This window comes from Mesorhizobium sp. USDA 4775 (assembly GCF_054062655.1).
In genome coordinates this window covers 506,373-563,426 of the sequence record NZ_JBSSFM010000001.1, presented here as the reverse complement: position 1 = coordinate 563,426, position 57,054 = coordinate 506,373, and the positions used below count along the sequence as shown (strand labels likewise).

Sequence of the window (57,054 nt, the reverse complement as noted above, 5' to 3'; positions counted from 1 at the left end):
CAAAGTGTTCCTGCCGCTCTGCCTGCCGGCCATCGCGGTCACCGCCATCTTCACCTTCATCAATGCCTGGAACGAGTTCGTCGTGGCGCTGACCATGCTGCGCAGCCAGGAAAGCTATACGCTGCCGATCCAGGTCTTTTCTCTCGTCGCCGGTCGCTACACGATCGAGTGGCATCACGTCATGGCGGCGACACTGCTGGCGACATTGCCGGTAGCGATCCTGTTCATCTGGCTGCAGCGCTACCTCGTCCGGGGCCTGGCGCTCGGGGCCGTCAAATAGCCTGATATCGTGGAGTTTTCATGCGCATCTTCACCGCCTCGCTGGCGACGGAAACCAACACCTTTTCGCCGGTGCCGACGGACCGGGCCTCGTTCGAGATGGCCTTCTATGCCGGACCGGGCAAGCATCCGGAGACACCGACGCTGTGCTCGTCGCCGATCGTCGCCTTGCGCCGGCGTGCGGCCAAGGAAGGGCTGACCGTGATCGAAGGCACCGCGACCTGGGCCGAGCCCGGCGGCCTGGTGCAGCGGCAGACCTTCGAGGCGCTGCGCGACGAGATCCTCGACCAGTTGAAGGCGGCACTGCCGGTCGACGCGGTCATTCTCGGGCTGCACGGCGCCATGGTGGCGCAAGGCTATGACGATTGCGAAGGCGACCTGCTGGAACGTGTGCGCGGGATTGTCGGGCCTGACGTGGTGATCGCCTCGGAATTCGATCCGCACAGCCACCTGACGCCTAAGCGCGTGGCGGCGTCCGATATCATGGCCTATTTCCTCGAATTCCCTCACACCGATTTCTACGAGCGCGGCGAACATGTTGTCGAGCTTGGGCTGGCGGCCGCGCGCGGCGAGATCAAGCCTGTCATCTCGACGTTCGACTGCAGGATGATCCAGGTGCTGCCGACCAGCCGCGAGCCGATGCGCTCCTTCGTCGACCGCATCAAGGCGTTGCACGGCAAGGACGGCGTGCTGTCGGTTTCCGTCATCCACGGCTTCATGGCCGCCGACGTGCCGGAAATGGGCACGCGCATCCTTGTCGTCACGGACAATGACAAGGCCAGGGGCGACGCGCTGGCGGAGAGGCTGGGACGCGAGCTCTACGAACTGCGCGAAAAGACGGCGATGACGATGCTCGATACCGCCGACGGTATCGACCGGGCGCTGGCGGTGCGTGCAGAGAACCCCGGCAAGCCGGTGGTCATCGCCGACATCTGGGACAATCCCGGCGGCGGCGTTCCCGGCGACGGCACCTTCGTGCTGCGCCAGATGCTGGGGTGCGGCCTCGACAAATTCGGCGTGGCGACGATCTGGGACCCGATCGCGGTGACCTTCTGCCTGGCGGCCGGCGAGGGCGCGGTCATCGACCTGCGTTTCGGCGGCAAGGCCGGGCCGCAGGCGGGTGAGCCGATCGACGCCCGCGTCAAGGTGCTGAAGGCCGTTACCGAGGGCTGGCAGAGTTTCGGGCCGAGCCGGGTGACGCTCGGGCCGACCGCGCTGATCCGCATCGAAGGCACCGAGGTCGATATCATCCTCAACACCAACCGCACGCAAACTTTCGAGCCGGACATTTTTTCCAATATCGGCGTCGATCCGCTGGCCAAGGATATGCTGCTGATCAAGTCGACCAACCATTTCTATGCCGGCTTCGAGCCGATCGCGGCGGAGATCATCTACGTCACGGCGCCGAGTTCGTATCCGAGCAATCCGGCGGTGACCGATTACAGGAAGCTGACGCGGCCTGTATGGCCTAGGGTGGCGGATCCGTGGAGGGATGAGGCTCCCCCTTCTCCCTTTGTGGGAGAAGGGGGAGCCGAAGGCACGGATGAGGGGTACTCCAGCGGAGTGAGGCGTTAGCGTTCCCTGGAACACCCCTCATCCGTCTCGGCGCTGCGCGCCGATCCACCTTCTCCCACAGGGGGAGAAGGAAAAAGCCGGCGCTACACCAGCCCGCGCTTCACCATCATCGCTTCCGGCGAAGGCATCTTGCCGCGAAACGCCTTGTACAGCTCTTCCGGATCCTTCGAGCCGCCGGCGGCGTAGATGTTCTTGCGCAGCCTTTCGGCCAGTGCCGGGTTGAAGGGATCGCCGGTTTCCTCGAAGGCGGCGAAGGCATCGGCGTCCAGCACTTCCGACCACATGTAGGAATAGTAGCCGGCCGAATAGCCGTCGCCCGAGAAGACATGGCCGAAATGCGGGGTGCGGTGGCGCATCGCGATGGTGTCGGGCATGTCGAGTTTTTCCAACGTTTCGGCTTCGAAACGAAGCGGCTCGAGCGGAGCATCGGGCCGGGCGTGATAGGCCATGTCCATCAAGGCGGAAGACGTGAATTCCACCGTGGCGAAGCCGGCGCCGAAGGTTCGTGTGGCCAGCATCTTGTCGAGCAGCGCCTTCGGCATCGGCTTGCCGGTCTTGACGTGCAGCGCGTGCTTTTCAAGCACCGCCGGCACCGTCAGCCAATGCTCGTAGAGCTGCGAGGGCAGTTCGACGAAATCGCGGCTGACCGAAGTGCCCGCAACCGACGGCCAGGTGACGTCGGTCAGCATGCCGTGCAGCGCGTGGCCGAATTCGTGGAACAGCGTCTTGGCCTCGTCGACCGACAGCAGGGCCGGCTCGCCGGCCGGTGGCTTGGCGAAGTTCATGATGTTGTAGATCACCGGCTTCGAGCCGTGGCCGAGTTTATAGCCGGACTTCAGCGCGCTCATCCAGGCGCCGGAACGCTTCGAGGGCCGCGCGAAATAATCGGCGAGGAACAGTGCGCGCTCGCTGCCATCGGCGTTTTTCACCACGAAGACGCGCGCATCCGGGTGCCAGGCGGCGATGCCCTTTCTCTCCTCGAAGGTGATGCCGAACAGTTTGGTCGCGACGTCGAAGCAGGCGTCGATCACCCGGTCGAGCTGCAGATAGGGTTTCAGCTCCGCCTCATCGAAAGCGAATTTTTCCGCGCGCAGCTTCTCCTGGTAGAAGCGCCAGTCCCAGGCGGCGAATTTCTCGTTGCTGCCGGCTTGCGCCGCCAGCCGCTCCAATTCCTTCTGGTCGGCGGCGGCCTTTTCCAGCGCCTTTTCCCAGACCGGATCGAGCAGGTCGTGCACCGCCTTCGGCGTCTTGGCCATGGTGTCGTCGAGCTTCAGCGCGGCAAAGGAGGCGTAGCCGAGCAGCCTGGCCTTTTCGGCGCGCAGCTTCAGCATGTCGCGCACCACTTCGGTGTTGTCGCTGGCGCCGCCATTCTGGCCGCGCATGGTGAAGGCTTTGAAGGCGATCTCGCGCAGGTCGCGGCGTTCCGAGAAGGTCGTGAACGGCTCGTAGATCGAGCGCGACAAAGTGACGGCGTAACGCCCCTTCTGGCCGCGCATCTCGGCCGCCTCTGCCATCGAGCTTTTCAGGAAATCCGGCAGGCCGGCAAGGTCGGCCTCGTCGAGGAACAGCGCCCAGTCGCGCTCGTCGGCCAGCACGTTCTGGCCGAAAGCCGTACCGAGCGAAGACAGCTCCTCATTGATCCTGGCAAGCCGCTTCTTGCCTTCGGCATCGAGCTTGGCGCCGGAGCGGACGAAACCCTTCCAGGTCTTCTCCAGCACCCGCAGGGTCTCGGCGTCGAGGCCGAGGTGCTCGCGGCGCTGGTAGAGGTCGTCGATGCGGGCAAACAGCTTCTCGTTCATCGAGATCGCCGAAAAATGCCTGGACATCTTCGGCGAGATGTCGCGCTCCAGCGCCTGGATCGTCTCGTTGGTGTAGGCGCCGGCGCGGCACCAGAAGATCGACGAGACATGATCGAGTGCCTCGCCGCCAAGTTCCAGCGCGGCAAGCGTGTTCTCGATGGTCGGCGCGTCCTTGTTGCCGGCCATCGCATCGATCTCCGCCTCATGCGCCTTCAACGCCGCGTCGAAGACCGGGGAAAAATCGCCGTCACCGATATGGGCAAAATCGGGCAGGCCGAGCGGCCCCTGCCACGCGGTCAGCGGATGGGCGGCGAGGTCGACGGTTTTCGTGGAGGGCATGAAGGGTCTTTCGCTGGCGTCAAGGAGGAGGGTGTCACCGATGTAGGACGCGGTCCGCGTGCCCGCAATATGGCAGTTGACCGACCCGCCTCAATAGGCTTCGCAGTTTTCGGCGATGGCCGCCTGCGAGCTGGCGGTGATGCGGTTGTCGGTCACCGCGAAGGTTTCCTGCATCAGCATGTCATTGTCGGGGAAGTCGTAGCAGGCGATCACCGTGGTGACGCCGCCTTCGCTCTTCTCGATGCGGTGGCGGATCGCGGCACCGGCAACCGCGCCTTTCCATTCGTCGAGCGCGGCGATGAATTCCTGCTTGCTCTGGACGACGCCGAGGTCTTCGAGCTTGATGCGGACGTCGTCGGCAAGCAGGTCGGCGAGTTCGGTGCGGTCGGCGACCAGCAGCGCCGAATACCAGCGGCTGATGATGGCGCCGTCGTCGGCGCGCGCGGCAACGATCGCTATCAGCAGGGCGGCGGCGGTGAAGACGACCGGCCGGACGTTCCTCACCGGGCGCGCCTTACCGTTCATTCCAGCACCGGCCGCTCGAAATCGCCGGTCTCCTTGTTCATCACCCAGAGCTCGCCGGTCGAAATGTCGAACCAGGCCCCGTGCAGCGACAGCCGCCCCTTGCCCTCGAGGATCGAGACACAGGGAAAGGTCCGGAGGTTGGCGATGGAATAGCGGATCGAGATGCGTTCAAGCGCTGTCTGGCGCTCGGCCGCCGTCATGAAGCTGGAAGAGACCGTTTCGGCGGCGGGCGCGATCAGGCTCATCCATTTGCCGATGAAATCGCCGGGAGACAGCGGCGCGGCATTGGGGTCGAGCGCGGCGCGGATGCCGCCGCAGCGGCCATGGCCCATGACGACGATGTTCTTGACCTTGAGGCTCTGCACCGCGAATTCGAGCGCCGCCGAGGTCGAATGGAACTCGCCGTCCGGTTCGTAGGGCGGCACCAGATTGCCGACATTGCGCAGCACGAAGAGTTCGCCCGGCCCCGCGTCGAAGATCGCTTCGGGTGCCGCGCGCGAGTCGCAGCAGGCGACGATCATCGTTTCCGGGGCCTGCCCCTCGCGGGCGAGCTCGCGATAGCGGCCGCTCTCGGTGAGATAGCGGCCATTCATGAAATTGCGATAGCCGGCGAGGAGGTGTTCGGGAAGATGAGGCATGGGCGGCTAAGGCCTTTCCGGGGTTGGAGGCGGCAGCTCGTTGCGGTCGAGAAAGCCTCTAGCGGCAAAAGCCTGTCACGAGCAATGCAGAATTGTGGGGTCTGGCCATAAACGCCATGCACATAGGCGGGACGTCCGCCGACATCGTCATGCCCAGATGGCGACCGGTATGCCAAAACCGTCAGCGAGTGGCGGGTTGGGAAATGGCTTCGCGCTGCCGCTGGCGATGCGGCCGGCGATCAGCATCATGACCGCCGCATCGAGGAAATCGTCGGCGGGCCGCGCCACGCGGCGGTGGCTGGTCGAGGAAATCCTTGGCATAGCCGTGCCGGCACAGCAGCGCCTTGCGCTCCGCCATGCCGGCCGGATTGACGCTGCCCTTGATCTTCTTGGGCAGTTGCATGGCCTGGTCGCCATTCAGGCGGCAGAAAGCGACTTCGGGATGCGATTCGAAGACGCGGCCGCGCAGATCGGGCCGCGCGATCAGCAGGGCGTCGATCTCGCGGATCTTCGAAAAGATGCCGAAGGCCTGGATCGAAACGCCGCGCGGCGGGTCGGATGTGGCCCTTGCCACCGCGCTTGCCCTGCGATGCGCGGCATACCAGGCTTCGATTGTGGTGAAATCGCTGGTGTCGGCATAGAGCGCGGCGCGGGACGGGATCGAAAACACGCTGGACTGGCGCGCGCCGAGCAGCGGCCTGACCAGCGCTTCCGGTCCGCGGCCGCCTTTGCTGGACAATTCGGGCAGGCCGATCGGCATGTCGACGGCGACAACCGCATTGTCGGGAGTTGCCGCGAGCAGCGCCGCGAAACTGGCGAAGATTTCAACCGATGGCGCTGAACCAGGGTTACGAGGTGTCGAACCGGGGTTACGACGTATCGAACCGAGTTCGCGCCGCACGGCGATCCAGCCGGCCTTGCAGCCGTCGGCGCCGACGAGTACGGCCCCGGCCGAAGTCACGCCCGGCGATCCCGCCCCGGATGCGTGAGATGGCGCAGCTGCACCATGGCCATCGGGTGCGACAGGCTCTGCGCATCGGTTTCGAGCTGCAGCTCGTCGCCGCCGCGTTTTGCCGTGCGCGCCAGGATCTCGTAGACCGCCGCGGTGGTCGATTGCAGCGCCTTGATCGGTGGTTGGCCGGAAAGGATGCGGGCGAGGTAGACGGCCGCCGTCAGATCGCCCAGGCCGTTCGGCGGCTTGTCGATCAGGCGATGTTCGGCCAGCAGCGCCTGGGTGCCGTCGAGAAGCAGATTGCCGGTGCCGCCAATCATCATCGATTGTGCCGAGGTGACCAGCATTGTCGACGGCCCGGCGTGGAGTGCTGCCGCGATCACCGATTTGAGGTCTGGCAGCGGCGCGCCGGCCATCCATTCCAACTCATAGCGGTTGGGCGTGGCGATGTCGGCGATCGGCATCAGCCGGTCTCGCATGGCGGCGGCGGTGGGCTCAGGCACGTAGAGCCCGCCGGAATCGCCCATCACCGGATCGCAGATATAGACGGCATCAGGCGTCCTGGCCTTCACCGCGGCGACCAGTGAGGCGACAGCCTCGGCCTGGCCGGCCTCGCCGAGATAGCCCGACAGAACCGCGCCGACCTCGCCCAGCCATGGCGCGCGCTCGAGGTCGGCCATGAGCGCCTTGAACTGGTCGAGCGGCGGCACGATGCGCGTCGCGCGCCCATGACCGGGATGCCAGGGCAGGATGATCGTCGGAACCGCCCAGACTGGAAAGCCAAGTGTTTCGAGCGCAAAGACGGCAGCGCGGTTGCCGACCGAACCACGGGCGACATGGCTGGAAATGACGATGACCGCACGCGGCGCGTCGGGTTTTTCGGCGCTCATTGTCTTTTGATTCCTAGCTGCCCCGGGTGAGGAAAAGCACGAGCCAGACCATCAGGCCCAGCGCCAGAAGCAGGCCGAGTATCCTGCCAATGCGCGTGCCCCAGACCTCGATCGGGTCGGTGCGGTCGGCGTCGGCGGCGGCGACATGGTCGCGCACGCCTTTCGTCGTCCGCGCCACGAAGGAGGCGCCCGCCGGATCGGTCTCCTGCGCGACGCGCTCGAGGATGCGGCGCGATTCCCTGTCGCTGTCGTGGCGTTGCGCCATGATGATGTCCCGTTTTGACCGGACCTTATCGCGTTCGCGCGGCCAATCACAGGGCCTTGCGGCAAGGCGATGGATGCCGTCGCTGGTCCAGAGGCCGAGGCCGTTTTCTTGCGCGCCGATTGTGGTAATGCTTCGCATGCAACTTCTATCGAGGGACCCCATCATGCTTGCCCAGCGCCTTGCTCGCCCATCGCCATTCCGCACGCTGCCCGCCTTCCTGATGATGGCAATCGTCCTGCCGCTGCTTGCCGGCTGCGGCTACAACACGATCCCGACGGCGGAGGAAAACGCCAAGGCGGCCTGGAGCGAGGTGCTGAACCAGTATCAGCGCCGCGCCGACCTCATCCCCAATCTGGTCGAGACGGTCAAAGGCTATGCCTCGCATGAAAAGGACACGCTGGACGCGGTGGTCGAGGCGCGCGCCAAGGCGACGCAGATCACGGTGACGCCGGAAACGCTGAAGGATCCCGAAGCCCTCAAGAAGTTCCAGGATGCCCAGGCCGGGCTGACCAGCGCGCTGTCGCGGCTGATCGCGGTGTCGGAGGCCTATCCCGACCTTAAGGCCAACCAGAATTTTCTGGCGCTGCAGGCGCAGCTCGAGGGCACCGAGAACCGCATCGCGGTGTCGCGGCGCGACTACATCCAGGCGGTCAGGGACTATAATCTGACGCTCAAGACCTTCCCGTCGGTGCTGTGGGCTACCTTCTGGTTCCGCGGCAACGAGCCCTTCGCCAACTTCACCGTCGACGAAGACAAGATGCAGCCGCCGAAGGTCGATTTCGGCACGAAGCAGGGCGGGTGAACGATCAAATTAGCGGGTCTGGTCCTTGTTGACCTTGAGTTCCGTCACACCCCCCTCTGTCCTGCCGGACATCTCCCCCGCAAGGGGGGAGATCAGCTGTCGTTTCGGCTTTCGCCAATTTTCGGCGTTTGAAGGTTTGGGCCGACGGCAAAGCTGCCAATCTCCCCCCTTGCGGGGGAGATGGCCGGCAGGCCAGAGGGGGGTGCGAAGGAACGCCGCCCTCAATTTTCTTGGCCCGCTTTTCCTCATTGTCTTCTTCCTCCCCCTAACTGCCCTCGCCGCCGATCTCCCGGCGCTTACCGGCCGCGTCGTCGACAATGCCGGCATCATCGATGTCGGCACCAAGGCGGCGCTGACACAAAAACTCGCCCGACTTCGAGACCAAGGGCTCCGACCAGATCGTCGTCGCCACCATTCCCAGCCTCGACGGCGAGGAGATCGAGCCGTATGCCAACCGGCTGTTCCGCTTCTGGAAACTCGGCCAGGCCGGCGAGAACAACGGCGTGCTTCTGCTGGTCGCCAAGAACGACCACAAGATGCGCATCGAGGTCGGCTATGGGCTGGAAGGCACGCTGACCGACCTGCACACCAAGCTGATCATCGAGAACGACATGGTGCCGGCGTTCCGCGCCGGCGATTTCCCAGGCGGCATCTCCAAGGCTGTCGACGACATGGTCATGGTGCTGGAAGGTCATCCCGAGGAACTGGAAGCGCGCGGCAAGCGCAACCAGCAGGCGCCGTTCAATTCCGACGACCTGTTCTTCGCCATTTTCATCAGCATCTGGGCGATCATCTTCTTCGGCAGCATCGCCGCCTCCATCCTGCCGCCGATCTTCGGCAAGAAGCTTGGACCCGGCCGCTATCGCTGGCTCGGCATGACGTTCGAGCCCGGCCGGCGCTCCTCAAGCGGCGGCTGGTCCTCCGGCAGTTCCGGCGGCGGCTGGTCTTCGGGCGGTGGTGGCTTTTCCGGCGGCGGCGGTTCGTCCGGCGGCGGCGGCTCCTCGGGAAGCTGGTGACGGCATGACGACACGCCGCCTGCCGAGGCCCGGCTATTTCAACCCGACGATCCACGTTGTCCTGGCTGTTCTGGCGCTGCTGTTGTCCTGTTTCGCGGGTTCTGCCGCCGAATTGCCAGCGCTCACCGGCCGCGTCGTCGACAATGCCGGCATCATCGATGCCGGCACCAAGGCGGCGCTGACACAAAAACTCGCCGACTTCGAGACCAAGGGCTCCGACCAGATCGTCGTCGCCACCATTCCCAGCCTCGACGGCGAGGAGATCGAGCCCTATGCCAACCGGCTGTTCCGCTTCTGGAAACTCGGCCAGGCCGGCGAGAACAACGGCGTGCTTCTGCTGGTCGCCAAGAACGACCACAAGATGCGCATCGAGGTCGGCTATGGGCTGGAAGGCACGCTGACCGACCTGCACACCAAGCTGATCATCGAGAACGACATGGTGCCGGCGTTCCGCGCCGGCGATTTCCCAGGCGGCATCTCCAAGGCCGTCGACGACATGGTCATGGTGCTCGAAGGTCATCCCGAGGAACTGGAAGCGCGCGGCAAGCGCAATCCGGCCGACAGAAGCACCCCCATCGATCCGATCGTCGCGGTGTTCCTGATCCTGTGGGCGACGATGTTCTTCGGCGGCCTGGCGATGGCGTTCCTGCCGCCGATGTTCGGCACCAAGCTGTCGCCGGGCGTGTATAGATGGCTGGGCATGACGTTTCGTTACGGCAGGGGGCCGAGCGGATCCTCGGGCCGCAGCGGCTGGACGACGGGTTCGTCGGGTGGCGGCTGGTCGTCGGGGAGTTCCGGCAGCAGCTGGTCGTCAGGATCGAGCAGCAGCGGCGGCGGGTTCTCGGGGGGCGGCGGCTCGTCCGGTGGTGGCGGTTCTTCAGGAAGCTGGTGAGACAATGGCAACACGACCGATCAGCCCGCAGGATCACGAGCGCATCGCCGATGCGATCCGCGCCGCGGAAACCAAAACCGACGGCGAGATCTACTGCGTCGTCGCGCATGCCAGCGACGGCTATTTCGCTCCGGCCGCCATGATGGCGACGCTCGGCATGCTGGTCGTCAGCCTCGCCGTCGCCTATGGGCTGGAGGCATGGTGGCTCACCATCCGCCTGCCGCATTTCGTCGTCGCGCAATTGCTGGCGCTGGCCTGCGTGCTTGCCCTGTTGTGGGCTGTTCCCGGGCTGCGCATCCATATGGTGCCAAGGCGACTGCGCTATCAGGCGGCGCACGCCAATGCGATCAAGCAGTTCCTCGCCCGCAACGTCCATCGCACCGCGGCGCGCACCGGCGTGCTGGTCTTCGTCTCGATCGCCGAACGCTATGCCGAGGTGGTCGCCGATTCGGGCATCGACGCCAAGGTCGGCCAGCATGTCTGGGACGGCGTGGTGCGCGACCTGACGGCGCATGCCGGCGACGACCGGCTTGCCGACGGCTTCGTCAAGGCGATCGAGCAGGTGGTGTCGGTGCTGGCCGAGCATTTCCCGGTCACGTCTGGCGATACCAACGAGCTGGACGACCATCTGGTCGAAATTTGAGAGCCTGCTGGTAGACACCACTTTACCGATCCGGCCTGTTTGCGGACAGGCTTTGCGCAATGTCAGCAATGTCAGGATCGGCTGTGAGAAAGCGGCCGGCGGGTCACCCTGACTCTTGCAATCGGCCGATGCGGGTTTATGGTTAACAAATCATGAATACGCTGACGATCGACATCCGGAAAGCCGACCCGCGCGATGCAGGCGCCATTGCCGAAGTGCATCTGGAAGCATGGCGCGGCGCCTATTCCGGCATTATTCCACACCGCACGCTGACGTCGATGATCAACCGCCGCGGCGCCGACTGGTGGGCCAATGCGATTCGCCGCGCCGCCACCGTTCTGGTCGTCGAAATCGGCGGCACCATCGCCGGCTATGCGACGATCGGCAAGAACCGCGCCCGGGAACTCAAGCAGCAGGGCGAGATCTACGAATTGTACCTGCGCCCGGAATATCAGGGCATCGGTCTCGGCCGGCGGCTGTTTTCCGCGGCGAGGGCGCGTCTTGCCGACCATGGCCTGAAGGGCATGGTGGTGTGGGCGCTGGAAGACAACCAGAACGCGCTGGCTTTCTATGCCGGCGCCGGCGGCCGCGATGTCGCCGAGGGCGTCGAGATCTTCGAGCAGAAAGCGCTGAAGAAGGTCGCCTTCGTCTGGGAATGACCGCCGATCGCGCAAAGCAAGGCCGTACGTGGTGCATATCCCCGTGAAATCACGACGCTGAAACATCTTGTGGCGATGATTGAACGCATGTGACGCCATCGCGTCCCGCCTGACGTTCACCAGCACCATTCGCCGCATTGCGCCATTGGGCGCCGCCCGCTATCTCCTCCCGACCGAGAGAGGGACAAATCCATGCGCATTGAAGCCATAGCCACCGGAAAGAATCCGCCCGAAGACGTCAACGTCATCATCGAAGTGCCGATCGGAGGCGAACCGATCAAGTATGAGATGGACAAGGAGGCCGGCACGCTGTTCGTCGACCGCTTCCTGCACACCTCGATGCGCTATCCCGGCAATTACGGCTTCGTGCCGCACACGCTGTCGGGCGACGGCGATCCGATCGACGTGCTGGTCTGCAACACGCGCGCGCTGGTGCCGGGCTGCGTCATCAATGTGCGGCCAATCGGCGTCTTGATCATGGAAGACAATGCCGGCCAGGACGAGAAGGTCATTGCCGTGCCGTCACCCAAACTGACGCTGCGCTACGAGAACGTTACCGAGTATACGCAGCTGCCCGACATCACCCTGCAGCAGGTGCAGCACTTCTTCGAGCACTACAAGGATCTCGAGCCCGGCAAATGGGTCAAGATCGAAGGCTGGCACGATTCCAAATATGCCAAGAAGATGATCGTCGACGCGATCGAACGGGCGAAGAAGAGCAAGTAGTCCGAGTCCGAACGGTCAGTTATCCACCCGGCCGAAAGCCGGCACATTGCCGATGACGGTGTGCCGGTCCTTGCCGCAGGCGAAGGTTCGCGCCTTCTCGTCGGCGAGTTTTCGCGCCTGGTCGTTGGCTTGCGGGTTGCCGGTGGCCAGCACAAGGCCGACCGTGCAGCTTTCCCGCGCATCCATCTGGCCGACCTTGGCGACAAGCAGCACGTTTGTCGATTTGTTCTGATCCTCGGCATTGCTGATCGTGCGGCGGTGGATGACCGCGAAGGGCACGGCCTTGTCGCCATTGGTTTCGATGCGCCATTCAACCTTGGCCGCGGACGAATTGAAGCCTGAAAAACTCTCCCAGACGGACGTCATGTCGCCGCCGGGCGGAAAACCGTAGAACAGCGATTCACGGGCGTCGTCATAGGCGATGAGCACGGGATAGCCGCGATAGCCCGAACAGGCGAGATCGGCCCAGTCGCCATCGCCTTCTGCGGCCTGCGCATAGGTCACGCAATCCTTCTTCGAATCGAGGTCGGTATAGGCGCTGGATATGTCGCCGGCACGAGCCTCCTGACACAGGCCGGCAAGCGCAAGCGGGATCAGAATGGCACGCATGACGACAATCTCCAGTTAGGCCGGAGCAACGTATCGCCAAACGCTATTTCTTCAAGCTCGCTTCTATCAGCAGATCGGCGTTCGTCGCCACCGACTGAGCGGGGCCGCCGAGACCAAACAGCTGGCCGCTGATATAGGCGCCTTCGATCAAAAGCAGCAGCCCATCACCCAGAGTGTCGGGGTCCTGCGCGCCCATCGCGGCGGCCATGGCGCGCAAGCGGCGGCGCAGCTCCTGCTTGTTGGCCTCGCTAACGACACGCGCCGGATGGCCGCGCTCGGGATATTCCACGGCCGCGTTGGTCATGCCGCAACCGCGGTAGTCGGGCTTTTGCGTGCGCTTGCCGACGCGGGTCAGAAAGGCGCCGATCTGCGCGCGCGGGTCGCCGGGATGGGCGTCGACCGCCTCGTCGAAACGCTCCCAGAATTCGTGGTCATACTGACGCAGATAGGACGCCGCCAGCTCGTCCTTCGACGGGAAACTTCGGTAGAGGCTGGGTTTGGTGACGCCGGCGCGTTTGACGATCTCATCGACGCCGATTGCCCTGATGCCGCGCCGGTAGAAAAGGTCATACGCCACGTCGAGGATCTTCTTGGCCGCCTTCGGCGGCGCCGATGCATGATCGTCGCTGATGGACAGTTCAATATTTTTGTCAGTTGGCATCATGGAACTCGATTGACAATGTTACCGATCGGTACGTATACGTGCTCCCATCTTGCAACGTACCGGTCAGTAACATGATAGCTCAATCCCGTCCGTTTGGCCAGCGCTACGCCTTCGTGGTGGTCGGTGTCATCTTCCTTTGCCTGCTGATCGCCGCCGGGTTGCGCTCGGCGCCCGCCGTCATGATGCTGCCGCTGGAAAACAGCTTCGGCTGGCGGCGCGATGTCATCTCGCTGGCCGCAGGCGTCGGCATCCTGCTCTATGGTCTGACGGGCCCGTTCGCCGCCGCGTTGATGGAGCGGATCGGGCTGCGGCGCACGCTGATCGCATCGCTGCTGGTGATGTCGGGCTCGACCGCTCTCAGCCTGCTGATGACCAAGCCCTGGCATCTCTTCATCACTTGGGGCGTCTTCTCGGGCATCGGCTCCGGCGCTGTTGCCAGCGTGCTTGGCGCCACCATCGTCAACCGGTGGTTCAAGACCAATCGCGGCCTGGTCATGGGATTGATGTCGGCCTCCAGCGCCACCGGCCTGCTGGTGTTCCTGCCGCTGCTCGCCTCGCTGGCGCAATCGGGCGGCTGGAGGCCGGTCGCCATCGCCGTCGCGGTCGCCACGGCCTGTCTCCTGCCGCTGGTCTGGCTGCTGGTGCCGGAGCGTCCGGCTTCGATCGGCATGGTGCGCTATGGCGCCGAGGCCGACGACGTGCCGCCGGTGCCACCGGCATCGCAAGGCAATTTCCTGGCGCATACGCTCAATACGTTGCGCCGCGCCGCCGGCACGCGGGTGTTCTGGTACCTGTTCGCCACCTTCTTCGTCTGCGGCTTCACCACCAACGGGCTGGTCGGCACGCATCTCATCGCCTTCTGCGGTGACATGGGCATCGGCGAGGTGCAAGCCGCCGGCCTTTTGTCGATGATGGGCATTTTCGACCTGATCGGCACAACGCTGTCGGGCTGGCTCACCGACCGTTTCGATCCGCGCAAGCTGCTCGGCGTCTACTATGCCATCCGCGGCCTGTCGCTGATCTACCTGCCCTATTCCGGCTTCTCGGCGACCAGCCTGATCATCTTCGCCGTGCTCTACGGCCTCGACTGGATCGCCACCGTGCCGCCGACACTGCGGCTTGCCAATGAAGCGTTCGGCGACCGCAGCGGCCCGATCGTGTTCGGCTGGATCGTCGCCGGCCATCAGGTGGGTGCGGCCACTGCGGCCGCCTTCGGCGGCACGATGCGCGAGCTGCAGGGCAATTACGAGCTCGCTTTCCTCATCGCCGGCATGACGGCCATCGCGGCGGCCTGTATCGCGCTGCTGATCAACACCAGCCGGCCGGCGTTCGACCCGGAACCGCAAGCCGCCTAAGGCGGGATAAGGCTAAATTCAATCAAGGCGATCTGACGGCCGTCACATCGCCATGACTGTTCCAGGGCGTGTCAATGGTTGCCGCTGTCAGGGACGGCAATTATGGGCGGTCAATCCGGGTAGCAGACCATCGGAATGTTCGGCCACACCGCGCTGTCGCAGTTGGCGCTGACTTGCCTCTGTTTGAAGGCGGTGCTGACCGGTCCCGTCACCATCGGGTCAACGCCATCAGGCGCATCGGCAAAGGCCTGTTCGGCGGTCTGGGTGTCTGACTGCGCAACGGCGCGCGCGCCTTTCTGGGTCGCGGCAGCCGACTGCGCGGCGTTGGCCGCCAGCAGCAAGGCAAAGGCCACCGAAGCGATGAGCGGCCAAAATCTGTTGAGTTTATCGGTCATGACGGTCGAACTGCCCGGGCCCTGAAAGGTTCCCGCCTTGGTTAACAAAATCATCTCACACGCAGATGCTTAAGATTTGATGAGTATTTGGTGTCGCGCTTCCCCTTTCGCAACTGCGAAAAACCCTGTATGAGCCGCGCAACCGAAAGAGGCAGCGCCTTTGGCCTGCTGCCTGCAACGCTTCCGAGACCCAGAACATGAAACTCCGTAATATCGCGATCATCGCGCACGTCGACCATGGAAAGACCACCCTTGTCGACCAGCTTTTGAAGCAGTCCGGCTCCTTCCGCGACAATCAGCGCGTCGCCGAGCGCGCCATGGATTCCAACGACCTGGAAAAGGAGCGCGGCATCACCATCCTGGCCAAGGCGACCTCGGTCGACTGGAAGGACACCCGCATCAACATCGTCGACACACCCGGCCACGCCGATTTCGGCGGCGAGGTCGAGCGCATCCTGTCGATGGTGGATTCGGCCATCGTGCTGGTCGACGCCGCCGAGGGCCCGATGCCGCAGACCAAGTTCGTCGTCGGCAAGGCGCTCAAGGTCGGCCTGAAGCCGATCGTCGTCATCAACAAGATCGACCGCCCGGACGCCCGCCATGTCGAGGTGGTCAACGAGGTGTTCGACCTGTTCGCCGCGCTCGACGCCACCGACGAGCAGCTCGACTTCCCGATTCTCTACGGTTCTGGCCGCGATGGCTGGGTTTCGGAAAATCCGGAAGGCCCGAAGGACCAGCAGCTTGGGCCGCTGTTCGATCTCATCATCAAGCATGTGCCGGCACCGACCGTCCATCCCGGTCCGTTCCGGATGATCGGCACCATCCTGGAAGCCAACCCCTTCCTCGGCCGCATCATTACCGGCCGTATCGAATCCGGCACGCTGAAGGCCAACCAGGCGGTCAAGGTGCTGCACCATGACGGCACCCAGATCGAAACCGGCCGCATCTCGAAGATCCTGGCTTTCCGCGGCCTCGAGCGCCAGCCGATCGAGGAAGCCCAGGCGGGCGATATCGTCGCCATCGCCGGCCTGTCCAAGGGTACCGTCGCCGACACGTTCTGCGACCTAGCGGTTACCGAGGCGCTGCATGCGCAGCCGATCGATCCGCCGACCGTGACCATGTCCTTCCTGGTCAATGACAGCCCGCTCGCCGGTACCGAAGGCGACAAGGTGACCAGCCGCGTCATCCGCGACCGCCTGCTGCGCGAGGCCGAAGGCAATGTCGCGCTGAAGATCGAGGAATCGCCCGACAAGGATTCGTTCTTCGTCTCCGGCCGAGGCGAATTGCAGCTCGCCGTGCTGATCGAGACGATGCGCCGCGAAGGCTTTGAAATCGCCGTGTCGCGCCCGCGCGTCGTCATGCAGAAGGGTGAGAACGGCGAATTGCTGGAACCGGTCGAGGAAGTCGTCATCGATGTCGACGAGGAACATGCCGGCGTGGTCGTGCAGAAGATGTCGGAGCGCAAGGCCGAGATGGTCGAACTGCGCCCTTCCGGCGGCAACCGCCAGCGCATCGTCTTCCACGCGCCGACGCGCGGCCTGATCGGCTACCAGTCGGAGCTTCTGACCGACACGCGCGGCACCGCCGTGATGAACCGGCTGTTCCATGCCTACGAGCCCTACAAGGGCGAACTGCCCGGCCGCACCAACGGCGTGCTGATCTCCAACGAGCAGGGCGAATCGGTCGCCTACGCCATGTGGAACCTGGAAGACCGCGGCCCGATGGTCATCGATCCGGGCGTCAAGGTCTATCAGGGCATGATCATCGGCATCCACTCCCGCGACAACGACCTCGAAGTGAACGTGCTGAAGGGTAAGAAGCTGACCAACATCCGCGCCGCCGGCAAGGACGAGGCGGTCAAGCTCACCCCACCGATCCGCATGACGCTGGAACGCGCGCTGGCCTGGATCCAGGACGACGAACTGGTCGAAGTGACGCCGAAGACCATCCGGCTGCGCAAACTCTATCTCGACCCGAACGAGCGCAAGCGTTTCGAGAAGTCGTCCAAGGCGGTCGGCGCGGCGTAATTTCTTCTTCCGACGATTTCCGAGAGGGGCGGGGCACCAGGTGCTCCGCCCCTTTCTCGTTTTACCCGCCGGCTGCGGAGATGATCGCTTCGTGGTCCGGCTCGCCGGCCAGGTCGATCCGGATCGTCATCCCCTGGCGGGCCGGCTTGCGTAGGGCTTTGTCGCCGTCCGGATCGACGATCAGCAGGCGTCGTTCCTCCAGCGCCTGAAGCCGCGAGCGCGAGATGCCAAGTTCGCCGGCGAGCAGACGATCAAGCCGCAGCGATGTCGGCATTTCCAGCCCAAGGCGGAGTTCCAGCGCCGCCGCGCGGTCCCTGGCGCCGCCTAGCAACCGCTTATGCACGGCGACATCGGGAAACTCCTCGACGCGCCCGACCTGGTTGCGCAAGGCGACCATGTCGAAGGCATGGCGCCGCGCCAGTCCCGGGTCGTTGCTTTCGAACGCCTGCAGCAGGGCCGGTTCGATGTCGCGGCGGTTGCAGCGTTCGAAAATGCCGAAATTCCAGGAATTATCGCAGTCGACGCAGCGGTAGATCAGCCACACGTCGATGCGCTTGCCGTTGGCGTTGACGCGGAATTTTCCGCTGCAGCGATAGGCCTTCATGCCGCCGCAGCGATTGCAGTTGATCAGCGGTTGAGGTGCGATTTGGGGCGCGATCGCCCAGTGGATGCGTAAAGTGCCGAACATGCCGGTAAGCCCTTCCCGTCGGGAAGTTCATCAGGTCGGCACGATCGAGATGCCCATGCGGGCGCGGCGTGGCGGTAGGCTGTGGGGATGGTCAGGTGTCGCCGGCGGAAAGCGCGCGACAGCGGTTCAGCAGTGCCAAACCGGTCTCGAACCGCCGCCCAGAAGAACACATGAATATAAGACAGGCACCGCGGATGCGGCGCCATGCGAGTGTGTTGGGGGAGTTGACGAGACCGGCGGTTACTGAGGCAAAGTGAAGCTCAAAATTGTTTCGTGGCAGGTCTTCTAGCCGTAGCCAACGAGGACGGCAAGGCAGGCCAACGAATGATGGCTTCCGACTTTATTCGGGGCATTCGGAGACGTCCGGCGGGAAACTACCGTCGGTTCCATGCACTGGCGATCACCGATCTGATGCCGCTGGTGCCCAGGGGAGGTACGCTTTCTATGTCTTCAATGGTTCGCAAGACGGAATAGTGATCGATCTTTTCGGAGTATCTCCCTGGTTCAACTCGAAATCCGTAGAATAAAGTAAATATATGATTCTCTGTATGGTAGTCGTCTTCATCGAATGTTATGATAAAAAGGCTGTTGTTTTTCTTCGACCAAGCCGCGTAGCCTCCAAGGTAAGTTCTCAACCAGGCATCCGCCGTCTCTATTGTGCCATCATGCATGTCATTTTCGAGATTGGGGATTACGAAGCTAACGGATGGTAGCTTCGCATAGTCGCGAGGGAACTGGGCCAAAGGCTTCTCAAATCCCTTTGAATCCGCAAACGATTCCCAAGGATTGTGTTTTCGCGGCGATTTGGCTTCGACGTAGCCCGTGAACGTCTTGCCGTGAGCTCGAAGACGAGCGGCCAGGTTCGGTGCTGCAAAGCTATGCATGCCATCGTCATGGACGCCTTGTGTCAAGCCGCTGAACAGGGCGAAGTAATCGGGTTGGCTGGGGTGAGCAACCCCGTAGGACCGATCGAACAGAGCGCCGCCTTTTGCCAGCCTGTTCAAATAGGGAGCACCTCGCCCCGCCAGAGAAATCTGCTCAAAGGTGTGGTTTTCCATGATCACGACAACGACGTGATCATATTTCGGCGGCTTCCTTGACGATGTTACAGCCTGCGGCGCTCCGGTCAGCGTCATGACGGCTACCAGGACAGCCGGCATGGAGAACCGTCGAAGGACAGCGCGCCAACTTTGCACAGCCACGAGAACTCCTCCTCCCGCCTGCTCGGCAAGATCAACCTGACTGCAAGCCACCGACGTTGCAAGCGGCGATGTCGATCGGATATCGTCCGCCCTTCAACCGCTTGGAAGGCAGTGCCATGCATCTCACCTCGCTCCTGATCTTCGCCGCCGCCTTGTTCGTTGCCGCCGGCTCGCCCGGTCCGTCGATCGCGGCACTGGTCGCACGCGTCATCGCGAAGGGCTTTCGCGACGTGTTCCCGTTCCTTCTCGCCATGTGGATCGGCGAGGGCATCTGGCTGTCGCTGGCGGTGTTCGGACTTGCCGTCGTGGCGCAGACCTTTCACTTTGCCTTTGTTGTCGTGAAATGGGCAGGCGTCGCCTATCTCGCTTACCTTGCCTGGAAGATGTGGACGGCGCCCGTCGACGCGAAAGAAGGCGAGATGCCGCGCGAGGATTCAGCCGTGAAGCTGTTCTTCGCCGGCATGGCCGTGACGCTCGGCAACCCCAAGATCATGATGTTCTACCTGGCGCTGCTGCCGACCATCATCGACCTCGCTTCGGTCAGCATCGTCGGCTGGGTCGAGCTGACGGTGACCATGGCGGTGGTGCTGATCGCCATCGATCTCGCCTGGGTGCTCGCCGCGGCGCAGGCGCGCAAGCTCTTGAAGAGCAAGCGCGCCATGAAGATCGCCAACCGCGTCAGCGCCACCACGATGGCCGGCGCCGCTGCCGCGATCGCGGCGCGGTCTTGAGCATGATCCTGAGGCGAGGCGTCAGGCCATCATATTGATGATCGGTGCGATCTCGACGTTGCAGTTCGGCATGGCCAGCATCGGGCAGCCTTTGGCCTTTTCGGCGGCATCGTCGATGTCTTTGGCCTCGATGATCGAGTAGCCGCCGGTCGGGTTGCTGCCGCCGTTGTTTTCTATCTTGCCGCCAGGCAGGACGGTCTTCGACATGCCGACTGGATTGCCTGGATCGACAACGGCCGAGCCAAGCTTTCCGAACCAGCCTGTCCAGGCGTCGGTCATCGCCTTTCGCTCGGCTTCGCTCGTCGGCATCTTCCCGGAGCCGTGATAGACGTAGAGAAACTTCGCCATGTTCTCCTCCCTTGATGAGCGGCATTGAACCGGCATGCGGTCATGCCGCCTGCCGATCATCGGACCAAACCGACAAACACGCAACGGAAATGAGGGGTGGCTAATATAAGGCGCGGCTAGGGCCCGCCTCAACGCGCCATGGCGTGGTACTCGTCGTTCGGCCGCATGTCGATTGCCGCCGCCACCCGGTTCGACATATTGAAGAAGGCCGCGGTCGAGGCGATGTCCCAGATGTCGCGGTCGCCGAAGCCGACCTTTCGCAGCGCTGCCCGGTCGGCCTCGACGATCTTGGCCGGCTCCTCGGTCAGCTTGACGGCGAATTCGAGCATCGCTGTCTGCCTGGGGGAAAGCGCGGCGGCACGGAAGTTCATCACCATCATCTCGCCGAGCGCCGGGTCGCCCGACAGCTGTCGCACCGCGGCGCCATGCGCGGTCAGGCAGTAGTAGCAATGATTGATGGAGGACACGGCAACGGCGATCATCTCGCGCTCCAGCTTCGACAGGCCGGACTCGCCCAGCATCAGGTCGTTGTACATGTCGGTGAAGGCGCGCAGTTTCTTGTCGTCGAAGGCATAGGCCTTGAGCACGTTGGGAACCAGGCCGAGCTTCTCCTGGCATTTGGCGAAATAGGCCTTTGTCGGCTCGCTCAGCTCTCCCGAGGCCAGATCCAGTGCTGAAATTTTGCCGGTCATGGGTCACTTCTCCTCGTCGGGCGCTGTCTTGTGATCGAATTCCGATAATTCATGGCAAGCCGTCAAACCTTTGTCGCCAAACAGCGGTCATCTGCTACGATAGTCGTAAAAGCATTCGACGGGAGGGAATAGCGTCATGGCCAGCGTGAAATCCGCAGCGAAGCCGAAGAAAAAAGCCACATCGGCGACAAAGACCGAGGAAAGGCCAGCCAGGCTTGCCGATTACCTGCTCGCCCGGGCACCGGCGGAAGACATCGCCGCCTATGAGGCGGCCGATCTCGAACGCGCCGCCGACCTCGCGGGCCAAGCGGTCGCCGGCCACAAGAAGGGCGCGTGCGTGGTTGCCGTCGAGACCGATTCGGGCGTCGTCCGCGAAGGCCGCCCGGTCACGGTCATCACCGTCGTCAACGACAACATGCCGTTCCTGTTCGATTCCATCCTCGGCGAGATCACCGAGACATCCGGCGAGCCGACCCTGGTCACCCACCCGGTCATCACCGTTCGCCATGGCAAACGCGGTGTCGAGGAAATCCTCGGCGACGGCAATTTCGCCAAGGACGATGGCAGCCACGACCGGCTGAGCGTCATCCATGTCCACATACCGCGGCTGACGGTGGAAGCGGCAAACGCCCTGACCGAGCGGCTGCGCAAGATGCTTGGCCAGGTCCATGCCGCCGTCAAGGACTGGAAGCCGATGCTCGCCCGTCTCGACCAGGCGATCTCGGAATTCCGCTATTCGGCGGTACCGCTCGACAAGAACAGCGTCGCCGAGGCGATCGCCTTCCTGGAATGGCTGCGCGACGACAATTTCACCTTCCTCGGCATGCGCGAGTTCAAATACTCCGGCGGCGAGGAAAGCGGCAATCTCGAGCGGGCCGACAAGCCCGGCCTCGGCATTTTGTCCGATCCCGATGTGCTGGTGCTCAGGCGCGGCACCGAAGCGGTGACGACGACCCCTGAGATTCGAGCCTTCCTGCATGGGCCGGAGCCGCTGATCGTCACCAAGGCCAATGCCAAGTCTTCCGTGCACCGGCGCATCTATCTCGACTACATCGGCGTCAAGACCTATACCCCGAAGGGCACGCTTGCCGGCGAACTGCGTATCGTCGGCCTGTTCACCTCGACCGCCTACACGCGCTCGGTGATGAAGATCCCGTATCTCAGGTCCAAGGCCGAAACCATCATCGCCAAGTCCGGCTTCGACCGGCACGACCACTCCGGCAAGGCGCTGATCAACGTGCTGGAAAGCTATCCGCGCGACGAACTGTTCCAGGTGCCGGTGCCGATCCTGCGCAAGCATGCCGCGGCCATTCTCGGCCTGATAGAGCGGCCGCGCGTCCGGGCGCTGGTGCGCGCCGACCAGTTCGACCGCTTCGTCTCGATCCTCGTCTTCGTGCCGCGCGACCGCTACGACAGCGTCGTGCGCGAGAAGATCGGCGCCTATCTGAAAAACGTGTTCGAAGGCCGGCTGTCGGCCTACTACCCGGCCTTCCCCGAAGGCGGGCTGGCGCGCGTGCATTTCATCATCGGCCGCTCCGGCGGCAAGACGCCGAAGGTCGAGCAGGCGACGATCGAGGCGGCGATCCGCGACATCGTGCGGACATGGGAGGATGCCCTTTCCGACGCGGCGGATGCGGGTGGCGGCGACCAGGCGTTGAAGGCCATCGCCGCAAGGCTGCCTGAAAGCTACCGCGATTCCTTCAGCGCCGCGGTGGCGCTGGCCGATGCCGGGCGCATCGCCAGGATTAGCGCCGATAATCCCATCGCCATCGACTACTATCGCCATGCCGAGCAGAAGCCGCACCAGGCGGCGCTGAAGATCTATCACCATGGCAGCCCGGTGGCGCTGTCGCGGCGCGTGCCGGTGCTGGAAAACATCGGCTTCCGCGTCATCAGCGAGCGCACCTTCGAGGTCGGCGACGATGCGACCGACATGGTCTTCATCCACGACATGGAACTGGAGAACAGCTACGGCAAGCCGATCGACCTTACCGATGGCGGCGCGCTGTTCGAGGACGCCTTCCTGTCGGTGTGGCGCGGCGATGTCGACAATGACGGCTACAATGGCCTCGCCCAGACCGCCGGCCTGTGGTCCGGTGAAATCACCATTCTGCGCGCCTATGGCCGCTATCTGCAGCAGGTCGGCATTCCGCAAAGCCAGGATTTCATCGCCGCGGCGCTCAACCGCTATCCCGATATCGCGCGCGGCCTGCACGCGCTGTTCATTGCCCGGCTCGGCCCGACGGCGGAAACCGAGGGCGTGGTGGCGGCAAAGCACCTCAAGGCCAAGATCAAGGACGCGCTGGAAGATGTGCCCAACATCGATGACGACACCATCATCCGGCGCTACCTCAATCTGATCGAAGCCTCGCTGCGCACCAATCATTTCGTTGCCGATACGAAGCAGAAGAGCCAGTCGCTGGCGATCAAGCTCGAGTCGCAGGCGGTCGAGGGTCTTCCGGCGCCACGACCGTGGCGCGAGATCTTCGTCTACGGTTCCGAGGTCGAAGGCCTGCATCTGCGCTTCGGCCCGGTGGCGCGTGGCGGCCTGCGCTGGTCGGACCGCGCCCAGGACTACCGCACCGAAGTGCTCGGCCTGGTCAAGGCGCAGCAGGTCAAGAACGCCGTCATCGTGCCGGTCGGCGCCAAGGGCGGCTTCTTCCCCAAGCGCCTGCCGGTGGGCGGCAGCCGCGACGCGATCTTCGAGGCTGGTACCTCGGCCTACAAGAATTTCGTCTCAAGCCTTTTGTCGATCACCGACAATATCGGGCTGGACGGTGTCATTCCGCCGGCCGGGGTCGTGCGCCGCGACCAGGACGATCCCTATTTCGTCGTCGCCGCCGACAAGGGCACGGCGACCTTCTCCGACACCGCCAACGCCATCTCCGAGAAACATGGCTTCTGGCTCGACGATGCCTTCGCCAGCGGCGGCTCGGCCGGCTATGACCACAAGAAGATGGGCATTACCGCCAAGGGCGCCTGGGAAGCGGTCAAGCGGCATTTCCGCGAGATCAACCGCGACATCCAGACCTCGCCCTTCACCGTCGTCGGCGTCGGCGACATGTCGGGCGACGTTTTCGGCAATGGCATGCTGTTGTCGCCGCAGACAAGGCTGATCGCCGCCTTCGATCATCGCGACATCTTCATCGATCCCGATCCCGACATGACGGCCTCGATGGCCGAGCGCGAGCGCATGTTCGCGCTGCCGCGTTCGAGCTGGCAGGACTATGACAAGACCAAGCTGTCGGAAGGCGGCGTTATCGTCTCGCGCAGCCAGAAGTCGATCACCTTGCCGGCGGCCGCCGCGGCGGCGATCGGCCTCAGCAAGACCACCGCCACGCCGGCCGAGATCATGACCGCCATCCTCAAGGCGCCGGTCGACCTCCTGTGGTTCGGCGGCATCGGCACTTACTTGAGGGCCTCCACCGAAAGCAATGCCGAGGTCGGCGACCGCGCCAATGATGCCATCCGCATCACCGCGCTCGACGTGCGCGCCAAGGTGATCGGGGAGGGCGCCAATCTCGGCGTCACGCAGCGCGCCCGCATCGAGTTCGGCATGAATGGCGGTCGCTGCAATTCCGACGCCATCGACAATTCGGGCGGCGTCAACTGCTCCGACGTCGAGGTCAACATCAAGATCGCGCTGGCGTCGGCCATGCGCAAGGGATCGCTGACGCGCCCGGCCCGCAACAAGCTGCTGGCCGAGATGACCGGCGAGGTCGGCGGGCTGGTGCTCTCCAACAACTACCAGCAGACGCTGGCGCTTTCGATCGCCCGCAAGCGCGGCCTTGCCGACATCGCGCACCAGGCCCGCTTCATGTCAGCGCTCGAAGCGCGCGGCCTGCTCGACCGCGCCGTGGAGACGCTGCCGTCGCCGGCTGCCCTTGCCGAGCGCGAGGCGCGCGGCGAGCCGCTGACCAGGGCCGAACTCGGCGTGCTGCTCGCCTATGCCAAGATCGTGCTGTTTTCCGACATCGTCGCCAGCGATGTGCCTGACGATGCGCATTTCGACCGTGACCTGATGGGCTATTTCCCTGACCGGATGGCGAAGAAATACGCCGCCGAAATCCACGGCCACAGGCTGCGCCGCGAGATCATCGCCCGCGTCGTCGCCAACGACCTGGTCAATCGCGGCGGCCCGTCCTTCGTGAACCGGCTGCAGGAAGCCACCGGGCGCACCGCCGCCGACGTGGTGCGCACCTTCGCCGTGGTGCGAGACGGCTTTGCGCTGCCGGCGCTCTATAGCGAGATCGATGCGCTCGACAGTCAGATCGACGGCCAGGTGCAGCTCGATCTCTACCAGATGGTTAGCCGGCTGATCTACGTGACCAGCGGCTGGTATCTGAAGAACGATGCCGGCACGGCGCCGCTCGGCCAGCGCATCGCCGAGCTGCAGGATGCGCGCAAGGCGCTGGAGCCGAAGCTCGTTTCGCTGCTGCCGGCTTTCTCGCGCGAGCGGATCGAGGAGAAGCGGCACGGGCTGTTCAAGGCTGGCGCGCCGGAAAAGCTGGCCGAGCAGCTGGCGCTGAGCGAGGTGGCCGAACTCATCCCCGACATCGCGCTGACGGCGCGCACGGCCGGTGCTGACATCGTCGCGGCGGCACGAGCGTTCTTCGCGGTCAGCGATGCCTTCCGCATCCCGCGTGTCGAGGACGCGGCGCGCTCGATCACGCCTTCGGACTACTACGACCAGTTGGCGCTATCGCGCGCCACCGACACGATCGGCGCGGCGCGTCGCGGCATTGCGGTGGCGGCGCTCACCGGCCATGCCAAGGCAGCGGATCCGGTGGCGGCCTGGCTGGAAGCCGGCGGCGACCGCGTGGCGCGCATCCGCGAGCGTCTGCAGGCGCTCACCGAAGGCGGCGAGATCACCGTGTCGCGGCTGTCCGTGGCGTCTGGGCTGATGAGCGATCTGACCGGGATGTGAGGGTTCTTGCGGAGGTTCGCGCCGCCCCTCATCCGGCTGCCGCCGTTCGTTGTTCGAAAAGCCAAGCAATTGGCTTTTCGTCCGCTACGCGAGCCACTCCTCACCTCCCGTATAGTGACAGGGAGAAGGGAACTGGTCGCGAGGCCGGCGCCCATTCTGCGACGTCGACAATTGGCGAAAGCCTTCGCGACAGCGTCTTTCTCCCCGTCACTATACGGGGAGAAATGTCCGGCAGGACAATGAGGGGCGGCGCAGCGCTTGTCATTTGCATGGGCATCAGAAACATGCAGACATGGCGCCCGACGCGGGTGGGGCCGAGGGAATCATCATGGCGGTAGAGACAATGCAGCGGGCGTCCGGGCGCGGCATCTGGGGATGGATGTTCTTCGACTGGGCGGCGCAGCCGTTCTTTACGGTCGTCACCACCTTCATCTTCGGTCCGTATTTCGTCTCGCGCATGGCTGGCGATCCCAACATCGGCCAAGCGGTCTGGGGCTACGGGATCGCCGCGGCAGGGCTGGTCATCGCCGTGCTGTCCCGATCCTCGGTTCGATCGCCGACCAGACCGGGCCGCGCAAGCCGTGGATCGCTTTCTTCGCCGCGATCAAGATCACCAGTCTCGCTCTGCTCTGGTTTGCCGCACCCGGCTCGAACCTGTTCCTGGTCGTTGCACTGTTTTCGCTGGCTTCGGTGGCGGCGGAATTCTCCACCGTGTTCAACGATTCGATGATGCCGCGGCTGGTGCCGAAGAGCGAGATCGGCCGCATCTCCAACACGGCCTGGGGGCTCGGCTATCTCGGCGGCATGATCGCGCTGATCTTCGTCGTCACCTGCCTCGCCGGCTCGCCCGAGACCGGCAAGACGATCATCGGCATCGACCCGCTGTTCGGCCTCGACCCGAAGCTTGGCGAGGATGCGCGCGCCACCGGGCCGCTGTCGGCCGGCTGGTATTTCCTGTTCATCCTGCCGATGTTCTTCTTCACGCCGGACGCCATCAAGGGCATTCCGATCGGGCCGGCGGTGCGCGAGGGCCTGTTGGAACTGAAATCCACGCTGGCCGAGGTGCGCAGGCGCGGCGGCATCTTCCGCTTCCTCGTCGCCCGCATGATCTACCAGGACGGCGTCAACGCGCTGCTGGCGCTCGGCGGCACGTTCGCGGCTGGCATGTTCCATTGGTCGATCACAGAGATCGGCATGTTCGGCATCATCCTCAATGTCGTCGCCATCTTCGGCTGTTGGATCGCGGCACGCCTCGACACCGCGCTCGGCTCCAAGGCCGTGGTGATGATCGCACTGGTCATGCTGTCGGTCGCCACCATCGGCGTCGTCTCGACCGGCCCAGGCTTCACGTTGCTCGGCCTGATCCAGCTGCCGACCACCGATTCGGGCGGGCTGTTCGGCACGGCGGCCGAAAAGGCCTACATCATGTATGGCCTGCTGATTGGCCTTGCCTTCGGCCCGGTGCAGGCGTCGTCACGCTCCTACATGGCGCGCAGCGTCACGGCGGCGGAATCCGGCCGCTATTTCGGCATCTATGCGCTGGCCGGGCGGGCGACCAGCTTCCTGGCGCCGTTCCTGGTGGCGACCATCACCGCGCTCAGCGATTCGGCGCGGCTCGGCATGGCCGTGATCATCCTGTTCCTCGGCATCGGCATGGCGATCCTGGTCAGGACGCCCTATCCGGCGGATCGGCCGGCGGAATAGCGCCTTACTCTCCCCTTGTGGGGAGGGTGGATCCGCGAAGCGGAGCGGGGTGGGGGTCAGCGCCATCACCCCACCCCGGCGCGCTCGCAAGCGAGCGCACCGACCCTCCCCATCAAGGGGAGGGTAAACGTGCTCAGTGCCGGAAATGCCTCACGCCCGTAAACACCATCGCGATGCCATGTTCATCGGCCGCCGCAATGACGTCCTTGTCGTTCATCGAGCCGCCCGGCTGGATGACGGCGGTGGCTCCGGCGGCGACCGCGGCAAGCAGGCCGTCGGCGAAGGGGAAGAAGGCATCGGAGGCGACGACCGAGCCCTTGGTCAGCGGTTCGACCATGCCAGCGGCCTCGGCCGCGTCCAGCGCCTTGCGGGCGGCGATGCGGGAGGAATCGACGCGGCTCATCTGGCCGGCGCCGATGCCGACCGTGGCGCCGTCTTTTGCATAGACGATGGCGTTCGACTTGACGTGCTTGGCGACGCGGAAGGCGAATTTGAGATCGGCCATCTCCGCCGGCGTCGGCGCGCGCTTGGTCACCACTTTCAGTTCGAGATCGTCGACCACGGCGTTGTCCCGGCTCTGGACGAGCAGGCCGCCGGCAACGGATTTGACGGTCATGCCGGGCGAGCGCGGGTCGGGCAAGCCACCAGTGACCAGCAGGCGCAGGTTTTTCTTCGCGGCAACGATCGCCGCGGCCTCGTCCGTGGCATCGGGCGCGATGATCACCTCGGTGAAGGTCTTCACGATGTCCTGCGCCGCTTCGGCGTCGAGGGTGCGATTCATTGCGACGATGCCGCCGAAGGCCGAGACCGGATCGCACGCAAGCGCCTTGGCGTAGGCCGATTTCAGCGATGTGCCCTCGGCGACGCCGCACGGGTTGGCGTGCTTGATGATGGCGACCGCGGCGGAGCGGCTGGGATCGAACTCGCCGGCCAGTTCGAAGGCGGCGTCGGTGTCGTTGATGTTGTTGTAGGAGAGCTGCTTGCCCTGCAGCTGCCGCGTCGTGGCGACGCCAGGGCGCTTGTCGCCATTGACGTAGAAGCCGGCGCTCTGGTGCGGGTTTTCGCCATAGCGCATCACTTCGGTCAGCCTGCCGCCGAAGGCGCGCCAGGTCGGGTGCTCGATCTCCAGCGCCTCGGCGAACCAGCTGGAAATCGCCGCGTCATAGCTGGCGGTGCGCGCAAAGGCCTTGGCCGCCAGCTTCTTGCGGAAATCCAGCGACAGCGAGCCGATGTTCATTTCCAGTGCGTTCAGCACCGAGGCGTAGTCGCCTGGATCGGTGACGATGGCGACATAGGCGTGGTTCTTGGCTGAGGCGCGGATCATCGCCGGGCCGCCAATGTCGATGTTCTCGACGATTGCTGCATAGTCGGCGCCGGAGCGGCGGACTTCCTCGAACGGATAGAGATTGGAGACGAGGAGGTCGATCGGCTGGATGCCGTATTTGCGCATCGCCGCCGCATGCTCGGGGTCGTCGCGCACGCCAAGCAGCGCGCCATGCACGGAAGGGTGCAAGGTCTTGACGCGGCCATCCATGATCTCGGGGAAGCCGGTGAGTTCGGAGACATCGCGCACCGCCAGGCCGGCCTCGGCGATCGCCTTGGCGGTGCCGCCGGTCGAGACCAGTTCGACGCCGGCCGCGGCCAATGCCGTGGCGAAGTCGATGAGGCCGGTCTTGTCGAACACCGAAAGCAAGGCACGGCGTACGGGAACGAGGTCCGGGGCGGGAATGTTCTTGGCGGCGACGGCCATGGGCTGGCGGCCTTTCACGGCTGGAGGGGCAAGCCCGCGCCGTAGCACATGACATCAGGAAATCAAGCGCCGTGCACCATTCGACGGTTTGATATGCAATTTGCCGGCCCCGGGTATAGGCTGATGTCCTCGCGATGGAGGAACATTGATGGCATTTGTCCGTATTGGCCAGTTCACGGCGTTGCCGGACACCACGGAGCGGTTGCGGGCGATCTACGAAACCGAGGCGATCCCCGCCATCCGCGCCGCAAACGGCAACATCAGCGCCGTGCTGTTGCAGCAGCATCAAGCACGCGACGCATTCATGGCAATCACCGTCTGGAGCACCGTCGAGGACGCCGCTCGCTACGACCGCAGCGGCCAGGCGGCGGCGATGGTCGACAAGATCCGCTTCGCCTTCGCCGGTCCGCCGACGCTCAGCACCTATGACGCCTTCGGTATCCAGCAGCAGGCTTGAGCGGGCTGGCAGCCCTCGCGGCAAAATCAGTTGTTTTCCGGATAGCCGGCGATGCTGGTGCGCGTCAGCTGCCAGTGGACTTCGGACACGTCGGAGGCCTTGAAGGCAAGCACGATCTGCCGGCTGCGGCGCGGGCCGCCGAGACCCGCGAAATAGATCGATTCCTCGACCTCCGGCACCACTTCGCCCGAGGTGAACACCCAGCTGTCGGCCTGGTCGGCGGTCAGCACCAGCCGGTCATGTTCGTCCTGCAGCAAGTTGATGTCGGGATGGACATGGAAGCGCACGGTGATGAAGTCGCGGCCATTGTTGCGGATCGCGGCATTGCCGGGCCGCTGGAACCGGTCCCTGCCGGCCAGGACATTGCCGTTCGACGACAGCTTAAGCTCGCGCTCGTGCAGGAAGCCGAAGCGCGCGACGTAGCCGTCATGGCGGGCGATGAAGCCCTGGATGCCCTTCTGGTCGATGCGCTTGCACTGCACCTGCTGCGGGCCGCCGATCAGCGGCGAGCCCAGCAGGCCGTTGACGCGCAGCGAATGGCTGAAGCGCGCCGACGAGGTGTCGTTGATGGTGGCGGTCGAGTGCGCGGCGGTGGCGCGCGCCAGCGGCCGGAACTCGGCGGCGCCATAGGTGTCGATGCCGGCATTGACGATGTAATGCTGGCGGCCGGACGACAGCTCGAAGGCAAGGCAGCCGGCGTGCGCCGCGTTGGACACGTCGACCGGCGGCGGCAGGCCGGTGTCGGCGATGACGGTGACCCCGCCCATCGACAGCCGCTCATAGCCCGAATGCGGCGCGTGCAGCAGCGGCGCGCCGGCGGTGTCGTCATGCCGCAATATGGTGGCGATGCGGTCATGGATGGTGGCGCCCATGCCGTTGAAACGGGCGAGGCTGCCATCCTGGTGGCGGAAGAAGCGCAGCGCCGGCAGCATGCGGTCGATGGCGCCGATCAGCGCCTGCGGCGGGGTTTCCGCCTGGTTGGCGTAGGTCTGGCGCAGCGGCAAAAGGTCGGCGAGGATTTCCAGCACCGACATCGGATTGCGTGAGATATGGCCGCCATCGGCGAGGATCTGGCGGTTGAGTTCCTCGGCGAGGTTGCGGGTGGCGCCGCGCAGCGCCGAAGCCGGCGCGGGCAGGGAAAGGGCGGCGAAGGCAAGTGCTATGCGGGCACGCAGCCGGTCCTTGCCGTCGGGCATCTCGCGCGCCATCGACCTGAGGTAGCGGATCTGGACGGCCAGCGACTTCAGGAAGGCACGGTAGAAGGGGAATTCGGCGCCCTGCAGCACGACGGAGGAATGCTGCAGCCAGGCGATGATGCGTTTGGCCGTCGTCCCGGGCTCCCAGGCGATACCGGCAATGTTGTTTCCGTGCATGGCGATCCAGTCGGACACCAGGGCACGCGCATTGGCGGCGGCAAGTTCGGTGCCGGCGGCGCGCATGTGGCGCAGCCAGCGAAAGCCATGCAGCGTCTTCTGCCAGCCATGATTGGGCACGTTGATCTGGAAGGGCGACTTGCCGCCGGTCTCTACCAGGTGCCCCGACAGGGGATAGCGGCCGTAATAGATCTCGAGCGCGATCTGCGGGTCGGCCAGCCGCAAGTCCGGCGGTGCAATCAGCACGCGTTCGGGCGTGCGGCCGGAATAGCGCCAGCGATAGACCGGCCCGGCGCGCAAGCGCCGGCGCGTCTTGCGCCAGAACTCCTTCGCGACAAGCGTCCACAGACGCGTCGTGTTGCTGGCAGCCAGTGCCAAAAGCCCTCCTGGTCCGTCCTCTATCCCGGCGCAAGCTTATATGATTCAAGAACTTATGCGAAGGCGGATTTCTTCCAACCGACCCACTTCACGCGGCCATGGCCGGGATCGTCCCTAAAAAAGTCGTCTCTGCCGCGACTTATGTCCACTTGCGGCGGCGGCGAAACTCGCTGGGCGAACGGTTTTCGCGGTCGTGAAAGATTGCTCTAAAGAGCGCGGCGCATGCGCGCAGCGAAGAAGCCGTCCAGCCCCGAGCGCTCCGGCGTGCCGAGATCAAGGTCGGCGGGCGTGGTGCGCAGCGTGCCTTGCGCCGTCAAGAAAGGGTCGATGCCGGCGACCTCGCCTTGCCGCAGCGGATCGTCGACTGCGGTTGTTTCGTTGAGAAAGGCACGATGCAAATCTTCGCCTTCGAGCGGGTCGAGCGAACAATTGGAAAAGACTATCCGGCCACCGGGCCTGACCAGCGTGACGGCGCGGGTGAGCAACCGCCTTTGCAGGTCGGCGAGCTTTTCGACATCGGCCGCCGTCTTGGTCCATGGCACGTCGGGATGCCGTCGCACCGTGCCCGTCGATGAGCAGGGGGCGTCGAGCAGCACCGCGTCGAACAGCTCCGCCGGCTCGTATTTGAGCAAGTCGGCCTGGACGATCTCGGCTGACAGGCCGAGACGGTCAAGATTCTGCGCCAGCCGGGCCAGCCGGTTCTTCGATGTGTCGACCGCCGTGACCCTGGCACCGGCCAGGATCAACTGGGCGGTCTTGCCGCCGGGCGCGGCGCAGAGGTCGGCGACACGCAATCCGCTGACATCGCCGAAGAGCCGCGCCGGCAGGCTGGCAGCGGCATCCTGAACCCACCAGGCACCTTCGGCGAAGCCGGGTAGGTCGGTGACGGCTCCGGCAAGATTTTCCACGCGCACCGTGCCGGTCGGCAGCACGATGCCGCCAAGCTTTTCGGCCCAGAGTTCGGGGTCGGCCCTGACCGAGAAGTCGACGGGCGCCTCGTAGCGGTGCGCGGCGAGGATCTGCTTCGCCTTGTCGGCGCCATAGGTGGCCTTCAGCCGGTCGGAGAACCATTTTGGCGCTTCGTCGGTGGCGGCAAGGGCGGCGGGCAGTTCCGTCTCCTTGGCACGCGCCAGCGTGCGCAGCACGCCGTTGACCAGGCCGGAAAAGCGCTGGGTGCGCGGATCGGACTTGGCATGGGTGACCGCGAGGTCGACGGCGGCGCTGTCGGGAATGTCGAGGAACAGGATCTGTGCCGCCGCCACATGCAAGATGTGCGACAGCGCCGTGGCGTTGGGCGGCAGCGGCTTTTCCAGGCGTCGCGCCAGCAGCCCGACGATGGTCATGCGGAAGCGCAGCGCGGTGACCAGAATGGCCCGCACCAAGCCACGGTCGCGCAAATCGAGTGCCTTGTATTGCGGGTGGCCGTTCTCGTGGTCGGTCAGTCCGTCGAGCGGTGTCCTGGCGTCTATGACGGCGGCCAGCAGCCGCGCCGCCGCCTTGCGGGCGGCGAGACCGGCGACGAATTCGCCGCCGTCTCTATGGTCCTGATCGCGTGAGCCTGTGCGTCGAGGTGCTCCCACGCTCACGACCATCGGCCCTTGGGCCCGGTCGGGTTGCGCCCCCATGGGTTGGCCTTCGGCCTTTCCGGCACCCCCGGCTGTTCCGCTTGAGGGGCCTGGCCCCACGGGCCGGACGGCTGCTGTTCTTCGGCGTGCCGAGGCGTGGGGCGCGGGGCGGCCTGGGTGCCGCCCGCCATCTGCCGCGCCATTTCCTGCAACGCGGCGATGCGGTTCTCAGTGCTGGGGTGGGTGGAGAACAGATTGTCCATACGCTCGCCGTGCAGAGGATTGATGATGAAGAGATGCGCCATCGCCGGATTGCGCTCCGCATCGGGGTTGGGAATGCGTTCGGCGCCGCGGGCGATCTTGTCAAGCGCCGATGCCAGCCACAGCGGGTGTCCACAGATTTCGGCGCCGCGCCGGTCGGCTTCGTATTCGCGGGTGCGGCTGACCGCCATCTGCACGATCATCGCGGCAAAAGGCGCCACGATCATCGCCGCCAGCACGCCGACAAAACCGAACGGGTTGTTGTTGTCGCGGTTGCCGCCGAGGAAGAAGGCGAAATTGCCGAGCATCGAGATGGCACCGGCAAAGGTGGCGACGATGGTCATGGTCAGCGTGTCGCGGTGCTGGACGTGCGCAAGCTCGTGCGCCATGACGGCCGCGACCTCTTCATGGGTCAGCCGCTGCAACAGGCCGGTTGAGGCGGCGACCGCCGCGTTCTGCGGGTTGCGGCCGGTGGCGAAGGCATTGGGCTGCGGATTGTCGATCAGATAGGTCCGGGGCATAGGCAGCCCGGCCTGCTTGGCCAGCGCCTGGACGATGGCGTAATATTCGGGCGCGTTCTTCTCGTCGACCTCGACGGCGCGGTTCATCGACAGCACCATCTTGTCGGCGTTCCAGTAGCTGAACAGATTGGTGCCGGCGGCGATGAGCAGGGCGATCATCATGCCGCCCGAACCGCCGATCAGGAAGCCGACGCCCATGAACAGCGCCGTCATCGCGGCAAGAAGCATGGCGGTGCGAAGTGTGTTCATCGTCTGCTCCTGTCGTGGTGATGGCAAAAAGGGGTCGATCGTGACAGCGCCGCGCGTCCTTTCGGACGCGCAAAGGACGCTGTAAGGTTTTATTTGCGCATGATCCTTTCCGAAAATCGATTCCGATTTTCGGGGTCATGCGTGGGTTCATGGCTATATGATGGGAAACACCTGACGCTGTTTCAATCCGCGTGGAATATCGCATGACCGACGAAACCAGTAAAACGCCAGCCGGCCCGGATGACGATGTGCCGGCAAGAGACCTGTCGCCCGCCGCGCGGCGCGCATTGGCCGAGGCCGAGGCCCGGCGCACCGCGTATCGCGAAAAGGAAGCCGCCCTGCCGAAGGAAGTCGGCGGCCGTGGCGGCAAGGAACCCGGCCGCTACGGCGACTGGGAAGTCAAAGGCCTGACCAGCGATTTTTAGGGATTGGTCTCAAGCGGCGTTGCGCTGTGGTTCGAGCGCCAGCCAACCGCGCTCGTCGATGGTGATGCCGACATTGTCATAACCCGCGATCGCGGCATGGGGCGTCGGCAGCGGGTGCGAATGTGTGGCGCTGATCACCATGACCGCGGCTTGCGCGGCCTCGGCCGCCGCGATGCCGGCCGGAGCATCCTCGAACACCAGGCAGTCGCGCGCATCGAAGCCGAGCCGTTGTGCGCCAAGCCGGAAGCAGTCGGGGGCCGGCTTGCCACGGGAGACGTCTTCAGCCGCGACGATGACCGCGGGGACAGGAATGCCGGCTGCCTCCATGCGCGCTAGCGCGAGGGAGCGCGGCGCCGAGGTGACGATCGCCCAGCTTTCGCCAGGCAGCGCCTTGAGAAACGCCACGGCGCCGGCGATCGGGACAATGCCATCCAGATCGGCCGCCTCGGCCTTCAGCAGCAGGTCGGCCTCATGCGCCGGGTCGACGCCTGGAAGGGCAAGGTTGGTGATGGTCTCGATCGCCCGCACGCCGTGGATCGTCGGCAGGAAGGCGGCGACGTCAAGGCCATGGCGGCGCGCCCAATCGCTCCACACCCGTTCCGCCGAGGCGATGGAATTGATGAGCGTGCCGTCCATGTCGAAAAGGAAGGCCGCGAATTTTCTGCCAGCAAGCATGATTTTCCTTGAAGTCCGGGGGGCGTGTCGAGGGAGGGCGCAACCGTAACGTCAAGGCGCGGACATGGAAAGGCATGAGGGCGTATTTTGTGGCGGTCCAGGGAACCACAGCCACCTCGCGACGTTTCAACGGCATTCTTTTTCATGACGATCGAAGGGGACCTGCGATGCTGATCCGGCTCGGCTACGAAATCGCCATTGAATGCGCAGAGGCCACACCGGTGATTTCGCTGCTTGAGATCCACAAGGACAGGCAAGCCGACATCAAGCGGCAGACCCGGGTGCTGACATCGCCTTCGGTGCCGACCAAGCTCTACCATGACCTGCATGGCAATGGCTGCCGCCGCTTCACCGCACCAGCCGGCACATTTCGCATCCTCTATGACGCAGTGATCGAAGACAGTGGCGAGACGGACGAGGTCAACACGCTGGCCCGGGAAGTGCCAGTGGCCGAATTGCCCGACGAGGTGCTCTTCTATCTCCTGGGCAGCCGCTATTGCGAGACCGATCACCTCAGCAGTCTCGCCTGGCAGCTGTTCGGCCATCTTCCCTCCGGCTGGGCACGGGTGCAGGCGATCGTCGACTATGTCCACAACCGGCTGTCGTTCGGCTATGGCTATGCGCGTTCGACCCGCACGGCGGCGCAGGCGCATGAGGAGCGGGTTGGCGTCTGCCGCGACTTCGCCCATCTGGCGATCACGCTCTGCCGCTGCATGAACATTCCAGCGCGCTATGTGAACGGCTATCTCGGCGATATCGGCGTGCCGATCGATCCGGCGCCTATGGATTTCTCGGCCTGGATGGAAGTGTTCCTCGACGGCAAATGGTACACGTTCGATCCACGCCACAACCGGCCCAGGACCGGTCGTGTCGTCATCGCACGCGGCCGCGACGCCACCGACGTGCCCTTGCTGCACAGTTTTGGTCCACACCGGCTCAGCCTGTTCAAGGTGTGGACCTATGAGCAGGAAGGCAATCTGTTCAATCCGCCCCATCACGGTATCGACAGGACGGTCAGCGCACAAATGCTGGCCTAAGGCATGTTGATATTCAGGTGATGCCGGCCTGCAAATGGCTGATACCTGCGCTTCCGGTGCTCACGTACGAAAAGTACGCTCCGCTCCGGTTCTCGGCATCAACCATTTTCGGCTCGGCCTGACCTGAATCTCAACACACCTTGGTTCCGTTCGCGCCCCAACTTACTCAGCTATCTCGGGACAACTGCTCCTCTTCGGCACAGAAGGCCTGTGCCGCAACAGGACGTCGCGGAGCAGTCCGCGATTGCTTCGATTCCAGCATGGTAAGCAGTCCGTAAACGCGGATGAATCCGTGACTTTCCGTTTACCAGTCATTCACCTTCGAAGCAGCCGAAAGTCAACAAAAACAATAGGTTGACGCGTCACAGCGCGTTTCCGGCGCTCGACCGGCGACTTCCGGCCGGAATCCTGCATTGCCATCATTGCGGCGACGAGGCCGAGGCAAGCGGAGGCTGTTGGATGCGAAATTACGGGGGTCTTGTTCACGCGGTCGGCGGGTTCGCCAGACACAGGGGTGGAAATTTCGCAATCCTGTTCAGCTTTGCTGCCTCGGTCTTGGTGCTAGCCGCCGGCTTCTCGGTCAACGTCGCGCAGCTCTATAACGCCAGATCGAGCCTGCAAGGCGTGGTCGACGCCGCGGTGACATCGACGGCGCGCGACCTGACGACCGGGGTCATCAATGAGGCCGACGCCAACAAGGCGGTGCAGAACTTTCTCGTGGCCAACAGCATGGCCGGCATCCTGACGGCTGACCAAGTCGTGCTGGACAGGCTCACCGTCAACCCGACGGCCAGAACCGTGCAGGCGGATGTCCATGTCGATGTCAGCCTTTATTTTCCGCTGTTCGGCATCAGCGACATGCGGCGCGTCGGCGCTTCCACCAAAGCACTCTATTCGGACAAGCAGGTCGAGGTCGCCATGATGCTCGACATCACGGGATCGATGGCGAAAAGAGGCAACGTCGACAAGATCGGCGATCTGAAAGCGGCGGCGAAAAACGCGGTCCAGACGATGCTCCAGAACCAGGACCCGAAGAACCCCCGCATCCGCGTCGCGATTGTGCCTTACGCATCCGGCGTGAACGTCGGCAATCTGGCGGAGAACGTCTACGCCGAGGAGCAGGCGAGTTCTGATCTGCCGCCGGTCGCCGGCAGTTCGCTTCTCGTCGCAAAGACGGGAAAGACGACGTTGCCGTCCTTCGGCGACTACAAATCCATTGTCGGCGCGGCAATGCCAAAGACCGACAATTGCGCGACGGAGAGGAAGGACAAGAACGGCAATGCGGATTTGAGTGATGACGGCCCGGACACGGTTCGCACCGACAAGACCGGCAAGAACTACTATGCCCTGGTCAACAGGGATGATCATCTGGGTGGCGGGAGCATGAACAGATGCCCAGACGCAGAAGTGATCCCGCTGACGGCCGATTCCGGCGCTTTGCTTGATTCGATTGGTGCCTTCCGGGCCGATGGTTATACGGCCGGCGCGATCGCCATCCAGTGGACCTATTATATGCTGTCACCGCAATGGCGGGCTGCGATCAAGAATGCCGGTCTCGGCAACGGCGCCTCGGATGCCAATGCGAAGAAGATTGCCAAAGTCGCGATCCTGATGACCGACGGCCAGTTCAATACGGCCTTCGCCGGAGCCGGGGGGAACTACAACGGCCAGGGCAACCTTGCACGTGGCAACGCCGAAGCCCTGTGCGGCAACATGAAGAATGATGGCATCGAGATTTTCGCGATCGGCTTCGATCTGAACGACAAGGACATGTCACCAACCGAGCGGGACCAGGCAAAGGCGGTGCTGAAGGGCTGTTCGTCGAAAGACGCCTCCGCCGCGGACAGGCATTATTTTGAGGTGTCCACCGGAGTGGAATTGGACGCCGCCTTCCAGGAAATCATCCGCAATACCGAAAAGGTCGCCCTGACCCAGTAATCCGCAAAAGGAAAAGGCCGCCGCTTCTTTCGAAGCCGGCGGCCTTCCGTGTTTCCGTCCATGGCGCGGCCTGTGGCGACAACCCTTCGGGTTACCTGCCGCGCATCTCGCGCCTTAACGGGAAGACTGCTTCCCGAAAGTGCAATCCGCTGAGGCCACGTTCTGGAAAACGAAATCACTCGACATCGGATCACCTCCTTTCGATTTGTTGAACACATCCTCATGATGGGGTGCGTCGCAGCAAATGACAAGATGGCGGGCTGAAAAAGGCGTCCCGCCGGAAAATGCGGCGCAGTCGGGCCAGCGTGCTTCGGCTTGCGATCCGCAGCCCAAACAGACAACATGGCGTTATCGGTCACGGGAGGGACCATGGACGCCACCGAGAGAGCCGCGCGCATCGTTCGAACCGTGATCGGGGCGCTGAAGCCGGGTTTTGCCGTCAGGCTGTGGACCGGGGAACGGATCGGCCCAGCCGGCGGCCCGGTGCTTGCCATCAACGACCAGGACATCGTCTGGCAACTGGCCCGCCGGCCGAATTTCTCGACGCTGCTCGAAATGTGGATTTCCAAGACGATCGATGTCGAGGACGGCTCGCTGTTCGATCTCTATGCCCTGCCGTCACAGGGCAAGCTGAGGCTGAAGGCGCTGCCCAAACTGGCGATCCTGCGCGACCTGCCGGCCGTACTGTTTTCGCGGCGGCAGATGACGAAACGGGCCGATCTTGCCGGGCGCAACCCTTTCGTCAGCGGCTCGAACAAGCAGGCGATCGAGCATCACTACGACATTTCGAACGCCTTCTACCGGCTCTTCCTCGACGAGCGCATGGTCTACACCTGCGCCTATTTCACCGATTTCACCAACGGCATCGACCAGGCGCAGAAGGACAAGCTCGACCATATCTGCCGCAAGCTCAGGCTGAAGCCGGGCGACCGGCTGCTCGATATCGGCTGCGGCTGGGGCGCGATGCTGATCCACGCCGCCAAGCACTATGGCGCCATCGGCCATGGCGTGTCGCTGTCGGAGGAACAGACCCGGCTGGCGCGCAAGCGCATTCGTGCCGAGGGGCTGGAGGACAGGATCACCGTCGACATCAAATCCTACACCGAGCTCGACGGCAGCTATGACAAGATCTCGTCGATCGGCATGTTCGAGGCGGTCGGCCTCGCCAACCACGCCACCTATTTCTCGACCGTCCACCGGCTCTTGAAGCCGGGCGGCATCTACCTGCACCATGCCATCACGAGGCGCGGCAAGGGCGGCACGCGCAAGACCTTGCGCAAGGGCGCCGAATACAAAGCGCTGATCAAATACATCTTCCCCGGCGGCGAGGTCGACACGATCGGCATGACACTCGGCAATCTCGAGGCGCACGGGTTCCTCGTCGCCGACGTCGAGAATTTGCGCGAGCACTATGCCCGCACCTGCAGGCTGTGGGCCGAGCGCCTGCACGCGCGTTTCGATGAGGCGATCGCCGAGGTCGGCGAGCCCAAGGCACGGCTGTGGCTGCTTTATCTGACCGGCTGTTCGATCACCTTCGATCGCGGCTCGGCGCAGATTTTCCAGACAGTCGTCACCAAGCGAGCGCGGGGGCCAAGCGGCCTGCCGGCGACGCGAGCGGATCTTTATCGGTAGCTACAGAAAACGCATCGCGTCGCCGACCTTGATACCGGCCGGCCGATCCACCGTGCAGTAGACGCCGAGATTGTGCGCGTTGTGGCGGACCAGATTGCGCAGGATCGCCGGGTCGTCGTCGAAGCCGTCCTGGGCGATGATGGTGAAACCGCAGCGGCGGCAAGGCTCCGAGATGGTCACTAGCAATTCGCCGATGGCGAGCTTGCGGCCGATCCATTCCGTTTCGGGAAACGAGCCATCGACCGCCGCCATATCGACGACGATGTTGGGGCGGAAGCGGCGCGAGTCGGCGGCGCCATCCGGATGCAGCGCCTTCAGCCGCGCCAGCGACGCCGTGGTCAGGAGGTGGATCGGCGCCTTGCTGTAGCGGGCGGCGGTGACCGGACCGGCATAGGCAGGCGGGGCATTCTCCCGGCCGAACGGCCGGATCGAGGCGGCGAAGCCGAGATAGGCCGATACTGCGCGGTCGCATTCGACCCCGGGGGCGCTCAGCCAGTCGCCGTCAGGGACGGCGATCTCAAGGTTGCGATCATTGGCCAGCCGGGTGCGGATGCGCGGCACCTTGTGCCATTTCGCCTCGCGGTCGGGCCTGGCGATCTCATTGTCCGAGACATCGACGAGGCCGAACATGCGGTCGCCTGCCATGCCCGCCGGTTCGACCAGAATGGCGTCCTGGCGCTCGCCGGCGAGCGAGCTTGCCGGATAGCGCCAGAGCTGCGCGACAGTGCCGATATCATTCATTGCGTTGGTCTCTCGTTCGCCGGGCTTCCCGCGACCTTCGACCAGTCGTTTTCAGCCCTTCTTGTTCTGCCGGTTGGCGATGAGATCGTCAACGACGGCCGGATCGGCGAGCGTCGAGGTGTCGCCAAGGGTGGCAAAATCGTCCTCGGCGATCTTGCGCAGGATGCGGCGCATGATCTTGCCGGAACGCGTCTTGGGCAGGCCGGGGGCGAACTGGATCTTGTCGGGCGAAGCGATGGCGCCGATCTCCTTGCGGACATGAGCGATGAGCTCCTTGCGCAACTCCTCGGTCGGCCCCACCCCCTTCATCAAGGTGACATAGCTGTAGATGCCCTGGCCCTTGATGTCGTGGGGATAGCCGACGACGGCGGCCTCCGAAACCTTGTCATGGCTGACCAGCGCCGATTCGACCTCGGCCGTGCCCATGCGGTGGCCGGAGACGTTGATGACGTCGTCGACGCGACCGGTGATCCAGTAGTAGCCGTCGGCGTCGCGGCGGCAGCCGTCACCGGTGAAGTACTTGCCCTTGTAGGTGGAGAAATAGGTCTGCACGAAGCGGTCATGGTCGCCATAGACGGTGCGCATCTGGCCCGGCCAGGAATCGGTGATGCAGAGATTGCCGTCGGCGGCTCCTTCCAGCACCTTGCCTTCTCCGTCGACCAGCTGTGGCTTGACGCCGAAGAAGGGCCGCGTCGCGGAGCCTGCCTTGAGGTCGGTGGCGCCCGGCAGCGGCGTGATCAGGATGCCGCCGGTCTCGGTCTGCCACCAAGTGTCGACGATCGGCACCTTGCCGTTGCCGACGACGTTGAAATACCACTCCCAGGCTTCCGGGTTGATCGGCTCGCCGACCGAACCGAGCACGCGCAGCGATTTGCGCGAGGTCTTCGTCACCGGGTCGTTGCCGGCGCCCATCAGCGCGCGCAGCGCGGTCGGGGCGGTGTAGAAGATGTTGACCTTGTGCTTGTCGATGACTTCCCAGAAACGCGACTGCGACGGGTAGTTCGGCACGCCCTCGAACATCAGCGTGGTGGCGCCGTTGGCGAGCGGGCCATAGACGATGTAGCTGTGGCCGGTGACCCAGCCGACATCGGCGGTGCACCAGTAGATATCGCCGTCATGGTAGTCGAAGACATATTGGTGGGTCATCGACGCATAGACGAGATAGCCGGCGGTGGTGTGCAGCACGCCCTTCGGCTTGCCGGTCGAGCCTGAGGTGTAAAGGATGAACAGCGGGTCTTCCGCCTTCATCTTCTCGGGCTTGCACTCGGCTTTCACCGTCGCGACCTCGTCGTGATGCCAGAGGTCGCGGCCTGGCGCCCAGCCGATCTTGCCGCCGGTGCGGCGCACGACGAGGACGTTCTTCACCATGACGAAGTTCTTCGCGGCGATGTCGATCGCCTTGTCGGTGTTCTCCTTTAGCGGAATCGACTTGCCGCCGCGCAGGCCTTCATCCGACGTAATGACGAAGGTCGATTCGCAGTCGACGATGCGGCCGGCCAGCGCATCGGGCGAGAAGCCCCCGAAGACGATCGAATGGATGGCGCCGATACGCGTGCAGGCCAGCATCGCATAGGCGGCTTCCGGGATCATCGGCATGTAGATGGTGACGCGGTCGCCCTTCTTGACGCCGTGCTTCTTCATCACATTGGCGAGCCGGCAGACATGCTCGTAGAGCTCGTTATAGGTGATCTTCTTGTCGTCGTAGGGGTTGTCGCCTTCCCAGATGATGGCGGTCTGGTCGCCGCGCTTCTTCAGATGGCGGTCGATGCAGTTGTAGGAAACATTGGTCAGCCCGTCCTCGAACCATTTGATCGAGACCTTGCCGTCGAAGGAGGTGTTCTTGACCTTGCTGAACGGCTTGAACCAGTCGATGCGCTTGCCGTGCTTGCCCCAGAACTTGTCCGGGCTCTTGATGCTGTCGGCATACCATTTCAGGTAAGTGTCGTTGTCGATCAGCGCATTCTTCTTCCACGCCGGCTGGACGCGATGGACATGAACCTCGGACATTCCTGACTTTCCTCCCAAACCATACGCCGGCTTGAACCGCCGGCGGGATCGCGGCGAAGCGGCCGCGAATTCGGCGGCATTATTACCAGTTCCGGCGTTCCGGCAATATTAGACGTTGGGTTTGCGTGGCGGGATGCCGCAGGGGCACGGGCTCGCGTTGTCAGCACTCAGGTTAGCTCGCTGCTAACTGTATGTTTTCGCGTCGAAAAGCCTGTTTCGATCAGGAAAAATCAATAGACAGTTAAGCAACGGCGCGCACAATCTGACGTTGGGAGGAAAGGAGATTCAACCAAGGGACCGCCAAGGGGGCAGCAATGCGCGACCATGCCGAAATGGACCTGATGCTCAAAGGCTATGGCCTGACCACGGCCAAGATTCTTTATCATTTCCCCGATCATCCGCATCTCCTGCAGAGCTTCATCTGGCAGGACTACGACATCGCTCCGACGTTTCCGGTGCTGATCAAATTCATCGAATTCTGGAAGGCCAAGCTGGATGGACCGCTGCACTCGGTTGTCTACACCCACCAGAAGCTGATCGCGCCGAATGAATGGCGCAAGGTGGATGGCGAGTTCGTACTGCATTAAGGCGCAGAAGTGTTGACGGAGTGCTTGCGTGATGTATCGCATGCGTTGGTGGTTAGCGGAAATGCGCCCATCGTTTCGTCATCCTCGGGCCTGACCCGAGGATCCATGCCGTGACCTTTGCCGTGGAGTGCAACGGAGCAGAATTCTGCACCGTTGCAACGCCTTGAAGTCGCGGCATGGATCCTAGGGTCTCCGCGACGGAGCTGCGCTCCTGCTTCGCCCTAGGATGACGAACCTCCGAGACCGTGGCCAACTACCAGCGCTTGCGCTGACTCAGCCGGCGCTCAAACGGCCGGCGGGTTCAGCCTGGCGAAACCTTCCTGGCGGCGATAGGGGAAATACGGGTAGGGCGCAGTCACTTCGCTTGCGGCGTCGAGTTTCTTCACCTGCTCCGGCGTCAGCGACCAACCGACGGCGCCGAGGTTCTGGCGCAGTTGCTCCTCGTTGCGGGCGCCGATGATGACGGAGGAAACGGTCGGGCGCTGCAACAGCCAGTTGATGGCGATCTGCGGCACGGTCCTCCCGGTTTCCTGCGCCACCGCGTCCAGCGCATCCATCACCCGGTAGAGATGTTCGTCCTCGACCGGCGGGCCAAAGCTTGCGGTGTCATTCAGCCGGCTCTTTTCCGGCAGAGGCTGGCCACGGCGAATCTTGCCGGTCAGCCGCCCCCAGCCGAGCGGGCTCCACACCAGCGCGCCGACGCCCTGGTCGAGGCCGAGCGGCATCAGTTCCCACTCATAGTCGCGGCCGACCAGCGAATAGTAGACCTGGTGCGCGACATAGCGCGGATAACCGTGCTTATCGGCCTCCGCCAGCGACTTCATCACTTGCCAGCCGGAGAAGTTGGAGACGCCGACATAGCGCAGCTTGCCGGCGCGCACGAGCTCGTCCAGCGTCGACAGCACCTCCTCGATCGGCGTGCCGGCGTCGAAGGCATGCAGTTGCAACAGGTCGATGTAGTCGGTGCCGAGGCGCTTCAGCGCGGCGTCCACGGATTTGATCAGGCGCGAACGCGAAGAGCCGTAATCGGCCGGCCCGTCGCCCATCGGCAAGGACGTCTTGGTCGAGATCAGCACGGCATCGCGCCGGCCCTTGATGGCTTCGCCGAGCACCTCTTCCGAGGCGCCGTTCGAATAGACGTCGGCGGTGTCGAACAGATTGACGCCGGCGTCCAGGCAGATGTCGACCAGCCGCCGCGCTTCCTTGGCGTCGCTGTTGCCCCAGGCGCCGAACAGCGGGCCGGAGCCGCCAAAGGTTCCCGCGCCGAAGGAGAGTGCGGGCACTTTCAGGCCCGACGCGCCGAGACGTCGATAGTCCATGATTTTGTCCTTTCAATTGCTGGATGAAGTCAGTTGCCGGCTGCTCAATTCTTGATCAGTTGGCCGAGATCGATGGCCGCGGCCATGGCCCGGTTTCCCTTGTCGCCCGGATGGAGGTGGTCGCCGGAATCGAACTCCGGCAGCAGGCGTGTCGGGTGCACGGGATCGCGGAGCAGCAGGTCGAAGTCGACGACCGCATCGAAGGCACCGCTGGTTCTGATCCAGTTGTTGACCTTCTGGCGCAACGCTTCTTTTTCAGGCGTGTAGTAGGCATCGAGCGGCGTGCCGCTCAGCGCGCCCTCAAAGGGCGTCAACGTGCCGCCGATGATGATCAGATTATGGGCGTGGGCCTGGGCTGCGAGTTGCAGGTATCCAGTGGTGAGTGCCGCCAGAGAGGGCAGGGATTTCTCAGGTGCGAATGGCGTGCCGGGCCAGCTGATATCGTTGATGCCGATGAGCAGGATGACCGCCTTGACGCCGGGCTGAGCCAGCACGTCACGGTCGAAGCGGGCCGAAGCCTTCACGCCCATCGCATCATCCAGCAGCCGCGCTCCGGATATGCCTGCGTTAAGCACCGACACGTGTTTCGAGACGAGACGCTCGGCGAGGACGTCCGGCCACCGGTTGTCGGCGTCCAGCGTGGCGCCGTTGCCGTCGGTGATCGAATCGCCGATGGCGATCACGGCGCCATCATTTGCCGGCGCATCGACCAGGATCTCGCTGACCAAGGTACGCGCGTCGGTGGTCTGCGCGGTTGCGATGGTTTCGGAAGCCGTCTGGTTGCCGTCGCCGATATAGGCGGTCTGCTTACCGTCCCAATGGAAGGTGGAGATTGGTGTGGGCTGCGGCAGATAGACCGATATCGAAAGGCGGCTCAAGGCATCGAGGGGCAATTCCACCGGATCGCTGACCAAAGGCGCGCCTGCCGGAACTGTTGCCTTTGCCTGACCGCCGAATGTGACGGCACGATCGGTGCCGGCGGTGATTTTCGAGTCCTCGCCAGCTCTCGCCGCACGTATTTCGCCGATCTGGATCGGCACGTTTGAATACTCGTTCGACAGGACGATGCGGAACCGCCTGCCGCCAACGCTGGTCCTGACCGTCTGGCGTATGGTCTGGTTCTCAAGCTTTGGCATCATTTTCACCGGCAAGGCAAAATCGGTCCCCCATGTCGGTTGAGGGCTGGCCGTCCAGGTGCCCACCCAGTCCTGTTTCTCGCCGGCAATTGCCGGGCTGACCATCGACGAAGCCGCCAACGCGAGCGCGCCGAGTGTCAGGCGCGTTGCCAGAAGGGCGACGGTGGTGCGGTGGATCGGAAGTGTCATAGGCTCTCCTCTCGGGCCTCGTTTCGGGGCGTCTGTCGACGGGTCGATATCGGTGCTGCCATCACTTCATGGAGGCGGTGCCGGCAGCAGCCGGGATCAGCCGCTCTTCATGTCTGTCGAGGCGCAGCGCCAATCCCGCCACGGCGAGTGCCGCGACCGGCAGCAAAGCGGCGACCCAGGTGAGCGAACCCAGCCCAAGGCGATGGGCGATGACCGCGCCGCCGAGCCAGGCGCCGGCGGCATTGCCGAGATTGAAGGCGGCGATGTTGAAGGAGGAGGCGAGGCTCTGGCCGGCGCCTTGCGCCTTGTCCAGCACCCACATCTGCAGCGGCGCCACGGTGCCGAAGGCGGCGGCCCCCAGCAGGCCGACATAGATGACGGCCAGGACCTGGCTGTGGATGGCGAAGCTCATGGTGGCCAGCACCACGGCCAGCACCACGAGGCTGCCCAGCACCGCCGGCACCAGCCAGCGGTCGGCGATCTTGCCGCCGGCGAGGTTGCCGGCGATGAGGCCGCCGCCGAAGACGAGCAGGATCGGCGACACTGCCGCTTCCTTGAAGCCGCTGATCTCGGTCAGCAGCGGGGCAATGTAGGTGAAGACGGCAAAGACGCCGGCATAGCCAAGCACGGTGGTGGCGAGGCCGAGCAGCACCGGCGTGCGGCGCAGCACGGCGAGATCGGCGCGCAGGTCGCTCTTTTCGGGTGCTGCCTGGCTGTGCGGCACCAGGGCCAGGATGACGGCAAAGGCCGCTAGGCCGACCAAGGTCACCGCCCAGAAGGTCGCGCGCCAGCCAAAGGCCTGGCCGAGCCAGGTGCCGAAGGGTACGCCGAGGATGTTGGCGATGGTCAGCCCCGTGAACATCAGCGCGATCGCCGATGCCTTCTTGTTGGGCGCGACGAGGCCGGTGGCGACGACAGAACCGACGCCGAAGAAGGTGCCATGGGCAAAGGCGGTGACGATGCGCGAGCCCATCAGAGTCCAATAATCGGGCGCCAGCGCACAGGCGAGATTGCCCAGCGTGAAGATCGCCATCAGCACCAGCAGCACGGTCTTGCGCGGCCAGTTGCCGGTGGCGATGGTGAGCAGCGGTGCGCCGATGACGACGCCCAGCGCATAGCCCGAAATGAGCTGGCCGGCGGTCGAGATCGAGACGCCGAAATCCTTGCTGACGTCGATGAGCAGACCCATGATGACGAATTCGGTGACGCCGATGCCAAAGGCGCCGGCGGCGAGGGCGTAGAGAGCAAGAGGCATGATGGTTCCCACTTTGGCGACGACGAGCGCCTTGTCCAAACCGCGCTCCGAGCCGAAAGATCGTGTCGCCATGCACTGTGAACCAGACTTGTGTTCGGCACATTTACTGTGAAATAGATTCACAAATGGCCAGACCCGATATCAACCGCTCCGGCGAGATCGAAGTGTTCGTGCGCGTTGTCGAGGCCGGTAGCTTCTCGGCGGCTGCGCGCGCGCTGCGCATGACGCCATCAGCCGTCAGCAAGCTGATCGCGCGTCTGGAAGCCCGGCTCGGCGCGCGGCTGGTCAGCCGCTCGACACGCAAGCTGCAGCTGACGCCGGAGGGAACGGCATTCTACGACAGCGGATTGCGTATCCTGTCCGATATGGCCGCGGCCGAGCGCGAGGCGGCGGCGGGTGCCGCACCGCGCGGGCGGCTGCGCGTCAACACCTACGTGCCCTTCGGCGTGCACCGGCTGATCCCCCTCCTGCCGCGCTTCCTTGAGCGCTATCCCGAAATTTCGGTCGATCTGGTGCTGACCGACAGCGTCATCGACCTGATGGCCGAACGCGCCGATGTCGCCATCCGCGCCGGGCCGCTCGGCGAATCGCGGCTGGTGGCGCGCAAGCTCGGGCAAAGCCCGGTGGTGGTGGTTGCGGCCCCGTCCTATCTCGAAGCGCAGGGAAAACCGCTGACGCCGGCCGATCTCGATGGGCATAATCGCATGGGCTTCGGCTTCGTAAGGCATATTGATGGCTGGCCGTTTGTCGACGCTGCCGGCAACGCGGTCATGGTCCCGATCACCGGCGACACGCTGGTCAGTGACGGCGAGGCGATGCGGCTGATGACGCTGGCCGGAGCCGGCATCTCCCGGCTGGCGCGCTGGCATGTCGCGGCCGATATCGCAGCCGGTCGGCTGGTGACGCTGCTGGAGGATTTCAATCCGGGCGACGAGGAGGCGACCCATGCTGTCTATGTCGGCCAGGGCCGGCATCTGCCGGCGCGGGTGCGGGCCTTTCTCGATTTTCTGGCCGAGACTGTACGGCTCTGAGGAAACGCAGGTTTTCAAGGTCCGTTCGACAACCCGGCAGGGGCGGGATATGGAATCCCCGTCCGCTCATCATCACGGGATCGCAACGATGCTGTCCCGAAATTGCGCGGCGGATGGTGCCATCGTCACCTCCAGACATCCCCATATGCTGCTCCGGTAGCCGCAATCGCGTCCGGTACAAGGCGGCCGTGCGGCTTGAAGCGCGAAAAAGCCGCGCGCCCGAAGGAACGCGCGGCTTTGCAGAAAATCGCGTCGTGGTGGAGACGGACTACCCCTTCGGCACGAATGGCGCCGGGCGACGGCCGGCCGCCTGGCGCTCCAGCATCCAGCCGGGATATTCGGACGGCAGCGCGCTGACCTCGTCGAGCCTGGCGAGATCGTCCGCGTCGAGCTTCACTTCAGTCGCGGCAAGGTTCTGTTCGAGCTGGTCCATGCGGCTGGCGCCGATGATGACGCTCATCACGAAGGGCTTGGCCAGGACATAGCCGAGCGCCACCGTGGCAACGCTGACACCATGCTTCTTGGCGATCTCGCGCATGACGGCGACGGCCGCCCAGGCGCGATCCTCGTTGACCGGCGGGAAGTTGAAGGACGCACGGCGGCCCTCGCCATTGCCGGGCGCACCGGGACCGTACTTGCCGGAAAGCAGGCCGCCCGCCATCGGCGACCACACCATCAGGCCGAGCTTCTCCTCGTTGATGAGCGGCACGATCTCGCGCTCGAGGTCGCGGCCGGCGATCGAATAGTAGGACTGGATGGTCTCGAAGCGGGCGAAGCCCTTGCGGTCGGCGATACCGAGCGCCTTGGCGATGCGCCATGCCGCCCAGTTAGAAACGCCGACATAGCGGACCTTGCCACTAGCAACGAGGTCGTCCAGCGCCCGCAGCGTCTCGTCGATCGGCGTCACCGCGTCGGTGCCGTGCAGCTGATAGAGATCGATATGGTCGAGCTGCAGCCGTTCGAGGCTGGCATCGACCGAATCCATGATGTGGCCGCGCGAGGAGCCGCGCTCGTTCGGACCCTGGCCCATTGCGCCATGCACCTTAGTGGCGATGACGACGTCCGAACGCTTGACGCCGAGGTCCCTGAGCGACTGGCCGAGCAGGCGCTCGGACTCACCGAAGGAGTAGACGTCGGCCGTGTCGAAGAAGTTGACGCCGGCGGCGATCGAGCGGCCAACGATCTCGTTGACGCCCTTCTGGTCGAGGCTGGCGATCAGCCCCCATTGGGCATTCTGGCCGGCGGCACCGAAGGTCATGGTGCCGAGGCACAGTTCGGAGACGTACATCCCCGTATTTCCAAGCTGGTTGTAACGCATGGCGAAGCTCCAGGAGAAATTTGTGATGACACAAAACAAATAGGAACGGTACGTTTCGTTTCCAGTCGTGGCGCAGCCAGCTTGCCGAACTGGCCCAAAGGCGTGCGTATCAGCGGCTACCAAAAATCGCCGAGCCGACCCTGACGCTGGTGGCGCCGAAGGCGATGGCCGTCTCGTAGTCGCCGGACATGCCCATAGACAGTTTGGCGACGCCGGCCTCGCGACCGAGCTTTTCCAGCAGGGCGAAATGCGGGCCGGGGTTCTCGTCGGCCGGCGGGATGCACATAAACCCTTCGATGGCGAGGCCGTGGACATCGCGACAGCGGGCGACGAAGGCGATCGCCGCGCGGGGCTCGATGCCGGCCTTCTGTGGCTCGGAGCCGGTGTTGACCTGGACATAGAGTTTTGGGGAGCGTCCCTGCCGGGTAATCTCCTTGGCGAGTTCGGCGGCGATTTTCTCGCGATCGACCGTCTCGATGACGTCGAACAGCGCCACCGCCTCCTTGGCCTTGTTCGATTGCAGCGGACCGATGAGATGCAGCTCGATGTCAGGAAAAGCCTGCTTCAGATCAGGCCATTTGCCCTGCGCTTCCTGCACGCGGTTCTCGCCGAAGACGCGCTGGCCGGCCTCGATGACGGGGCGGATGTCGGCGGCGTCAAAGGTCTTGGAGACGGCCACCAGCGTCACCGCGCCGGCCTCGCGGCGGGCCTCCTGCTCGGCGGCGGCGATCTTCGCCTTGACCGCGAAAAACTGCTGAACGGTGTCACCCATATGCAAATCCCGCTGTTTTGATCCGCGTTTTTAGCCGCCGCGAAGCCCATATGGTTGACGGGTTTGCCAAACCATGGTGAACACCCGGACCACATTCCCTGAACCGCGGAGCCAGTCGCCCGCGGTTCGCGCCTGCTTTTAAGTGAAAAACGTCCCATGGCAACCGAACGATACAATCCGCGCGCGTCAGAACCCAAATGGCAGAAGGCCTGGGCCGAAAAGAAGCTGTTCGAAGCGCACAATGACGATCCGCGCCCGAAATACTACGTGCTCGAGATGTTCCCCTATCCGTCGGGGAAGATCCACATCGGCCACACCCGCAACTACACGATGGGCGACGTGGTGGCGCGCTACAAGCGGGCCAAGGGTTTCAATGTGCTGCACCCGATGGGCTGGGACGCTTTCGGCATGCCGGCCGAGAACGCGGCGATGCAGAACAAGGTCCACCCCAAGGAATGGACCTACCAGAACATCGCCACCATGCGCGAGCAGCTCAAGGTCATGGGCCTGTCGCTGGACTGGGCGCGCGAATTCGCGACCTGCGACGTCGACTACTACCACCGCCAGCAGATGCTGTTCCTCGATTTCGTCGAGAAGGGGCTGGTGACGCGCAAATCCTCGAAGGTCAACTGGGACCCGGAGGACATGACCGTGCTCGCCAACGAGCAGGTCATCGACGGTCGCGGCTGGCGCTCCGGCGCGCTGGTCGAACAGCGCGAGCTGACGCAGTGGTTCTTCAAGATCACCGACTTTGCGCAGGACCTGCTGGATTCGCTCGAAGGCCTCGACGAATGGCCCGAAAAAGTGAAGCTGATGCAGCAGAACTGGATCGGCCGTTCGGAAGGCCTGCTGATCCGCTGGCCTCTGGCCTCCGACGTTGCCGGCGAACATGAGCTGGAAGTCTACACGACGCGGCCCGATACCATTTTCGGCGCCTCCTTCATGGCTGTCGCCGCCGATCATCCGCTGGCCAAGAAGGCCGCCGAGACCAATCCGGCGCTGGCGAAGTTCATCGACGAAGTCCGCCATATGGGCACTTCGGTGGCCGCACTAGAGACGGCCGAGAAGAAGGGCTTCGACACCGGCATCCGTGTCGTCCATCCCTTCGACGACAGCTGGACGCTGCCTGTCTACGTCGCCAATTTCGTGCTGATGGAATACGGCACCGGCGCCATCTTCGGCTGCCCGTCCGGCGACCAGCGCGACCTCGACTTCGCCAACAAATACGGCTTGCCGGTGATCCCGGTGGTGATGCCGGAGGGCGGCGATGCGAAGTCGTTCCAGATCACGGAAGAAGCGTATGTCGACGACGGCGTGATGATCAATTCGCGCTTCCTCGACGGCATGACGCCGGACCGCGCCTTCGACGAAGTGGCGAAGCTGCTGGAGCAGAAGACGATCGGCAACCGGCCTATGGCCGAGCGCAAGGTGAATTTCCGCCTGCGCGACTGGGGCATTTCGCGTCAGCGCTACTGGGGCTGCCCGATCCCGATGATCCATTGCGAGGATTGCGGCGTGGTGCCGGTGCCGAAGGCCGACCTGCCGGTCAAGCTGCCCGACGATGTCGATTTCGACCGGCCGGGCAACCCGCTCGACCGGCATCCGACCTGGCGGCATGTGAAGTGCCCGCAATGCGGCAGGGATGCGCGGCGCGAGACCGACACGATGGACACGTTCGTCGATTCGTCCTGGTATTTTGCCCGCTTCACCGCGCCCTGGGCCAATGAGCCGACCGAGCCCAAGGCCGCCGACGACTGGCTGGCGGTCGACCAGTATATTGGCGGCATCGAGCACGCGATCCTGCACCTGCTCTATTCGCGCTTCTTCACCCGCGCCATGCGCGCGACCGGGCATCTCGACCTTGCCGAGCCGTTCAAGGGCCTGTTCACGCAAGGCATGGTGGTGCACGAGACCTACCGCGTCGGTGGCGCCTCGAACAATGGCCGCTGGCTGTCGCCGGCTGAGGTCAGGATCGAGGATGCCGAAGGCAAGCGCCGCGCCATCGAGATCGCCACCGGCGAAGAGGCGGCGATCGGCTCGCTCGAAAAGATGTCGAAGTCGAAGAAGAACACGGTCAGCCCGGAAGACATCACCGACGGCTACGGCGCCGACACCGCGCGCTGGCTCATGCTGTCGGATTCGCCGCCCGAGGGCGACGTCGAGTGGACCGACGATGGCGCCGCCGGCGCGCATCGCTTCATGCAGCGCATCTGGCGCCTGGTGTCTACGGCAGCCGAAACGCTGGCAGGCGTCGAGCCCGTGGCGGCCAATTCCGGCGAGGCTGCAGCGGTCTCCAAAGCCGCGCACAAGATCCTGAAGGCGGTCGGCGAGGACATCGAGAAGCTCGGCTTCAACCGTGCCATCGCCCGCATCTATGAACTGGCCAATGTGCTGACAACGCCGCTCAACCAGGTAGCGGAAGGCAAGGCCGATCCGGCACTGCAGGGTGCCTGCCGCGAGGCGGTGGAGATCCTGGTGCATCTGATCGCGCCTGTCATGCCGCATCTGGCCGAAGAGTGCTGGGAGACGCTCGGCGGCACCGATCTGGTCGCCGAACGGCCATGGCCGGTCTTCGACCCGGCGCTGGTCGTCGACAACGAAGTGACCTATCCGGTGCAGGTCAACGGCAAGAAGCGGGGGGATTTGACAATTGCCCGCGACGCGGACCAAGGTGCGGTCGAAAAAGCGGTACTGGCTCTCGACTTCGTGCAGAAAGCACTCGAAGGGAAGGCTCCGCGCAAGGTGATCATCGTGCCGCAGAGGATCGTCAATGTCGTTGCCTGATCGGGAAAAGACAGAGCTGAGCCGCTTGCTGCGCCGCGTCGCGCTCGCCGGCCTTGTCGGCTCGCTGGCTCTGGTTTCGGCCTGCACGGTGCGGCCGCTCTATTCCAACGCGCCGTTGTCGACGGGCTCGAGCGCCAATGCCGAGCTGGCGTCGATCGCCATCAAGCCGGTCAAGACGCGTTATGCCCAGCAGGTGCGCAACAATCTGATCTTCGGCTTCGGGCGGGGTGCCGGCGAACCGGCGTCGCCGCTCTATTCGCTTAATCTCAGCGTGACCGAAGCTGTTGAATCCTCCGCCCTCGTGCAGGTCGGCACCGATGAGGACGAGCCGACCGCCGGCTCGGTGACGCTGACCGCCAACTATACGCTGACCGATGCGAAAAGCGGCGCAGTCATCACCGTCGGCAAGCGCTCGATTACCTCGTCGTTCGACAGGCCGCGCCAGGAATTTGCCTCGTACAGGGCGCAGATCGACGCCGAGAACCGCGCCGCGCGCGAGCTGGCCGAGGCGCTGCAGCTGTCCATCGCCCAGGATCTGGTCCGGCACGGCAAGGCGGCCAGCTAGCGCCACCTTCTTTTCACGGAAAACGCTGCCTCGATCCTGATGCACGGCCCGCTTCGCGATGGCCGAGGGTTCTCTTTTTAACTCGAAGCATGTGCATGAGTGGACGATCGTGGGGTGACGATCATCGGCTCGAATCCGGCTCGTGCGCCATCGCCGCGAAAGATACATTTCGGCCGCTCCAAAAGCGCTCACGGGAAGCAACTGTTAACCACTCGCTCCCTATTGCTCAGCTGACGTTTCAGAGTGAGTCTTGAGAATGGAATCCAAGCGTTTTCCTCGGGTCAATTCATTGAAGTCAGCTTCGCCCGATGACCCCGAGGGAAAGCGTTTCAGCGGCATGAGCGGCAAGGTGGAAAGCCAGCCGCCCGGCGCGACCACGGGCGGCAATTTCCCGCCACCTGTCGATCTCGTCGGCAACGAAAGCCCCGCCTGGCAGGAGTATTTCTTCCTGGCGCCCAATGTGCGGTTTACCCGCACGCCGGACTACGAAGCCAATCCGCGCCATCCGCGCCAGATCACCTCCGAGCAAGGCGAACCGCCGGCGCCGCCGGCGCGGCAAGCCGTCGCACAGCCTGCCGCGGCTGCGCCGTCGTCAGGGGTCTCGTCCCCGTCATTGCCGGCGGCGATGAAAAGCCGGAACGCCGCTCTGGAAGCCGCCCGGCCGCCCGCCGGCAACAAAGCCGTGATGCATGAAAGATCACCGGCCTCCGTTCCGCCAAGGCATGCCAACGAAAAGGCGCGGACGGTTGTGACGGCCGGTCCGAGGACCGCTGCGCCGGTACGGGCACCCGCACCGGCCGCGTCTGCCCAGGGAACGGTGGCGCCGGTCAAGACGACTGGCCGTGAAACCGTCCGCTGGCCCTATCTGTCGGATCACGTCTTCTTCGAGCTCATGGCGCCCTACATGATCGAAGGTTCGTCGCAGACGTCGCGAGCCGTCCCGGTCCCGCGCGCCGCCGCGCCAGTTGCCGCCGGTCGGATCGATGTCCGCGCCGCGCCCTCGGCCGACCCGACCGCGTCGTTCCGCGTCATCGACTGGCTTCCAGGCCAGCAAGCTCCTGCCGCTTTGCCGGATGTCCGGCCGGCCAACTCCAACGAAGCGGCGGTTCAGCCGGCGGCGGGTGGTGTGCCGAAGCGAGCCCAGGCGCGGGTCGCAGCCCCTGCCGTCGCGGGTGATGCCGCTCCGGTGCAAATCGCACAAGGCGCCGAGGAGACCGTACAGGTTCCGGCCGCGCGCCCCTCTTCGCCGCTGCCTTTGGCCGGCAAGATCGTGCCGGCCACGACAGGCGAGGCGTACGAACTTCCCTCGGAAGAGCTGCTGCAGCAGCCGCCGGAAGGGCAGGGTTTCTATATGTCGCAGGAGCGGCTCGAGCAGAATGCCGATCTCCTGGAGAGCGTGCTCGAGGATTTCGGCGTGCGCGGCGAGATCATCCACGTTCGCCCAGGTCCGGTCGTCACTCTCTATGAGTTCGAGCCGGCGCCGGGCGTCAAATCGTCCCGCGTCATCGGTCTTGCCGATGATATCGCCCGCTCCATGTCGGCGATTTCGGCGCGCGTCGCCGTCGTGCCCGGCCGCAACGTCATCGGCATCGAGCTGCCGAACGAGACGCGAGAGACCGTCTATTTCCGCGAACTGATCGAATCGCAGGGCTTCCGCAAGACCAGCTGCAAGCTGGCGCTTTGCCTCGGCAAGACGATCGGCGGCGAGCCCGTCATCGCCGAACTGGCGAAGATGCCGCATCTGCTCGTCGCCGGCACCACCGGTTCCGGCAAGTCTGTCGCCATCAACACCATGATCCTGTCGCTGCTCTACCGGCTGAAGCCGGAAGAATGCCGGCTGATTATGGTCGATCCGAAGATGCTGGAACTCTCCGTCTATGATGGCATCCCGCATCTTCTGACGCCCGTCGTCACCGATCCCAAGAAGGCCGTCACCGCACTCAAATGGGCGGTGCGCGAAATGGAGGACCGCTATCGCAAGATGGCACGGCTCGGCGTGCGCAACATCGACGGCTACAATGAGCGCGCCGCCCAAGCCCGCGACAAGGGCGAGGCGGTCATCATGACGGTGCAGACCGGCTTCGAAAAGGGCACCGGCGAGCCGCTGTTCGAGCAGCAGGAAATCGATCTTGCGCCGATGCCTTACATCGTCGTCATCGTCGACGAGATGGCCGACCTGATGATGGTCGCCGGCAAGGAGATCGAAGGCGCCATCCAGCGCCTGGCGCAGATGGCGCGCGCCGCCGGCATCCATCTGATCATGGCAACGCAGCGCCCCTCGGTCGATGTCATCACCGGCACGATCAAGGCCAACTTCCCGACCCGAATTTCCTTCCAGGTCACCTCCAAGATCGACAGCCGCACCATCCTGGGCGAGCAGGGCGCCGAGCAACTGCTCGGCCAGGGCGACATGCTGCACATGATGGGGGGCGGGCGGATATCACGCGTGCACGGCCCATTCGTCTCCGACGCGGAGGTCGAGCATGTCGTGGCGCATCTGAAGGCGCAGGGCCGCCCGGAATATCTGGAGACCGTGACCGCCGACGAGGACGAGGAAGAGGTCGAGGACGACCAGGGCGCGGTCTTCGACAAGGGATCGGTCGCGGCCGAGGACGGCGATTCCAGCTATGACGAAGCGGTCAAGGTGGTGGTGCGCGACAAGAAGTGTTCGACGTCCTACATTCAGCGCCGGCTCGGCATTGGCTACAACCGCGCCGCCTCCCTGGTCGAACGCATGGAGAAGGAAGGTCTGGTCGGCGCGCCCAACCATGTCGGCAAGCGCGAAATCATCATGGGCCGGCGCCCGCAGGCAGCCGCGGCCGACGACGACGGCACGGAATGATCGGCGGTCCTTTCGGCGATCGGGCTTCTTGCGACGCGTAATAAAAAAGGCCGGTCGCCCGGCCTTTTCTATTGAAGCAGTGCGATCTCAGCCGATCTTCTGGCCGGTCTTGGCCCAATCTGCGAGGAACTGTTCCAGGCCCTTGTCGGTCAGCGGGTGCTTGACCAGCGCCTTCAGCGTCGCCGGCGGCGCGGTGATGACATCGGCGCCGATCAGGGCCGCCTGCTTGACGTGGTTCACCGTGCGCACCGATGCGGTCAGGATCTCGGTCTGGAAGTCGTAATTGTCGTAGATCTGGCGGATCTCCTGGATCAGCTCCATGCCGTCCGAGCCGGTGTCGTCGATGCGGCCGACGAAGGGCGAGATGAACGAGGCGCCGGCCTTGGCGGCGAGCAGCGCCTGATTCGCCGAGAAGCACAGCGTGACGTTGACCATGCGGTTCATCTGGGTGCGGATCGTCTTGCAGGCCTTCAGGCCGTCCAGCGTCAGCGGCACCTTGATGCAGACATTGGGCGCGATCTTGGCCAGCACCTCGGCCTCCGCCATCATGTCCTTGTATTCGGTCGCCACGACTTCGGCCGAGACCGGGCCGGCGACGATATCGCAGATCTGCTTGGTGACGTCGGCGATCTTGCCGCCGGATTTGAGAATCAGCGACGGATTGGTGGTGACGCCGTCGACCAGCCCCAGATCGTTCAGCTCACGGATATCCTTGATGTCGGCGGTGTCGACAAAAAATTTCATGGCGGGTCTCCTGACGATTTCGTCGTGCCTGGGAAGGCACGTTCAGCGTTGCTCTTTGATCTAGACCAAAGTCGGGGCAAGGTCACGCCTCATGATCGAAGATTCGCCCTTTGTCGCAGCCGCACCGGTGCTGGTGCCGATGCCTGCCGAACGCCCCTACA

At 64.2% G+C, this 57,054-nt stretch carries 47 protein-coding genes and 3 pseudogenes (2 of these 50 running past the window's edge); 24 read left to right on the top strand and 26 right to left on the bottom strand.

The window, feature by feature from the left end; genetic code table 11:
• Positions 1-280: the 3' end of a carbohydrate ABC transporter permease gene (locus ACVILI_RS02820; RefSeq protein ID WP_038653518.1), read on the top strand. 545 nt of this gene lie to the left of the window's left edge; only the last 280 of its 825 coding nucleotides appear in the window; its start codon lies beyond the left edge, outside the window; the stop codon is at positions 278-280.
• 20 nt (positions 281-300) lie between these two features.
• Positions 301-1,854, top strand: coding sequence for a M81 family metallopeptidase (locus tag ACVILI_RS02815; RefSeq protein WP_019861900.1), 1,554 nt, complete (start codon positions 301-303; stop codon positions 1,852-1,854).
• A gap of 83 nt (positions 1,855-1,937) precedes the next feature.
• Here ACVILI_RS02815 and ACVILI_RS02810 read toward each other — a convergent pair whose 3' ends face one another.
• The 6 genes and pseudogenes from ACVILI_RS02810 to ACVILI_RS02785 form a co-directional block, all read right to left on the bottom strand.
• Positions 1,938-3,992 carry a M3 family metallopeptidase gene (locus tag ACVILI_RS02810; RefSeq protein WP_038650400.1) on the bottom strand — a complete coding sequence of 685 codons (2,055 nt, stop codon included), beginning with the start codon at positions 3,990-3,992 and terminating at the stop codon, positions 1,938-1,940.
• A 90-nt stretch (positions 3,993-4,082) separates the two neighbouring features.
• Positions 4,083-4,517: a hypothetical protein gene (locus tag ACVILI_RS02805; RefSeq protein WP_038650398.1), complete on the bottom strand. Its 435-nt coding sequence runs from the start codon at positions 4,515-4,517 to the stop codon at positions 4,083-4,085.
• Positions 4,514-5,155, bottom strand: a complete 642-nt coding sequence (locus ACVILI_RS02800; protein WP_457102319.1) for a carbonic anhydrase — start codon at positions 5,153-5,155, stop codon at positions 4,514-4,516. The genes ACVILI_RS02805 and ACVILI_RS02800 overlap by 4 nt, the downstream gene beginning before the upstream one ends.
• A 249-nt stretch (positions 5,156-5,404) precedes the next feature.
• Positions 5,405-6,056, bottom strand: a pseudogene (locus ACVILI_RS02795) (DUF429 domain-containing protein); the annotation flags it as partial.
• Between the two features lie 56 nt (positions 6,057-6,112).
• Positions 6,113-6,997 (bottom strand): pyridoxal kinase PdxY, encoded by an 885-nt coding sequence (gene pdxY / locus ACVILI_RS02790; RefSeq protein ID WP_038650394.1) that lies wholly within the window; start codon positions 6,995-6,997, stop codon positions 6,113-6,115.
• A gap of 13 nt (positions 6,998-7,010) precedes the next feature.
• Positions 7,011-7,262 carry a hypothetical protein gene (locus ACVILI_RS02785; protein ID WP_027047520.1) on the bottom strand — a complete coding sequence of 84 codons (252 nt, stop codon included), beginning with the start codon at positions 7,260-7,262 and terminating at the stop codon, positions 7,011-7,013.
• A 163-nt stretch (positions 7,263-7,425) separates the two neighbouring features.
• Between ACVILI_RS02785 and ACVILI_RS02780 the strand changes: the two genes are divergently transcribed.
• From ACVILI_RS02780 to ppa, 6 genes and pseudogenes are all read left to right on the top strand, one after another.
• Positions 7,426-8,064: a LemA family protein gene (locus ACVILI_RS02780; protein WP_019861892.1), complete on the top strand. Its 639-nt coding sequence runs from the start codon at positions 7,426-7,428 to the stop codon at positions 8,062-8,064.
• 202 nt (positions 8,065-8,266) lie between these two features.
• A pseudogene (locus ACVILI_RS02775) lies at positions 8,267-9,080 on the top strand (TPM domain-containing protein).
• Positions 9,081-9,084: 4 nt separating this feature from the next.
• The gene (locus tag ACVILI_RS02770) at positions 9,085-9,972 is read left to right on the top strand and encodes a TPM domain-containing protein (RefSeq protein ID WP_457102318.1); all 888 of its coding nucleotides are present in this window, start codon (positions 9,085-9,087) and stop codon (positions 9,970-9,972) included.
• A gap of 4 nt (positions 9,973-9,976) precedes the next feature.
• On the top strand, positions 9,977-10,615 hold the full coding sequence (locus ACVILI_RS02765) for a TPM domain-containing protein (RefSeq protein WP_240565277.1): 639 nt from the start codon (positions 9,977-9,979) through the stop codon (positions 10,613-10,615).
• 152 nt (positions 10,616-10,767) lie between these two features.
• Positions 10,768-11,274, top strand: a complete 507-nt coding sequence (locus ACVILI_RS02760; RefSeq protein WP_010912199.1) for a GNAT family N-acetyltransferase — start codon at positions 10,768-10,770, stop codon at positions 11,272-11,274.
• A gap of 192 nt (positions 11,275-11,466) precedes the next feature.
• On the top strand, positions 11,467-12,000 hold the full coding sequence (gene ppa, locus ACVILI_RS02755; RefSeq protein WP_038650389.1) for an inorganic diphosphatase: 534 nt from the start codon (positions 11,467-11,469) through the stop codon (positions 11,998-12,000).
• Between the two features lie 15 nt (positions 12,001-12,015).
• Here ppa and ACVILI_RS02750 read toward each other — a convergent pair whose 3' ends face one another.
• Together ACVILI_RS02750 and ACVILI_RS02745 are read right to left on the bottom strand one after the other, a co-directional pair.
• Entirely contained in the window at positions 12,016-12,609 is a 594-nt protein-coding gene (locus ACVILI_RS02750; RefSeq protein ID WP_038650387.1) for a hypothetical protein, read from the bottom strand.
• A gap of 43 nt (positions 12,610-12,652) precedes the next feature.
• Positions 12,653-13,270, bottom strand: a complete 618-nt coding sequence (locus ACVILI_RS02745) for a TetR/AcrR family transcriptional regulator (protein WP_038653515.1) — start codon at positions 13,268-13,270, stop codon at positions 12,653-12,655.
• Positions 13,271-13,344: 74 nt separating this feature from the next.
• On the opposite strand from ACVILI_RS02745, the gene ACVILI_RS02740 reads away from it, so the two are divergent.
• The gene (locus ACVILI_RS02740) at positions 13,345-14,628 is read left to right on the top strand and encodes an MFS transporter (RefSeq protein ID WP_038650386.1); all 1,284 of its coding nucleotides are present in this window, start codon (positions 13,345-13,347) and stop codon (positions 14,626-14,628) included.
• Positions 14,629-14,738: 110 nt separating this feature from the next.
• Here ACVILI_RS02740 and ACVILI_RS02735 read toward each other — a convergent pair whose 3' ends face one another.
• A complete protein-coding gene (locus ACVILI_RS02735) occupies positions 14,739-15,023 on the bottom strand; it encodes a hypothetical protein (RefSeq protein WP_223217841.1) in 285 nt (94 codons plus the stop codon).
• Positions 15,024-15,220: 197 nt separating this feature from the next.
• On the opposite strand from ACVILI_RS02735, the gene typA reads away from it, so the two are divergent.
• Complete coding sequence (gene typA, locus ACVILI_RS02730; RefSeq protein WP_038650385.1) at positions 15,221-17,050, top strand: translational GTPase TypA; 1,830 nt, start codon at positions 15,221-15,223, stop codon at positions 17,048-17,050.
• A 61-nt stretch (positions 17,051-17,111) separates the two neighbouring features.
• Here the strand turns inward: typA and ACVILI_RS02725 are convergent, their stop codons facing one another.
• Both ACVILI_RS02725 and ACVILI_RS02720 read right to left on the bottom strand, forming a co-directional pair.
• Entirely contained in the window at positions 17,112-17,738 is a 627-nt protein-coding gene (locus ACVILI_RS02725) for a DUF1062 domain-containing protein (protein ID WP_038650383.1), read from the bottom strand.
• Positions 17,739-18,112: 374 nt separating this feature from the next.
• Positions 18,113-18,874 carry an alkaline phosphatase family protein gene (locus ACVILI_RS02720; RefSeq protein ID WP_240565276.1) on the bottom strand — a complete coding sequence of 254 codons (762 nt, stop codon included), beginning with the start codon at positions 18,872-18,874 and terminating at the stop codon, positions 18,113-18,115.
• A gap of 182 nt (positions 18,875-19,056) precedes the next feature.
• Between ACVILI_RS02720 and ACVILI_RS02715 the strand changes: the two genes are divergently transcribed.
• Complete coding sequence (locus ACVILI_RS02715) at positions 19,057-19,671, top strand: LysE family translocator (RefSeq protein WP_038653512.1); 615 nt, start codon at positions 19,057-19,059, stop codon at positions 19,669-19,671.
• 21 nt (positions 19,672-19,692) lie between these two features.
• Here the strand turns inward: ACVILI_RS02715 and ACVILI_RS02710 are convergent, their stop codons facing one another.
• Both ACVILI_RS02710 and ACVILI_RS02705 read right to left on the bottom strand, forming a co-directional pair.
• Positions 19,693-20,019 (bottom strand): YciI family protein, encoded by a 327-nt coding sequence (locus tag ACVILI_RS02710; protein ID WP_027047514.1) that lies wholly within the window; start codon positions 20,017-20,019, stop codon positions 19,693-19,695.
• 128 nt (positions 20,020-20,147) lie between these two features.
• Positions 20,148-20,711, bottom strand: coding sequence for a peroxidase-related enzyme (locus ACVILI_RS02705; RefSeq protein ID WP_038650381.1), 564 nt, complete (start codon positions 20,709-20,711; stop codon positions 20,148-20,150).
• A 136-nt stretch (positions 20,712-20,847) separates the two neighbouring features.
• Here ACVILI_RS02705 and ACVILI_RS02700 point away from each other — a divergent pair, with 136 nt between their 5' ends.
• A complete protein-coding gene (locus tag ACVILI_RS02700; protein WP_240565275.1) occupies positions 20,848-25,638 on the top strand; it encodes an NAD-glutamate dehydrogenase in 4,791 nt (1,596 codons plus the stop codon).
• A gap of 328 nt (positions 25,639-25,966) precedes the next feature.
• Positions 25,967-27,342, top strand: a pseudogene (locus ACVILI_RS02695) (MFS transporter).
• Positions 27,343-27,475: 133 nt separating this feature from the next.
• Here the strand turns inward: ACVILI_RS02695 and purH are convergent.
• Entirely contained in the window at positions 27,476-29,092 is a 1,617-nt protein-coding gene (gene purH / locus ACVILI_RS02690; protein WP_038650379.1) for a bifunctional phosphoribosylaminoimidazolecarboxamide formyltransferase/IMP cyclohydrolase, read from the bottom strand.
• A 148-nt stretch (positions 29,093-29,240) separates the two neighbouring features.
• Here purH and ACVILI_RS02685 point away from each other — a divergent pair, with 148 nt between their 5' ends.
• The gene (locus tag ACVILI_RS02685; protein WP_038650378.1) at positions 29,241-29,549 is read left to right on the top strand and encodes a putative quinol monooxygenase; all 309 of its coding nucleotides are present in this window, start codon (positions 29,241-29,243) and stop codon (positions 29,547-29,549) included.
• A gap of 26 nt (positions 29,550-29,575) precedes the next feature.
• Here the strand turns inward: ACVILI_RS02685 and ACVILI_RS02680 are convergent, their stop codons facing one another.
• The 3 genes from ACVILI_RS02680 to htpX form a co-directional block, all read right to left on the bottom strand.
• Positions 29,576-31,300, bottom strand: coding sequence for a heparinase II/III family protein (locus ACVILI_RS02680; protein WP_019861872.1), 1,725 nt, complete (start codon positions 31,298-31,300; stop codon positions 29,576-29,578).
• Between the two features lie 206 nt (positions 31,301-31,506).
• Positions 31,507-32,892: an RsmB/NOP family class I SAM-dependent RNA methyltransferase gene (locus ACVILI_RS02675; RefSeq protein WP_038650377.1), complete on the bottom strand. Its 1,386-nt coding sequence runs from the start codon at positions 32,890-32,892 to the stop codon at positions 31,507-31,509.
• Positions 32,883-33,896, bottom strand: coding sequence for a zinc metalloprotease HtpX (gene htpX, locus ACVILI_RS02670; RefSeq protein WP_038650375.1), 1,014 nt, complete (start codon positions 33,894-33,896; stop codon positions 32,883-32,885). The genes ACVILI_RS02675 and htpX overlap by 10 nt, the downstream gene beginning before the upstream one ends.
• A 203-nt stretch (positions 33,897-34,099) precedes the next feature.
• On the opposite strand from htpX, the gene ACVILI_RS02665 reads away from it, so the two are divergent.
• A complete protein-coding gene (locus tag ACVILI_RS02665; RefSeq protein WP_038650374.1) occupies positions 34,100-34,321 on the top strand; it encodes a DUF1674 domain-containing protein in 222 nt (73 codons plus the stop codon).
• A 9-nt stretch (positions 34,322-34,330) separates the two neighbouring features.
• Here ACVILI_RS02665 and ACVILI_RS02660 read toward each other — a convergent pair whose 3' ends face one another.
• Entirely contained in the window at positions 34,331-34,996 is a 666-nt protein-coding gene (locus ACVILI_RS02660) for an HAD-IA family hydrolase (RefSeq protein WP_038650373.1), read from the bottom strand.
• A gap of 167 nt (positions 34,997-35,163) precedes the next feature.
• Between ACVILI_RS02660 and ACVILI_RS02655 the strand changes: the two genes are divergently transcribed.
• From ACVILI_RS02655 to ACVILI_RS02645, 3 genes are all read left to right on the top strand, one after another.
• The gene (locus tag ACVILI_RS02655) at positions 35,164-36,033 is read left to right on the top strand and encodes a transglutaminase-like domain-containing protein (RefSeq protein WP_019861867.1); all 870 of its coding nucleotides are present in this window, start codon (positions 35,164-35,166) and stop codon (positions 36,031-36,033) included.
• Between the two features lie 459 nt (positions 36,034-36,492).
• Positions 36,493-37,971, top strand: coding sequence for a pilus assembly protein TadG-related protein (locus tag ACVILI_RS02650; RefSeq protein WP_038653506.1), 1,479 nt, complete (start codon positions 36,493-36,495; stop codon positions 37,969-37,971).
• 369 nt (positions 37,972-38,340) lie between these two features.
• Positions 38,341-39,603, top strand: a complete 1,263-nt coding sequence (locus tag ACVILI_RS02645; RefSeq protein WP_457102317.1) for a class I SAM-dependent methyltransferase — start codon at positions 38,341-38,343, stop codon at positions 39,601-39,603.
• Here ACVILI_RS02645 and ACVILI_RS02640 read toward each other — a convergent pair whose 3' ends face one another.
• Both ACVILI_RS02640 and acs read right to left on the bottom strand, forming a co-directional pair.
• Positions 39,604-40,344: an MOSC domain-containing protein gene (locus tag ACVILI_RS02640; RefSeq protein ID WP_038650371.1), complete on the bottom strand. Its 741-nt coding sequence runs from the start codon at positions 40,342-40,344 to the stop codon at positions 39,604-39,606.
• 51 nt (positions 40,345-40,395) lie between these two features.
• Positions 40,396-42,351, bottom strand: coding sequence for an acetate--CoA ligase (acs, locus tag ACVILI_RS02635; RefSeq protein WP_038650369.1), 1,956 nt, complete (start codon positions 42,349-42,351; stop codon positions 40,396-40,398).
• 314 nt (positions 42,352-42,665) lie between these two features.
• Here acs and ACVILI_RS02630 point away from each other — a divergent pair, with 314 nt between their 5' ends.
• Complete coding sequence (locus ACVILI_RS02630; RefSeq protein WP_019861862.1) at positions 42,666-42,938, top strand: usg protein; 273 nt, start codon at positions 42,666-42,668, stop codon at positions 42,936-42,938.
• Between the two features lie 284 nt (positions 42,939-43,222).
• On the opposite strand, the gene ACVILI_RS02625 is transcribed toward ACVILI_RS02630, so the two are convergent.
• The 3 genes from ACVILI_RS02625 to ACVILI_RS02615 form a co-directional block, all read right to left on the bottom strand.
• On the bottom strand, positions 43,223-44,257 hold the full coding sequence (locus tag ACVILI_RS02625) for an aldo/keto reductase (RefSeq protein ID WP_038650367.1): 1,035 nt from the start codon (positions 44,255-44,257) through the stop codon (positions 43,223-43,225).
• A gap of 44 nt (positions 44,258-44,301) precedes the next feature.
• Entirely contained in the window at positions 44,302-45,582 is a 1,281-nt protein-coding gene (locus ACVILI_RS02620) for an SGNH/GDSL hydrolase family protein (protein WP_038650366.1), read from the bottom strand.
• 61 nt (positions 45,583-45,643) lie between these two features.
• Entirely contained in the window at positions 45,644-46,837 is a 1,194-nt protein-coding gene (locus ACVILI_RS02615; RefSeq protein WP_038653500.1) for an MFS transporter, read from the bottom strand.
• A 125-nt stretch (positions 46,838-46,962) separates the two neighbouring features.
• Here ACVILI_RS02615 and ACVILI_RS02610 point away from each other — a divergent pair, with 125 nt between their 5' ends.
• Positions 46,963-47,868 carry a LysR family transcriptional regulator gene (locus ACVILI_RS02610; RefSeq protein WP_038650364.1) on the top strand — a complete coding sequence of 302 codons (906 nt, stop codon included), beginning with the start codon at positions 46,963-46,965 and terminating at the stop codon, positions 47,866-47,868.
• Between the two features lie 268 nt (positions 47,869-48,136).
• Here the strand turns inward: ACVILI_RS02610 and ACVILI_RS02605 are convergent, their stop codons facing one another.
• On the bottom strand, positions 48,137-49,186 hold the full coding sequence (locus ACVILI_RS02605; protein WP_064981325.1) for an aldo/keto reductase: 1,050 nt from the start codon (positions 49,184-49,186) through the stop codon (positions 48,137-48,139).
• 109 nt (positions 49,187-49,295) lie between these two features.
• Complete coding sequence (locus ACVILI_RS02600; RefSeq protein ID WP_038650360.1) at positions 49,296-49,958, bottom strand: YggS family pyridoxal phosphate-dependent enzyme; 663 nt, start codon at positions 49,956-49,958, stop codon at positions 49,296-49,298.
• 156 nt (positions 49,959-50,114) lie between these two features.
• Between ACVILI_RS02600 and leuS the strand changes: the two genes are divergently transcribed.
• The 3 genes from leuS (at position 50,115) to ACVILI_RS02585 (ending at position 56,149) form a co-directional block, all read left to right on the top strand.
• On the top strand, positions 50,115-52,742 hold the full coding sequence (gene leuS, locus ACVILI_RS02595) for a leucine--tRNA ligase (RefSeq protein WP_038650359.1): 2,628 nt from the start codon (positions 50,115-50,117) through the stop codon (positions 52,740-52,742).
• On the top strand, positions 52,729-53,307 hold the full coding sequence (lptE, locus tag ACVILI_RS02590) for an LPS assembly lipoprotein LptE (protein ID WP_019861852.1): 579 nt from the start codon (positions 52,729-52,731) through the stop codon (positions 53,305-53,307). Before leuS ends, lptE begins: the two co-directional genes overlap by 14 nt.
• 256 nt (positions 53,308-53,563) lie before the next feature.
• Entirely contained in the window at positions 53,564-56,149 is a 2,586-nt protein-coding gene (locus ACVILI_RS02585; RefSeq protein ID WP_240564712.1) for a DNA translocase FtsK, read from the top strand.
• 87 nt (positions 56,150-56,236) lie between these two features.
• Here ACVILI_RS02585 and fsa read toward each other — a convergent pair whose 3' ends face one another.
• On the bottom strand, positions 56,237-56,893 hold the full coding sequence (fsa, locus tag ACVILI_RS02580) for a fructose-6-phosphate aldolase (RefSeq protein ID WP_038650357.1): 657 nt from the start codon (positions 56,891-56,893) through the stop codon (positions 56,237-56,239).
• Positions 56,894-56,984: 91 nt separating this feature from the next.
• Here fsa and ACVILI_RS02575 point away from each other — a divergent pair, with 91 nt between their 5' ends.
• Positions 56,985-57,054, top strand: the start of a protein-coding gene (locus ACVILI_RS02575; protein WP_038650356.1) for a primosomal protein N'. It continues 2,114 nt past the right edge of the window; only the first 70 of its 2,184 coding nucleotides appear in the window; it begins with the start codon at positions 56,985-56,987; the stop codon falls past the right edge of the window.

Excerpts from the sequence above, each read along its gene's own strand:
- ACVILI_RS02815 (WP_019861900.1), top strand. The coding sequence starts at position 301 with ATGCGCATCTTCACCGCCTCGCTGGCGACGGAAACCAACACCTTTTCG.
- ACVILI_RS02810 (WP_038650400.1), bottom strand. The coding sequence starts at position 3,992 with ATGCCCTCCACGAAAACCGTCGACCTCGCCGCCCATCCGCTGACCGCG.
- ACVILI_RS02805 (WP_038650398.1), bottom strand. The coding sequence starts at position 4,517 with ATGAACGGTAAGGCGCGCCCGGTGAGGAACGTCCGGCCGGTCGTCTTC.
- ACVILI_RS02800 (WP_457102319.1), bottom strand. The coding sequence starts at position 5,155 with ATGCCTCATCTTCCCGAACACCTCCTCGCCGGCTATCGCAATTTCATG.
- pdxY (WP_038650394.1), bottom strand. The coding sequence starts at position 6,997 with ATGAGCGCCGAAAAACCCGACGCGCCGCGTGCGGTCATCGTCATTTCC.
- ACVILI_RS02785 (WP_027047520.1), bottom strand. The coding sequence starts at position 7,262 with ATGGCGCAACGCCACGACAGCGACAGGGAATCGCGCCGCATCCTCGAG.
- ACVILI_RS02780 (WP_019861892.1), top strand. The coding sequence starts at position 7,426 with ATGCTTGCCCAGCGCCTTGCTCGCCCATCGCCATTCCGCACGCTGCCC.
- ACVILI_RS02770 (WP_457102318.1), top strand. The coding sequence starts at position 9,085 with ATGACGACACGCCGCCTGCCGAGGCCCGGCTATTTCAACCCGACGATC.
- ACVILI_RS02765 (WP_240565277.1), top strand. The coding sequence starts at position 9,977 with ATGGCAACACGACCGATCAGCCCGCAGGATCACGAGCGCATCGCCGAT.
- ACVILI_RS02760 (WP_010912199.1), top strand. The coding sequence starts at position 10,768 with ATGAATACGCTGACGATCGACATCCGGAAAGCCGACCCGCGCGATGCA.
- ppa (WP_038650389.1), top strand. The coding sequence starts at position 11,467 with ATGCGCATTGAAGCCATAGCCACCGGAAAGAATCCGCCCGAAGACGTC.
- ACVILI_RS02750 (WP_038650387.1), bottom strand. The coding sequence starts at position 12,609 with ATGCGTGCCATTCTGATCCCGCTTGCGCTTGCCGGCCTGTGTCAGGAG.
- ACVILI_RS02745 (WP_038653515.1), bottom strand. The coding sequence starts at position 13,270 with ATGCCAACTGACAAAAATATTGAACTGTCCATCAGCGACGATCATGCA.
- ACVILI_RS02740 (WP_038650386.1), top strand. The coding sequence starts at position 13,345 with ATGATAGCTCAATCCCGTCCGTTTGGCCAGCGCTACGCCTTCGTGGTG.
- ACVILI_RS02735 (WP_223217841.1), bottom strand. The coding sequence starts at position 15,023 with ATGACCGATAAACTCAACAGATTTTGGCCGCTCATCGCTTCGGTGGCC.
- typA (WP_038650385.1), top strand. The coding sequence starts at position 15,221 with ATGAAACTCCGTAATATCGCGATCATCGCGCACGTCGACCATGGAAAG.
- ACVILI_RS02725 (WP_038650383.1), bottom strand. The coding sequence starts at position 17,738 with ATGTTCGGCACTTTACGCATCCACTGGGCGATCGCGCCCCAAATCGCA.
- ACVILI_RS02720 (WP_240565276.1), bottom strand. The coding sequence starts at position 18,874 with ATGACGCTGACCGGAGCGCCGCAGGCTGTAACATCGTCAAGGAAGCCG.
- ACVILI_RS02715 (WP_038653512.1), top strand. The coding sequence starts at position 19,057 with ATGCATCTCACCTCGCTCCTGATCTTCGCCGCCGCCTTGTTCGTTGCC.
- ACVILI_RS02710 (WP_027047514.1), bottom strand. The coding sequence starts at position 20,019 with ATGGCGAAGTTTCTCTACGTCTATCACGGCTCCGGGAAGATGCCGACG.
- ACVILI_RS02705 (WP_038650381.1), bottom strand. The coding sequence starts at position 20,711 with ATGACCGGCAAAATTTCAGCACTGGATCTGGCCTCGGGAGAGCTGAGC.
- ACVILI_RS02700 (WP_240565275.1), top strand. The coding sequence starts at position 20,848 with ATGGCCAGCGTGAAATCCGCAGCGAAGCCGAAGAAAAAAGCCACATCG.
- purH (WP_038650379.1), bottom strand. The coding sequence starts at position 29,092 with ATGGCCGTCGCCGCCAAGAACATTCCCGCCCCGGACCTCGTTCCCGTA.
- ACVILI_RS02685 (WP_038650378.1), top strand. The coding sequence starts at position 29,241 with ATGGCATTTGTCCGTATTGGCCAGTTCACGGCGTTGCCGGACACCACG.
- ACVILI_RS02675 (WP_038650377.1), bottom strand. The coding sequence starts at position 32,892 with ATGGTCGTGAGCGTGGGAGCACCTCGACGCACAGGCTCACGCGATCAG.
- htpX (WP_038650375.1), bottom strand. The coding sequence starts at position 33,896 with ATGAACACACTTCGCACCGCCATGCTTCTTGCCGCGATGACGGCGCTG.
- ACVILI_RS02665 (WP_038650374.1), top strand. The coding sequence starts at position 34,100 with ATGACCGACGAAACCAGTAAAACGCCAGCCGGCCCGGATGACGATGTG.
- ACVILI_RS02660 (WP_038650373.1), bottom strand. The coding sequence starts at position 34,996 with ATGCTTGCTGGCAGAAAATTCGCGGCCTTCCTTTTCGACATGGACGGC.
- ACVILI_RS02655 (WP_019861867.1), top strand. The coding sequence starts at position 35,164 with ATGCTGATCCGGCTCGGCTACGAAATCGCCATTGAATGCGCAGAGGCC.
- ACVILI_RS02650 (WP_038653506.1), top strand. The coding sequence starts at position 36,493 with ATGCGAAATTACGGGGGTCTTGTTCACGCGGTCGGCGGGTTCGCCAGA.
- ACVILI_RS02645 (WP_457102317.1), top strand. The coding sequence starts at position 38,341 with ATGGACGCCACCGAGAGAGCCGCGCGCATCGTTCGAACCGTGATCGGG.
- ACVILI_RS02640 (WP_038650371.1), bottom strand. The coding sequence starts at position 40,344 with ATGAATGATATCGGCACTGTCGCGCAGCTCTGGCGCTATCCGGCAAGC.
- acs (WP_038650369.1), bottom strand. The coding sequence starts at position 42,351 with ATGTCCGAGGTTCATGTCCATCGCGTCCAGCCGGCGTGGAAGAAGAAT.
- ACVILI_RS02630 (WP_019861862.1), top strand. The coding sequence starts at position 42,666 with ATGCGCGACCATGCCGAAATGGACCTGATGCTCAAAGGCTATGGCCTG.
- ACVILI_RS02625 (WP_038650367.1), bottom strand. The coding sequence starts at position 44,257 with ATGGACTATCGACGTCTCGGCGCGTCGGGCCTGAAAGTGCCCGCACTC.
- ACVILI_RS02620 (WP_038650366.1), bottom strand. The coding sequence starts at position 45,582 with ATGACACTTCCGATCCACCGCACCACCGTCGCCCTTCTGGCAACGCGC.
- ACVILI_RS02615 (WP_038653500.1), bottom strand. The coding sequence starts at position 46,837 with ATGCCTCTTGCTCTCTACGCCCTCGCCGCCGGCGCCTTTGGCATCGGC.
- ACVILI_RS02610 (WP_038650364.1), top strand. The coding sequence starts at position 46,963 with ATGGCCAGACCCGATATCAACCGCTCCGGCGAGATCGAAGTGTTCGTG.
- ACVILI_RS02605 (WP_064981325.1), bottom strand. The coding sequence starts at position 49,186 with ATGCGTTACAACCAGCTTGGAAATACGGGGATGTACGTCTCCGAACTG.
- ACVILI_RS02600 (WP_038650360.1), bottom strand. The coding sequence starts at position 49,958 with ATGGGTGACACCGTTCAGCAGTTTTTCGCGGTCAAGGCGAAGATCGCC.
- leuS (WP_038650359.1), top strand. The coding sequence starts at position 50,115 with ATGGCAACCGAACGATACAATCCGCGCGCGTCAGAACCCAAATGGCAG.
- lptE (WP_019861852.1), top strand. The coding sequence starts at position 52,729 with ATGTCGTTGCCTGATCGGGAAAAGACAGAGCTGAGCCGCTTGCTGCGC.
- ACVILI_RS02585 (WP_240564712.1), top strand. The coding sequence starts at position 53,564 with ATGGAATCCAAGCGTTTTCCTCGGGTCAATTCATTGAAGTCAGCTTCG.
- fsa (WP_038650357.1), bottom strand. The coding sequence starts at position 56,893 with ATGAAATTTTTTGTCGACACCGCCGACATCAAGGATATCCGTGAGCTG.